Raw genomic sequence first — 56,314 nt, 5'->3', positions numbered from 1 at the left:
TTGCCGCCGGGCGCGACCCTGCATGTCGCGGGCGAGCTCGGCCATGGCAAGGCGGCGCTGATCCAGGCGGTCGCCGGGCTCTGGCCCTGGGGCAGGGGCAGCGTCGCGCTGCCGGCCGAGGCGCGGCTCGCGGTGCTGCCGCAAAAACTGCATCTCTCGGAAGGCAGCCTGCGCGCCGCGCTCGATCCTGCCGGCGACCACAGCGTCGAGGCGGCCAAGGAAGCGCTGCGCAGCTACGGGCTCGCCGGCCTCGTGCCGCAGATGGACCAGCCGCGCGACTGGGACAAGGCGCTGACCACCGGCGACCGGCAGCGCCTGGCGCTGGCGCGGGCCGAGCTCGCCAATCCCGACATCCTCGTGCTCGACGAGGCCACCAGCGGGCTCGAGACCGAGGCGGCACTGGAACTGCTGGCGCATATCAGGGCGACACGGCCGCAGGCGATCATGCTGCTGATCGGCCAGAGCCCGGGCTTCGCCGAGGTCTCCTGCCGCCACCTCACCATGCGCCGTGCCGGCGGCGTCGCCCGCATCGCCGGCGGCGAACCGGCGCGTCCCGTCGTCCTGGCCGAGGCCGGTGGGGGCTGAGAATCTACAGCCAACCTTGCATTCAGCCGGCGTTCAGCCGCGTCCGGCGCTTCTTTCCCGCAATTTTCACGGAGTTTCGCCATGCAGATGCACATCTGGGACGTCTATTGGGGCCTGCGGGTCGAGCAGTGCCCCTGCGACGTGCACTTCGTCGAATGGCTCGAGGAAGAAGGCATCACCGGCAAGCGCATCTATCATTTCGGCACCGGCGGCCATCATTACATCGGCATCCGCTGCGCCGAGCCGGAGCTGGACTGCACCGTGCTCGGGATCACCGCTTCGCCGAAGGAATATGACGCCTTCGTCAAGCTGGCGATCGACAACCCGACGATCACCAAGAGCTACAGCGCCTATTTCGGCGACATCTACACCAGCAATGCCAAGCTGCTGCCGCGCTTCGACATCGTCACCCTGTTCCATTCCTGCGAGTTCCGCAGCGAGAAGAACGACGCCTATGGCGCGCTGACCGATCTCGAGGTGATGCAGCTCTTCACCGACCAGACCGATGCCGGCGGGCATATCCTGTTTTACACTGGCTCCTTCGCCTATGAGACGGCCAAGCCGATCATCGAGGAATGGGCGAAGTCGCGCCCGGTCGAGGAAATCGGCGAGTTCAAGACGCTCCGGATCTTCCGCAAGACCGCCTGAGGCGATTGCGCCGTCCGAAAAACGGCGCTAATTCCCTTGCGTCGACCCACACGAGAAAGGAGGGCTGCGTGATCACGTTCTTTCGTCACCATCGTCAGCGCGGCCCCGTTCAGGCCCTGCAAGACTAGCTTGCAGGGCTGACCTCAGAGCCTCCCTTTCGGTTCTCTCTCCGGTCTGCCCTTCGTGGTGGCGCAGCATCTGGCCTCATCGCCCGGATGTCCTGCGCGCTGTTCCACTCAATCGAGCCGACGCCGTTCCGGCGTTTCGCATTCGAGGCATGGGGCGCCGGGCGCGCCCCGCCGAATGACGGCTCGGGCAGTCCAGAGACCTGAACCATGACCATGATCAATCTGAGGAAGCTCGGCGTCACGCTGGGCGCACCGCTGTTTTCCGACCTCACCCTCGCGATCGCCCCGGGCGACCGGCTCGGCCTCGTCGCCGCCAATGGCCGGGGCAAGTCGACCCTGCTCCGCTGCCTCGCCGGCACGGCTGAGCCCGGCAGCGGCGAAATCACCCGCTCGCGCGGCCTGCACATCGGGCATGTCGAGCAGGACATCGCGCCACGGCTCGGAGAATTGCCGTTCCGGGAGCTGGTGCTCGGTGCGCTACCGGCCGAGCAGGTGCAGAGCGAGCGCTGGCGTGTCGAGGTCGCGCTCGACGCGCTCGACGTGCCCGAAGCGTTGCGCGAGCGGCCGCTCGCAGAGCTGAGCGGTGGCTGGCAGCGGCTCGCCATGCTCGCCCGCGTCGCCGTGACCGAGCCTGATCTCCTGCTGCTCGACGAGCCGACCAACCATCTCGACCTCGGACGCATCGGCCAGCTCGAGAACTGGCTCGCTGCCCTGCCGCGCGACATGGCCGTGGTCGTCGCCAGCCACGACCGCGCCTTCCTCGACGCTGTCACCAACCGCACGCTGTTCCTGCGCCAGGAGCAGTCGCAGCTCTTCTCGCTGCCCTATTCGCGGGCTCGCATCGCCCTCGATGAGATCGACGCTGCCGATGCGCGCCGCCACCAGCGCGACATCAAGGCGGTCCAGCAATTGCGGCGGCAGGCGGCCAAGCTCAACAATATCGGCATCAATTCCGGCAGCGACCTCCTGCTCAGCAAGACGAGGCAGCTCCGGGCGCGGGCCGAGACGCTGGAGGAGGCGGCGCGGCCGGCGCATCGCGAACGCTCGGCCGGCGCGATCAGGCTCAGCCATGCCGGCACGCATGCGCGCGCCCTCCTGGCGCTGGAGGATCTGCCGGTCACGGCACCGGACGGGACCCTGCTGTTCAGGACGGGCAAGCGCTGGATCAGCCCCGGCGACCGCATCGTGCTGCTCGGCGACAACGGCGCCGGCAAGTCGCGGCTGGTCGGTCTGCTCCAGGCGGCGATCGCCGGCAGGGAGGTTCCCGGCGTCAGGGTGACACCCTCGCTGGTCCCCGGCTTCGCCAGCCAGGACCTCGCCGAATTCCCCGGCAGCGAGACGCCGCACCGGCTGATCAGCCGGCGCTTCGATGTCGGCGACCAGCCGGCGCGCAGCCTGCTCGCCGGGGCCGGCATCGCGATCGACCGGCAGGAGAGCCCCATCGGGACGCTGTCGGGCGGGCAGAAGGCACGCCTCGCCATGCTGGCGCTGCGCCTCGTCAGGCCGAACTTCTATCTGCTCGACGAGCCGACGAACCATCTCGACATCGAGGGCCAGGAGGCGCTCGAAGCCGAGCTGACGGCGCAGGAGGCGAGCTGCCTCCTGGTCTCGCATGATCGCAGCTTCGTCCGGGCGGTCGGCAACCGCTTCTGGCAGATCGAGCACCGGCGGCTGGTCGAGGTCGAGGGGCCGGAGGCCTTCTTCGCCCGGGCGGCGGCCGGCTAGGCCAGCTTGGCAGGCCGTACCGCTGTCGCCGGACTGTCGCAAATGGCGGTCCGGCACGCCTGCGCCGGCTTCATGGCGCGCATTCGCCGCGTGCCGCGCGCTTGTGGTTCGCAACCGAGGCGCTATCTCTCGGGTCCGGGCGGTCCCGCCGCCTGCCTGCAATCCGCCTTGCCCGCCGAGATCCGGGCATCAACACGACAAGAGCCCGCATGTCTTTCGGCCCGCACGAGCCAGGAATGCCGCTGCGCAAGCGCAGCCGCTGGTGGTGGCTCGGCCCGCTCGCCAGCGCGATCATCTTCCTGGCCTCGCTGGTCGTGCTCTATTTCATCGTCCGCGAGATCGAGCCCGGCGAGCTCGCCAAGGCCTTCGCCAATGCCAGCCTCCGGCAGCTCTCGCTCGCGCTCGCCTTCACCGCGCTGAGCTATCTCCTGCTCACCGGCTATGACGCGCTGGCCCTGCGGCGCCTCGGCCTCTCGATCCCGTACCGCACCACGGCGCTCGGCTCCTTCACCAGCTATTCGGTCTCCTTCACGCTCGGCTTCCCGATCGTCACCGGCGGCACGGTGCGCTACTGGGTCTATGCCGCCAAGGGCGTGCGCGCCTCGGAGGTCGCGAGCCTGACGGTGATCGCCGGCCTGACCTTCTGGCTCGGGCTCGGCATGATCTTCTGCGTCAGTCTGTTCTACGCGACGGAATCGGTCGCGCAGCTGGCCCGCACCTCGCCGCTGCTGATCCAGGCGGTCGGTGCCATCACGGCTCTCGGCATCCTCGGCTATCTCTTCTGGGTCGCCACCGGCGAACGGACCTTGCGGGTGCGCGGCTGGAACCTGCCTCTGCCGGGGCTCGGGGTGACGCTCGGCCAGATGCTGCTCGGCGCCTGCGAGGTCTCCGCCGCGGCGGCCGTGCTCTTCGTGCTGCTGCCGGGCGGGCACAACCTCTCCTATGAGAGCTTCCTCGCCGCCTATATCTTCGCCTGCCTGATCGGTATCGCCAGCCATGCGCCGGGCGGGCTCGGCGTCTTCGAGGCAACGATGCTGATCGCGCTCAGCCGCCTGCCCTTCGAGCAGGTGCTCGGCGCGCTGCTGTTGTTCCGGATCATCTACTACATCCTGCCCTTCATCCTGGCGCTGGTGCTGCTGGCGCTGAACGAGATGGGCCGGCGTATCCGGCGCCACGAAATCTAGCCGGCGCTGGCAGTACTGTCATACAGCCGTGCTTGGCCCGACGGTTCCGGCCGCGCCCCGTCGCCGGGAAGAGAATTGCGCGCCGTTGCGAGACCTGCCTATGAGGGCGGCGTCCGCAACGCCGCCGCGGAAGGCCGAGCAGCATGCACGATCTCGTCGATCCCAGAGCCCCTGTCACTGCCGCGCTGATCGAGGCGATCGGCGTCGCCGTGATCCTGCTCGACCAGCAGGGCACCATCCAGGCGCTGAGCCCGGCCGCCCGCTCGTTGATCGCCGGGCTGGAGAAGGGCAAGCAGCTCGCGCTGGTGATGCGCGACCCCGACATGATCGACGCGATCGATCAGGTTTCGCGTCAGGGCGGCCGCCGCGCCATCGAGCTGATCGAGCGCGTTCCGATCGAGCGCACCTTCCGCATCCACATCGCCGCGCTGGCCGGCCAGGGCGAGCGCCGCGCCGTCCTGCTGACCTTCGAGGATCTCAGCGAGCAGCGCTTGACCGAGCGCATGCGCGTCGACTTCGTCGCCAATGCCAGCCATGAACTGCGCACTCCGCTCGCCTCGGTGCTCGGCTTCATCGAGACGCTGCAGGGCCCGGCCCGCAACGACGAGAAGGCGCGCGAGCGCTTCCTGCAGATCATGCGCCAGCAGGCCCTGCGCATGGCGCGGCTGGTCGACGACCTGCTCTCGCTCTCGCGCATCGAACTCAAGGCGCATCTGGCGCCGCAGACCCCGGTCGATCTCGGCGAGATCGCCCGCACGATCCTCGACGCGCTGGTGCTGATGGCGCGCGAGCGCGACGTCACCCTGGTTCTCGACCTGCCGCCGCAGCCGGTGGTGGTCGCCGGGGACCGCGACGAATTGCTGCGGCTGATGGAGAACCTCGTCGAGAACGCGATCAAGTACGGCCGGCCCGGCGGCGAGGTCGCGATCCGGATCGAGGGCGGCGCCGAGGCCAGCTTCAGCGTCCGCGACGACGGGCCGGGCATCGCCTCCGAGCACCTGCCGCGCCTGACCGAGCGCTTCTACCGCGTCGACAACGCTGCCAGCCGCGAGGCCGGAGGCACCGGGCTCGGGCTCGCCATCGTCAAGCACATCGTGCTGCGCCATCGCGGCCGGCTGACGATCGAGAGCGTCGTCGGCGAGGGCGCGACCTTCAAGGCGGTCCTGCCATTGTTGGCCGAATCCGGCCGTTAACGAAACGTGACAGCTGCCGTTGCGGCTTGATGACGATCTGTCATCTGGCTGTCATATCCGGGGTGTTTTTGCGCGCCGCTAGACCTTGCGACCCAGAGAGGACATCTCATGCGCAAACTTCTCATTCTCGCGGCCGCGGCTGTCGGGATCTCCGGCGCCGCCCAGGCTGCCGACATCACCGGCGCCGGCGCGACCTTCCCCTTCCCGATCTACTCCAAATGGGCCGAGGCCTATAAGAAGGAGACCAATATCGGTCTCAACTACCAGTCGATCGGCTCGGGTGGCGGCATCCGCCAGATCAAGGCCAAGACCGTCGCCTTCGGCGCCACCGACGCCCCGCTCAAGGGCGAGGACCTGACCAAGGACGGCCTGATCCAGTTCCCGACCGTGATGGGCGGCGTCGTCCCGGCGATCAACGTCCCCGGCATCGAGGCCGGCAAGCTGAAGCTCACCGGCCCGGTCATCGCCGAGATCTATCTCGGCACGATCAAGAAGTGGAACGATCCCAAGATCGCCGCGCTGAACCCCGGCCTGACCCTGCCCGAGGCCAATATCAGCCCCGTCTACCGCTCCGACGGCTCGGGCACGACCTTCGTCTGGACCGATTATCTCTCGCGCGTCTCGCCGGAGTGGAAGTCGAAGATCGGCACCAACACCGCCGTGCAGTGGCCGGTCGGCATCGGCGGCAAGGGCAATGAGGGCGTCTCCGCCTCGGTCAAGCAGGTCGCCAACTCGATCGGCTATGTCGAATACGCCTACGCCAAGCAGAACAAGCTCGCCCATGCGCTCGTCCAGAACGCCGAAGGCAACTTCCCGGCGCCGGACGACAAGTCCTTCCAGGCTGCCGCCGCCAATGCCAACTGGAACGAGGCTCCCGGCTTCGGCATCTCGCTGAACAACCAGAAGGGCGCGCAGGCCTGGCCGATCACTTCCGCCACCTTCCTGCTGATCCATGCCAAGCCGGAGAAGCCGGAAGAGACCCAGGCGGCGCTGAAGTTCGTCGACTGGGCCTACAAGAGCGGCGACCAGCTGGCGCTCGACCTCGACTACGTGCCGCTGCCGGCGAACGTCAAGGACCAGGTCCGCAACGCCTGGAAGGGCGTCACCGATCCGGCCGGCAAGCCGATCTTCTGATCGCCCTGCGACCACGCTAAAGGAAGGGGCCGGTTCCGGCCCCTTCGACCCGCCTGAAACCGACTGGAGTTTCTTCGATGGCTGCCGTGACTGACCAGATGGCATCGGGATTGCCCGCCATCCGCAGGACCCCGAAAGGCACCTTCGACCTCGTCTTCCGCAATGCCAGCTTCCTGGCGGCGCTGTTCGTGCTGGTTCTGCTCGCCGGGATCATCGGCGCCATGGTGGCCGGCGGCTGGCCGGCCTTCCGCGAATTCGGCTTCAGCTTCCTCACCTCGAGCGTCTGGGACACCCAGAACGATCAGTACGGCGCCTTCCCGGCGATCGTCGGCACCTTGTCGACCGCGCTGATCGCCCTCGTCGTCGGCGTCCCGCTCTCGCTCGGCATCGCCGTCTTCCTGACGCAGCTCGCCCCGCCCTGGTTCAAGCGGCCGGTCTCGACCGCGATCGAGCTGCTCGCCGCCGTGCCCTCGATCATCTACGGCATGTGGGGGCTCTTCGTCTTCGTGCCGCTCTTTGCGGCCTATGTGCAGATCCCGCTCTCGAACATCGTCGAGGGCATGCCGATCGTCGGCACCATCCTGTACTCGCGCTCGCCCTCGGGCCTGGGCATCCTGACCGCCGGCATCATCCTGGCGTTCATGATCATCCCGTTCATCGCCTCGATCACCCGCGACATGCTCGAGCAGATCCCCTCGGTGCTGCGCGAGAGCGCCTACGGCATCGGCGCGACGACCTGGGAGGTCGTCCGCCACGTGCTGGTGCCGCAGGCCGGCGTCTCGATCATCGGCGCGATCATGCTCGGCCTCGGCCGCGCGCTCGGCGAGACCATGGCCGTGACCTTCGTCGTCGGCAACGCCAACCGGCTCTCGGCCTCGGTGATGGACCCCGGCTCGACCATCGCCTCGCGCATCGCCAACGAGTTCAACGAGGCGCTCGGCCTGCAGCTCCACGCGCTGATCGCGCTCGGCTGCATCCTGTTCTTCGTCACCTTCGTCGTCCTCGTCATCGCGCGCATCCTGGTCGCGCGCGTCAAGTCGTTCTGAGGAAGCGCAAGCCATGAACTCGACGCCTCCTTCCGCCTCCGCCGCGCCTGCGATGGTGATGACCCCTGAAGTCCCGTGGGGCCGCGTGCGCCCGGCGCGCCGCAATGCCGACCGGCTGATGAAGATCATCGCCACGGCGTTCACCCTCGTCGCCATCACCGTGCTGTTCTGGATCCTCGGCATGCTGGTGGTGAAGGGCATTGGCGGCCTCTCGGCCGGCACCTTCACGCAGATCACGCCCGGCCCCGGCTCCGAGGGCGGCGGCCTCGCCAACGCCATCGTGGGCTCTGCCGTGCTGACCTTCCTCGGCATCGCGCTGGCGACGCCGATCGGCGTGCTCGCCGGCACCTATCTCGCCGAATACGGCCGCGGCTCGAAGCTCGCCAACCTGATCCGCTTCATCAACGACATCCTGCTCTCGGCGCCCTCGATCCTGATCGGCCTGTTCGTCTACGTCATCCTGGTCGAGCCCTTCCGCGGCTATTCCGGCTGGGCTGGTGGCGTCGCGCTCGGCATCATCGCGATCCCGGTCATCGTGCGCACCACCGAGGATATGCTGCGCCTCGTCCCGGCGCCGCTGCGCGAGGCTGGCTCGGCCCTCGGCGCCCCGCCTTCGGTGGTGATCACCGCGATCACCTGGCGGGCGGCGAAGTCCGGCATGGTCACCGGCATCCTGCTGGCGCTGGCGCGCATTGCCGGCGAGACCGCGCCGCTGCTCTTCACCGCGCTGAACAACAATTTCTGGTTCTCGCCGACGCTGGTCGGCGGCGTCTCCAACCTGCCCGTGACGATCTATCAGTTCGCCTCGGCCCCTTACGAGAACTGGCAGCAGCTCGCCTGGGCCGGTTCGCTGATCATCACCGTCTCGATCCTTTTGCTCTCGCTTATCGCCCGGCGCATCGTGCGCGGCGGCAAGTGAGCACCACGCCCGATCGGAAGGAACATGTCGATGCTCTCGACCCTGGAACTCAGCCCGCAGGTCCTCGACGCCCAGGCGCCGATCCGGATCGCGGTGAAGAACCTCGATTTCTACTATGGCGAGCACAAGGCGCTGAAGAACGTCAATCTCAGCTTCCGTGACCGCCATGTCACCGCGCTGATCGGCCCCTCCGGCTGCGGCAAGTCGACCCTGCTGCGCATCTTCAACCGGATCTACTCGCTCTATCCGGAGCAGCGCGCCACCGGCGAGGTGCTGCTCGACGGCCGCAACGTCATCTCCAACGATGTCGACGTCAACGAGCTGCGCTCGCGCATCGGCATGGTCTTCCAGAAGCCGACGCCGTTCCCGATGTCGATCTACGACAATGTCGCCTTCGGCATCCGTCTCTACGAGAAGCCGCCGAAGTCGGAGCTCGACGACCGCGTCGAGGGTGCGCTGCGCCGCTCCGCTCTCTGGGACGAGGTCAAGGACAAGCTGAAGAGCTCCGGCATGGGCCTCTCCGGCGGCCAACAGCAGCGCCTCTGCATCGCCCGCACCATCGCCCAGAAGCCCGAGGTCATCCTGTTCGACGAACCGACCTCGGCGCTCGATCCGATCTCGACCGGCAAGATCGAGGACCTGCTGGAGCAGCTGAAGAGCGACTTCACCATCGTCATCGTCACCCACAACATGCAGCAGGCGGCGCGCGTCTCGCAGTACACCGCCTTCATGTATCTCGGCGAGGTCGTCGAGTTCGACGCGACCAACACCATCTTCATGAACCCCAACAAGAAGCAGACGCAGGACTACGTCACCGGCCGCTTCGGCTGACGCCCGCAAGTCCGCTCGCTCCCGCCACAGGATCCGCCCCGATGTCCGATCATATCGTCCGTTCCTATGATGCCGACCTCGAAGGGCTGCGCCGCAGCCTGGCCGAGATGGGCGGCATGTCCGAGCGCATGCTCGGCGATTCCACCGTGGCGCTGGTGCGCCGCGACACCGCGCTGGCGCAGAAGGTCATCACCGCCGACCAGCGGCTCGACAACCTCCAGCGCGATGTCGAGGAAAAAGCGGTGCTGACCATCGCCCGCCGCCAGCCGCTCGCCAACGATCTGCGCGAGCTGATCTCGGCGATCCGCATCGCTGCCGACATCGAGCGCGTCGGCGATCTCGCGAAGAACATCGCCAAGCGTGCGGTCGCGATCTCCGGCCAGTTCTCGCCGCCGCACCGCGCCGTGGTCGGGCTCGAGCATATGAGCCGCCTGGTGCAGGCTCAGCTCAAGGATGTGCTCGACGCCTATGCCGCCAGCAACGAGCAGAAGGCGATGGAGGTCTGGCGCCGCGACGACGAGATCGACGCGCTCTACACCTCGCTCTTCCGCGAGCTCCTGACCTATATGATGGAAGATCCGCGCAACATCACCTTCTGCACGCATCTCCTGTTCTGCGCCAAGAACGTCGAGCGCATCGGCGACCACACCACCAATATCGCCGAGACGATCCACTACCTGATCACCGGCCAGTCGGTGGAAGAGAGCCGTCCCAAGCTCGACACCACCAACATCCTGGTCGACCTGCCCGCAGCCAATGGCTGAGCGGACGGGCGCCTGAGCGGAGGCCGGACATGCCTGCACGCATCCTGATCGTCGAGGACGAGGAGCCGCTGACCCTGCTGCTCCGCTACAATCTCGAGGCCGAGGGCTTCGAGGTCGACAGCGTCGCGCGCGGCGACGATGCCGAGCTGCATCTGCGCGATCATACGCCCGATCTCGTCCTGCTCGACTGGATGCTGCCCGGCCTTTCCGGCATCGAGCTCTGCAGGCGGCTGCGCGCCCGGCGCGACACCGAGCGCGTGCCGATCATCATGCTGACGGCGCGCGGCGAGGAGACCGAGCGGGTGCGCGGCCTCGCCACCGGCGCCGACGATTATGTCGTCAAGCCGTTCTCGCTGCCGGAGCTGATCGCCCGCATCCAGGCGCTGCTGCGCCGGGTCAAGCCCGGCCATGTCGTCGGCATGCTGACGGCCGGCGATCTCGAGCTCGACCGGACGACACGGCGGGTGCGCCGCGGCGGCGCCGAGCTGCATCTCGGCCCGACCGAGTTCCGCCTGCTCGAATTCCTGATGCAGGCCCCAGGCCGGGTCTATTCGCGGGCCCAGCTGCTCGACGCCGTCTGGGGGCGCGACGTCTATATCGATGAGCGCACCGTCGACGTTCATGTCGGGCGCCTGCGCAAGGCGATCACCCCCGACGACGCCAAGGATCCGCTGCGCACCGTGCGCGGCGCCGGCTACGCCTTCGACGAGACCTTCGCCCGCGGCTGAGGCTTCAGCGCGGCGCGGCGACGATCACCGCCGCGCCCGCGAGACACAGCACCGCCCCAGCCAGATCGAAGCGATCCGGCGGGACCTTCTCGACCAGCCACATCCAGCCCAGCGACGCGACGATGTAGACCCCGCCATAGGCGGCAAAGGCGCGCCCGGCGGCGGCGCTGTCGATCAGCGTCAGGAGCCAGGCGAAGAGCGCCAGGGCGAGGAGCCCCGGCAGCAGCCACCAGGCCGATTTGCCGAGCTTGAGCCAGGCCCAGAAGGTGAAGCAGCCGGCGATTTCGGCCAGCGCGGCCCCCAGATAGATCGCGAAACCGGTCATGGCGCTTCGGCCAGCCGGGCAAAGACCGGGCGGTAGGCTTCCGAGGCCAGCGGCGACAGAGCGCTGGCATCGGCGAAGGCGAACCAGCGGATCTCGCTATGCTCGTCATTGGCGATAGTTGGATCGCCGCCATCCCAGCCTGTGACGCTGAACAGATGCCACAGGGCCGGCGAGACGCCGTCGCTCTCCGTCGTCTCGATCGTGGTGAAGTGCGCGAATGTGGTCGGCGTGATGCCGATCTCCTCCTGCAATTCGCGGATCAGGGCCTGATCGGCCGTTTCGCCGGGCTCGACATGCCCGCCGATCGTGTCCCAGCAGGATGGCCGGTTCCGGCGATGCGATGCCCTCAGCCCGAGCAGGACGCGTCCGCCCCGGATCGGCAGGGCGCAGGCATATTCGACAGGGCCCGCGGTTTCGTCGGCGCGCATCGGCGTCTCTCCCACCAATAGAAAAGCCGGCCCGAAGGCCGGCTTTGATGGCTCGATCGGCTCCTGCCGGATCAGGCGCGCACCTTGCGGTCGCGGCGCCGATCCGTTGCCGGCTGGTAGGCGATGCGGGCGTGATAGCCGCAATAGGGCATGCCGGTCAGCGAGCGGCCGCCGCAGAAGCGGAACTCAGGCGAGGTCGGGTCGCCCATCGGCCAGCGGCACATGTATTCGCGCAGGTCCATGATGGTGACGCGCTCGGAGAACGGGATCACCACCTCCTCGGCGGGAGCCGGGACGTGCTCGGCTTCCGGCTCCGCCTCGATCTCCGGGACGAATTGCGGGGCGAGCGCGGTGTTGCCGCGGGTCATGCCGCCACCGCCCGCAGCCGGGCTGGCCATCGGATGCGCCGGCGGACGGGTCGCGGGTTTGCGCGGGCGCGGCGCGGCCGAGCCGGGATTCTTGGCGCGGCCCGAAAGGCCGAGACGGTGGACCTTGCCGATGACAGCATTGCGGGTGACGTTGCCGAGTTCGCCGGCGATCTGGCTGGCGCTCAGGCCGTCATTCCAGAGCTTCTTGAGCAGTTCGACGCGTTCGTCGGTCCAGGCTCCAGCTTCGCTCATCGATTTCACCTGTCTTCGTCATGCCTTGCCGATAGCGGGCGAGGCATAGGGAAAGATCATGGCGGAATCCGATATCGGCAGCGTCCGTCGGAGAACGGAAACCGCTACGCTCGGAACTGACGATACTGGAGACGCCGCACGAGATGTCGTATCTGACAAAGGGGACCATACAAGATGGCTTGACTCGCCCACAAGAGTCGCCGAATCGGAAATCGGCTTTTCCCCAGACAAACCTTCGATCCCGCAGCCGGGTGAGTCTATTTGGCAACGCTGCGGGGCCGGGCCGGAATTGACAGTGCCGGACCGCTTTTGCATAGTCTTCTCAATGCGGCCGCCCTTGGGGCGGCGCTTATGTTTTGAGCGATCCGGACTTTCGAGCGATGCGGCTGACGGCGCGACGAGAAAACGGGAAAGGCCTGCGACGATAACGTCGCCGCGGGGTCGCATCGTGCTGGCAGATTGCCGCCGCGCCCCGAACTACCGCTTCACACCCCGGCGCCCAGCGCTTTCCGTTACGTTCCGTCGCGAGGACCTCGCTCCATGAGCTCCGCTTCCGTTTCCGCCAATTCCTCCGTTCTGCTGCCGACCTATGCGCGCGCACCCGTCGCCTTCGAGCGCGGCGAAGGCGCCTGGGCGATCACCGCCGACGGCCAGCGCTATCTCGATTTCGGCGCCGGCATCGCCGTCAATGCGCTCGGCCACGCCCATCCGCATCTGGTTAAGGCGCTGACCGAGCAGGCCCAGCGCATCTGGCACACCTCCAACCTGTACAGCATGCCGGATGGCGAGAAGCTCGCCCGCCGGCTCTGCGAGGCGACCTTCGCCGAGCGCGTCTTCTTCACCAATTCGGGCGCCGAGGCGAACGAGTGCGCGATCAAGATGGCGCGGAAATATCACGCCGCGCAGGGCCATCCCGAGCGCTACCGCATCGTCACCTTCGAAGGCGCCTTCCATGGCCGCACGCTGGCGACCATCGCCGCCGGCGGCCAGCAGAAGTACATTGACGGCTTCGGCCCCAAGGTCGACGGCTTCGACCAGGTGCCCTTCGATGACGAGAAGGCGCTGCGGGCTGCGATCACGCCCGAGACGGCGGCGCTGATGATCGAGCCGATCCAGGGCGAGGGCGGCCTGCGCTCGGTGCCGATGCGCTTCCTCAAGCTGCTGCGCGAGCTCTGCGACGAGCACGGCCTGCTCCTGATCTTCGACGAGATCCAGACCGGCGTCGGCCGCACCGGAAAATTCTTCGCCTATGAGCATAACGGCGTCGCGCCCGACATCATGGCGATCGCCAAGGGCATTGGCGGGGGCTTCCCGATGGGCGCCTGCCTCGCCACCGAGGCGGCCGCGGCCGGCATGGTTCTCGGCACGCATGGCACGACCTTCGGCGGCAATCCGCTGGCCATGGCGGTCGGCAATGCCGTGCTCGACGTCATCCTCGAGCCCGGCTTCATCGAGCGTGTCGCCCAGGTCAGCCTGCGGCTGAAGCAGTCGCTGGCCGAGCTCAAGGACAAGCATCCCGACGTGATCGAGGAGATTCGCGGCCAGGGCCTGATGCTCGGCCTGAAGCTGCGCACCCCGAACACTGATTTCGTCGCCGAGGCGCGCGCCGCCGGTCTGCTCGTCGTCGCCGCCGGCGACAATGTCGTGCGCCTGCTGCCGCCGCTGATTATCGGCGACGCGGAGGTCTCCGAGGCGCTCGCCCGGCTCGACAAGGCGGCCAGCGCCGTCGAGGCGACGCTGGCCCGGCCGGCGGCGGAATGAGCATGGGGACTCCAGTGCGTCACTTTCTCGATCTCTCGGATTTTTCCGCCGGGGAACTCCGGGCCATTCTCAAGGCGGGCGAGGAGATCAAGACCCGCCGGCGTACCCCCGCCGCTGCCGGCGACCGCCTGCTCGAGGGCAAGGTCATCGCGATGATCTTCGAGCAGCCCTCGCTGCGCACCCGCGTCTCCTTCGATGTCGGCATCCGTGAGCTCGGCGGTTCTCCGATGATGGTGACCGGTCAGGAGATCGAGCTCGGCGAACGCGAGACCATTGCCGACACCGCCCGCGTGCTGTCGCGCTATGTCGACGCCATCATGATCCGCATGCTCGACCATGATTCCGTGGTCGAGATGGCGAAATACGCCACCGTTCCGGTGATCAACGGCCTGACCAAGCGCCAGCATCCCTGCCAGGTCATGGCCGACGTCATGACCTTCGAGGAGCGCAAGGGGCCGATCAAGGGCAAGCGCATCGCCTGGACCGGCGACACCAACAACGTCCTGACCTCCTGGGTGCATGCCGCCGGCCGGCTCGATTTCGAGCTCGCCATCGCGACGCCGGAAGAGCTGGCGCCGCCGCCGGCGCTGATAGACTGGGCCCGCAAGCAGGGCGCCAAGCTCTCCCTGACGACGCGGCCGGAGGCCGCCGTCGAGGGCGCCGACTGCGTCATCACCGATTGCTGGGTCTCGATGGGCGACGAGGAAGGCACGCGCCACAACCTGCTGCGTCCCTTCCAGGTCGACGAGCGCCTGCTCGGCCGCGCCGAGAAGGACGCGATCTTCATGCACTGCCTGCCGGCATCGCGCGGCGAGGAAGTCACCGACGCGGTGATGGACGGGCCGCAATCGGCTGTCTTCGACGAGGCCGAGAACCGGCTGCATGCCCAGAAGGGCATTCTGGCCTGGTGCTTCGGCGCGGTGGCGGCCTGATGGCGGAGAACGATCCGATCGGCGCCCCGGCGCCCGACGACAGGGTCCTGCCCTTCGCGGTGCCGGCGCTCGACATTCGCGGCCGCGTCGTCAGGCTCGGCGCCTCGCTCGACCAGATCCTCGAGCGCCATCGCTATCCGGAGCCCGTCGCGCGCGTGCTCGGCGAGGCGGCGGCGCTCACCGTGATGCTCGGCACCACGCTGAAGTCCGAAGGCCGTTTCCAGCTCCAGACCAAGAGCGACGGGCCGATCTCGATGCTGGTCGTCGACTTCAACGCACCCGACAGCTACCGCGCCATGGCGCATTACGATGCCGACCGCCTGGCGCAGGCGATCGACGCCGATGCGCTCTCGACCGGCGAACTGCTCGGCCGCGGCCATCTCGCCATGACCGTTGACCAGGGCTCGGAGGCGACGCGCTATCAGGGCGTCGTCGCGCTCGACGGCCAGAGCCTTGAAGAGGCCGGCCACCAGTATTTCCGCCAGTCCGAGCAGATCCCGAGCCGCATCCGCCTCGGCGTCGGCACGGTGCTGACCGGCGGCGGCCTCGCCTGGCGCGCCGGCGGGCTGATCGTGCAGTTCATGCCGAACTCGCCGGACCGGATGCGTGCCGCCGACCTGCACCCCGGCGATGCGCCGGAAGGGCATGAGATCCTGGCGAGCGAGGACAATGACGGCATTGCCGACGATGCCTGGGCCGAGACCCGCTCGCTGGTCGGCACCATCGAGGACCATGAACTGCTCGACCCGACGCTGGAGAGCGAGCGTCTGCTCTACCGGCTGTTCCACGAGCGCGGCGCCCATGTCTTCGAGCCGGTTCTCGTGCATGACGCCTGCCGCTGCTCGCGCGAGCGCGTGCTCGGCATGCTCAGAGGCTTCCCGCCCGAGGATCGCAAGGCGATGATCGCCGATGACGGCTCGCTCGCCGTTACCTGCGAGTTCTGCTCGCGGCGCTACGGTTTCGACCCGGCCGAGGTCGAGGCGGAGATTTCGGCGGGAGAGTGAATCTGCGGAGAACCCCTCTCCTGGAAGGAGAGGGGCAGGGGTGAGGTGTTCGGACTGGAAACGTTCGCCTGAATCCAGCCGCGCGGTCAGGCCTCGCGGAACTGGTCATAGGGCCTACACCTCACCCTGCCCTCTCCTTACAGGAGAGGGTTCCCCGCGCTCTTTTCGTTGAAGGCCAGACCTACGCCCGGCACTGCTCCATCAGCCGCCGCATGAAGGCCTCGCCGGCGGAAAACTGCTCCAGCGTGATGTACTCGTCCGGCTGATGCGCCTGGTCGATCGAGCCCGGCCCGCAGACCACGGTCGGCAGGCCGGCGCGCTGGAAATGGCCGGCTTCGGTGGCATAGGCCACGGCGATGGTGCTGTTGCGGCCGGCGAGCCGCATCGCCAGCGTCTCGGCCTCCGAGCCGGGATCGGGGGCGAGGCCGGGAACGTCCGAGCTCATCACCGTCTCGATCGCGGCGCTCGGAGCGGTCTTCCGCATCCGGGCGAGTACCTCCTGCGACAGAGCGGCGAAGCGCGCGGGCACCGCCTCCGGATCGGAGCCCGGCAGGGTGCGGACCTCCCAGGACAGATCGCAGCGATCGGCCAGGATGTTGCGGGCGATGCCGCCCTGGAACTTGCCGACATGGATGGTGTCATAGGGCGGGTCGAACCGGCCGCTCTCGTCGATCTGCGTCTCGCGCTCATCGGCGAGGCGGACCAGATCGGCCGCCAGCCTTGTGCCGGCATGCACGGCGCTGGCGCCGAGATGCGGCTTCGAGGAATGCGCGGCGAAGCCGGTGACCTTGGTGAAGAAGGTGCGGATGCCCTTATGCGCATCGGCGATGTCGAGCGAGGTCGGCTCGCCGACGAGGACGGCGCGCGGCCGCGGCAGGCTCTTGCCCATCTCGGCGATGCCGTCGACGACGCCGAGGCAGGTGACCTCCTCGTCATAGGAGAAGAACAGGTGGATCGGCGTCTTCAGCCCGGCCGCCAGGAAGTCCGGCACGAGCGCAAGCGCCAGCGCGACGAACCCCTTCATGTCGACGGCGCCGCGGCCATAGGCCCGGCCGTCCTCGACATACAGCGTGAACGGATCGCGCGACCAGGCCTGCCCCTCGACCGGCACGACGTCGGTATGGCCGGAGAGCAGCACGCCGCCGCGATCCTGCGGGCCGATCGTCGCGAACAGCGCCGCCTTGTCGCCGGTGGCATTGGGGAAACGGGTCGAGGCAACGCCCCAGCCGGCAAGGTAATCGTCGACGAAGTCGATCAGCGGCAGGTTGGATTTGTGGCTGACCGTGTCGAAGGCGACGAGCCGGGCGAGCATGTCGAGCGGCTGGTAGCGCTGCCCGGTCGGACGTGCGGAGGCGTTCAATGCAGGACCTTCTTCACATAAGGTGAATCGAGTGGAAACAGCGGCACTTCGACCTCGAAGGCCGCGCCGTCTTCGCCGAGCATGGCGTAGGAGCCGCTCATGCTGCCATCGGGCGTCATCAACGGGCAGCCGGAGGTATAGCTGAAGCTCTCGCCGGGCTGCAGCACCGGCTGCTTGCCGACGACGCCTTCGCCGCGGACTTCGTGGACCTCGCCGCGGCCATCGGTGATCACCCAGTGCCGCGTCATCAGCTGCATGGTGCGATCGGAGAGGTTCACGATCTCGATCGTATAGGCCCAGAAGTACCGGCCCTGCTCCGGCGTCGACTCGGCCTCCATGAATTTCGGCGAGACGGTGACCCGCACGCCATGCGTTTCGGCCTGGTACATGATCTGAGGCTCCGTGCCCGCAGGCGCGGTCTTCTCCCGGCGGATGTCGTTCAGCCGTTATGCCCCGGAGCCGGCTTCGGGCTCAAGCGCGAAGCTTGGGTACGGGCGTGCGCCGGCGCGTTTCCGGCGTGGACAACTGGCGCGAAAACGGTCGCGCAGGCGCGAAGGTGGCGGGCTTGCTGTATGATCGCCGCCTGTTTAGAGGTTCTGACCCAATGGTGACATCCTCCGACCTGCCGACCGAGCTCGCGGAGCCGGCCTCCGCCTCGCTCAGCGGCAAGTCCGGCGTGCTGCCGCGCCAGGATATCCGCACCCTCGTCAGCCGCGGCATGGTGCGCTCGAGCTCGGGCGCGATCGACGAGAGCCAGTACCAGCCGGCGAGCCTCGATCTGCGCCTCGGCGACAAGGCCTACCGCGTTCGCGCCAGTTTCCTGCCCGGGCTGAACAAGAGCGTCGAGCAGGTGCTCGAGGATCTCGCCCAGGATGAGGTCTCGCTCGCGCACGGCGCCATTCTCGAGAAGAACTGCGTCTATGTCGTCGAGCTGATGGAGTCGCTGGCCGACCTGCCGGCGACGATCTCGGCCTTCGCCAATCCGAAGAGCTCGACCGGCCGACTAGACGTCTTCACGCGCCTGATCGCCGATCGCAGCGAGGTCTTCGACAGCGTCGCCGGCGGCTATTCCGGCAAGCTCTACGCCGAGATCTCGCCATCGAGCTTCTCGATCAAGGTGCGCAAGGGCAGCCGTCTCAACCAGCTCCGCTTCCGCCGCCGCGGCGGGAGCCAGGAGGAGGCTTCGGGCTTCCGGGTCTCGGACCGGGATCTGCGCCTCGTCCATGAGCGCACGCCGCTGGTCGACGGGCCGGCGACGATCCGCAACGGCCTCGTCTTCCGCATCCATCTCGCCGGCGCCAGCGACGACGAAATCATCGGCTATCAGGCGCAGCGCTTCACCGATGTCATCGATGTCGACCGCGTCGGCCAGTATGCCGTCGAGGATTTCTGGACGCCGCTCTACACTAGGGGCCGCAAGCGCCTGATCCTCGACCCCCACCAGTTCTACATCCTCGCCTCGAAGGAGCGCCTGCACATTCCGGCGGGCTTCGCTGCCGAGATGGCGCCGATCGATCCGAGCATGGGCGAGTTCCGGGTGCATTATGCCGGCTTCTTCGATCCCGGCTTCGGCGTCGGTGCCGATGGTGCGCCCGGCAGCCGCGGCGTGCTCGAGGTGCGCAGCCATGAGGTGCCCTTCGTCCTGGAGGACGGGCAAGTCGTTGGCCGCCTCGCCTTCGAGAAGATGGCGGCCGAGCCGGACGCGCTCTACGGCGAGATCGGCACCTCGAACTATCAGGGCCAGGCCCTGAAGCTCTCCAAGCACTTCCGCAGCTAGAGCATTTTCGAGCGAAGTGGGTACCGGTTCGCGTGAAGAAAATGCGATAAGGCAATAGCCCAGAGCCTCGGACCGAAAAGTGGAAACCACTTTTCGGAGGAATTCGATGCTTCGACAAAGAGATGGATCGCCAGTTTGTGTCCGGCGGGACGCGGCGATCTGGGCCGAAATCGGCTGCTTCGCTGCGTGACCCGCCAATCGTTTGTTAGCTGCGAATCCCGATCGCTTGCCTGATCGGCAAGCATCCTTGCGACAAAATGGCGATTTCGTGTCAAATGGCGCCAAGTACCGCCTGCGACGTCGGTCAGCGATCGGCGGCGCGTTCATGTTCGTGTCACCGGCGGGGGGCGTACTCGACGCCTGTCCGCTCCATGGCTTTCGTGGCCATCTATTTGCAGAGGAAGGATTTTTCATGCGCGCGCTCATCATCGCCGGCGTCCTCGCGGCCGGACTCGCCGGCTGCCAGACCGTCGAGCAATCGGCGGCGGAAGCCGACACCGTCTGCCTCGATGCCGGCCATCGTCCCGGCACGCGCGCCTTCGAGCGCTGCCGCAGCGACGTCTTCCAGAGCTTCCGCCGCTCCAACGCCCAGGCCAGCAACGCGGTCGCGGCCGGCGTCGTCGCAGGCGCGGTCGGCGGCGCGGTCATCGCCGCCTCGTCGCGCTCGCGTTACGGCTATTATGGCTGCGGCTATTACGGCTGCTGGTAAGCCCTCTACGGCGCCGCGCGGGGCAACCGCCGCGGCGCCGTTCGATTTCCTCGACAATCTTTCGCAGGCCGGCTTGCAGGGCCGGCCACCACCCGGCTATATCGACGGGCGCGCGGGCGTAGTTCAGTGGTAGAACGTCAGCTTCCCAAGCTGAATGTCGTCGGTTCGATCCCGATCGCCCGCTCCAAATTCCCTGTGAAGCTCAGTTTGTTATGGCGGTCTGCCGCTAAATTCGTGTTTCCCATCGCGTTCCCCAAGCGTGTTCAGGGCTATTGTCGCGGCCGCAGCGGGCGATGCGCGCTTTTTTGGCCACCGCCCGAATCTTTCCGATGGGCCCGCGCGAGTATCGGACGTCGCCGAAATCTGTGTATGCCCGACGGCGCCGCGGATCGTGTGGGGCTCGCCCTCGGCGTCTTTGGCCTCAGTGATAGCACCGGTCCGGGCATCGCTGTTCCAGACGTCGTCGGGAATGTCCGCCTGGCGATCTCGCGCCAATCTCGGGCATAGGCAAACTCGGCATAGGGCCGACCGGCCGTCTCGTCGGTGATCAACGCGCCGAGGCGCTGCTCTGCCGGGATTTGCATGGTGAGGGGAAAAGCTAGAGGTCGTGCGAGGTACCTCTGATGGCTAAAGCCGTTGCCAACGGCGTGCTCGCGGAACTCAGCGCGGCTGATAGTGACGCCTTGCGCGCTTCGGTCCCGCCTCCGCGGCCTCCGACGATCGGCGACTACAGTCGCGCCATTCAGGAGCATCTCGACCAGACAGCGAAGCTGCGCAGCTACGACAGCATCCATACGGCAGTCGGCTACCGTGACGACCCCAACCCGGTTTTCGTAGCCGAGGGGCAGGCTCTGTTCGTCTGGCGCTCCGCAGTCTGGACCTTGTCTATGTCAAGATGGGGAAGGTCGAGGTCGGCACGCGCCCGTAGCCGACCGTGGACGAGCTTATCGCAGAACTGCGACCGATAGTCTGGGCACCGAGTCGTGAGTGGCCGTTCCGGCTCAGCCGCGGCCGCCTCGTACCGTGACAACTTCCTTCAGATAGGGGTTCGGCCAGACGACGGTTGCTTCGCTGACACCGTCGTATCGGAAATCATGCTCGGCCACTTCGGGATGGAGCGGTCTGTTCCAGATGAGTTCAGGGCGCCCTGCGAGCGAAGGGTTTAAATTGAACGCCACGATCCCGCTGTAAAACTGGATCGAATAAACCTGAGAGAACTCGTCGACCACTTCTTGGTTATCGATGGGCGGGAACTCGCCTTCGAAGAAATGGTTCGCGTTGGAAACGAGCACGTCGGTCGCATCTTTCGCATATTCGAGGAACGACCTATCCCGGTGCCGTGAGAACTCCTTCATGAAGCTCGTGCAGGTATCCTCAATCGCTATCACGCAAGGCTTTTGCGCCACTGCCAGAGCGGATTTCAGCGTTACGATCTGTTGGAAAGACTGATGTCCGCCGTCGTCTAGCAACGCGTCGAAGCTGCCGATTTGCCGGAAGGCTTGCGCCCAGAATGCGGGGTCGCCTTGATCCCCATTGTAGATTTCAAAGCCGTGCTCGCGCCACTTCTGGGCGCCAGGGTTCAAATCTACGCCGATGATGCGAGCGTGAGGGCCTAGCCAGTCGCGCCACATGAACAGCGACCCACCGTTGAGAATTCCGGTCTCGACGAAGGTGCAATCCTTGCCTCGCAGGTGCGCGAACATTTCTACGTAGGCTGTGAAGTAGTTCGAGACCTTATAGGACGGCTCTGGCGAGCGCTCATAGCTGCTCTTCAGGTCGGCAAGGTCTTGAGAAAAGTTGGCGTTCATTTGCAGCTCGTGCTCCTTTCAGGACGACATAGACCAACCTCCTTCCTATCAGAGCGCACCCACCTACCTATAGCCCGCCAATCGCCTCGCACGGGTCTTTTAAATGTCCGAAGCCGTTCACATTGTTCGAATTGAAGTTCAGCCGTCGGGTGCGCGACCTTTGCCGCTCGATAGCCCGCAAGCCATTGCGGAACTGCTAGGCGTCGGCCGCGACTATTTCTGCGCGCCTTTCATAGCCCTCACGATTTCGCGGATCGGGGCAGTGATCTTCCAGGAAGTTGAGTTGAGAAGCGCCCGATTATGCTCCTCAAGTTCCGTCACTCGCTGGCGCAGATGCGCGTGGATATCCATCGGGCGCCAGTTATCCGGCTTCCTGAACGCCCCGACCGTATCACCCCAATCTGAGGCTGGGTCAGCGAGGTCCGACTTCGCTTCCAGAGTTTCCAGGCCGGCCCATCTCCCGATCGCGGCGTAGCCGTCGGGATAGTAGCGCCAACAATCCATCGGATAGCGATGTTCGTGACCTTTGGAAGGGGCGATCAGAAAGAACAGGCCGCCAGGCTTCATCACACGTGCAACCTCGGTCGCGACGAGCCAGAAGAATTCCATGTGCTCGAAGGCTTGGCCCGAGATAATTACGTCATAGGAGGAGCTTGAAAACGGGAGCGTATGGGGGTCGCTCAGGACGAAATCGACGTTTGGCCCCGCGGCTTGGTCGACTCCGTGATAGGTCCAGTTGAGATTGCCAAACAGGGGCTTGTAGCTGCCGTTGACATCGTAGCTGCCAATATCGGCAATCATCAGGTTCTGATCGGGCCGCAGGTATTTTTCAGTCAACGCACGCATATGCTCGTATGATGATGGGTGCATGTTCGCCTCGGCTGTCGTAAACTCGCTTTCCCTTAGCAGACAGCGCAAGCGCCCTCTAGGCCGTCGCTGTTCTACGCGCCCGCAGCCGAGCGTTGCCGAGATTGGTGGCCTGCTGCCGGTTCTGTGGACAGTCGGTTGGGCTAATCCCACCTTCTTTTCGAACTCGACCGGGCTGATGTAGCCGATGGTCGAGTGCCTGCGAACGGCGTTGTAGAACCGCTCGATGTAATCGAACACGTCGGCACGAGCATCGTCGCGTGTCCGGTAAACCCTGCCTCTGATCCGCTCGGTCTTCAGCGATGAGAAGAAGCTCTCCATCGCGGCATTGTCCCAGACATTGCCCGAGCGGCTCATCGAGCAGGTAACGCCGTTGTCGGCCATGAGCTTCTGGAACTGCTCGCTGGCGTACTGGCTGCCCTGATCCGAATGGTGCAGCAGGGCATCCGGCCTTCCCCGACGCCAGATCGCCATCATCAGTGCATCGGTCACGAGCCCGGCGGTCATGTCGGCCTTCATCGACCAGCCCACCACCCGGCGGGAGAAGAGATCGATGACGGCTGCAACGTAAAGCCAACCCTCTGCGATCCAGATATAAGTGAAATCGGCGATCCAGCGCTAGTTCGGACGCTCGGCATGAAACTTCCGGCCGAGCGTATTCGGCGCGATGGCCGATCGCTGGCCCTCATCCCTGGGCAGGCTGCGCCGACCCGGCCTGGCACGCAAAGCCTGGGCACGCATCAGCCGCTCGATGCGATGCAGGCCGCAATCGATGCCTTCCGCCAGCACGTCCCGCCAGACACGCCTGGCACCATAGATCCGATCCGAACCAAGGAAGCTTGCCCGGACCCTGTTGCCGATCTCCTCGTCGTCGCGTGCACGCCTGCTCGGCGATCGGTTGAGCCAGGCATGGAAGCCCGAGCGCGACACATCCAGCGCTTCGCAAAGCCATGCCACCGGCCAGATCCCCCGGTGCTTCGCAATGGACGTGAACCTCATGTCACGTCCTTCGCGAAGTAGGCCGCGGCCTTTTTTAGGATGTCGCGCTCCGCCTTGAGCTTGGCCACCTCTCGCCGCAGCTTCTCGATTTCAAGCTGCTCCGGCTTCATCTGACCGTGGCCGGGAAAAGCCTGAGCAGGATCGGCCGAGAGGAGCTTCACCCATTTGCGCAACTGGTTCTCATGGACATCCAAATCCCGAGACGCCTGCGCCACACTCACTCCGCGATCCTTGATCAGGCGGACCGCCTCGATCTTGAACTCACGCCCAAACTGTCTTCGCCGCGTACGCTACCTCCGGTTTCATGAAACACCCAATCTCGGTGTCCACGAAACCGGCAGCAGGCCAGCGAGCGAGGTTGCCGGCGATGGTCGACCGGCGTCCTAGAGTAAGAGCAGCGAAAGTGCGATCGCGCCGATCAGATTGATCGAGGTCGCAATCCAGATCAGCGTCGCTTCTGCGATGATACGGCTACCTGCTCGCTATGATCTACCATTGACGCACAAAACGCGGACCCCTGCCGCAGCGTCATGCAACAACGACTAGTTCATAACTCGCATCGCCTGGGGCATGACCCGCCGCGCGCGGGCTTCTCTATTGGGCTATGGGTGTCAAGCCGCCCGAAGCGTTGAATGTCGCAGCTGGGTCGGAAGCGGAGCTATCGTAAAGGCTCCGGCTAGAGGCCGGAGACCAGCATTTGAAGGAACTTAGACCTCGCAGCGATTGCGCCCCCGACGATCGCTGCAATGACCGCAAATAACAAGGCCCTGAGCAAAGACCGGCGTGCCCTAAATAAGCCCGATTGCTGCGGGGTTGCGCCTTCCATTAGTCGGCCGATTATGAATATTGCCTCGGATTAAGAGCGCTGCAGATAATACGAATCGTAGAAATATTAGATATGAAACTTGATGTATCACAAGCGTAGAATATATTATTAATATAAAATTTATTAAAATAACGCAGAATAAAAACTGGGTGATAATATAATTAAAATGAAATTTTGTGTTTTCTTGATTATCCGTATTGTAACTACTATTGTTGAGCGCTCCTCCATATCCGATTGTTTTCAAAATGAGATATGCGAACGCGAGTACATCAAAAAATGGATAGCTTTGGATCAGCACGATAAATCTCGACAAGGCCCGCAGCAAGGATTCTAGCAGCACCAGCTACCGGTCGCGAGCTTCCTGTCCCGCCAGGTCTCTGGCTTCTCTCCGAAGTCGGCGCTGTGGCCGCTTCATGGTTGGGGCCGACGAGTGGTGGATCAAGCTTTTCGCGAAGTGACCCTTGGCCCTTCAAACCCGCGCTCGATCTTACCGCCCTTCGGTCCCTGGGGGACATCGCTCCGCTCTGCGACGGATCGCGAAAAGGCAGCTGCGGGTCAGGTTTGGGCCGGCTCGGCCGTCCAGCGGAACAGCACCCGGTCGACCCACATGCGATGAAGAATGACCGTTAGTCGGCGAGCCACGGTGATCATCGCTCTGACCATTCCCCTGCGCTTCGCTACGCGAAGCCCCCAAGCTTTGAGTGCAGAGGGCTTGGTCCGCGGTCGCAAGAGGACCAATGCCGCCTCGAACAAGGCTGATCGTAGTGTCTCGTCGCCATTCTTGGTGATCCGACCGCGCCGGTCGACCTCGCCGGACTGGTGCGTTCGCGGGGCCAGCCCGAAATGGGTGCCGACAGAGCGTGAACGCTGGAAGCGGGTGGGTTCGTCAATGGCGGCATGATAGATTAGCGCAATGAGTGGTCTGACACCGGGCGCGCTCATCAGCAGGAGGCAGCCGTCATCGGCGCGCGCCAGCGCCAATATCTTCTTTTGCAAGCGGGTATATTGTTCGCGGATAACGCGGCGCACCGCCAGTATCGGCTCGATAATGGCTTGCAATGTGGGAGAGTCCTCAGTCAGCATCCATGATGCGCGCTTCGTAGCCGACCCTCGTCACCATGCCGACCTTGAGGCCGAAGTTGCGGAGCAGGCCGCGAATGCTGTTCTCGACGTCAAGCTGCTTGGCTTGGAGGAGGCGCCGGCCACTCAGCAATGCCCGGATCTTCTGACTGGCCAGCGTCTTGACGTGGACCGGGCGACAGAGCCCGACCCGCATCATCTGGGCAATGCCGCGCGCATCGTTGCGGTCGGTCTTGTTGGGGCGGGCGCTGAGCACCGCCTGGGCATGGCGGGTCTCGATGCAGATCACCGGGAAACCTGCCTTGGCCAGACCGGCATAGAGCCATTGGCAAAGCGTTCCGGCTTCCAGGCCGACGCGGGAATAGCGGTCGCTGCACGCTGAAAAGAATGCGGAAATCGCCCCCGGTGAGCTGTCCGCCTTGCCTTCCCGGATGATTGTTCCGTCCGCTTCCATCACGCAGACGCTTGTCGTCTTCACCGAAACGTCCAAGCCAACAAAGCATTCCATCGCTCTTCTCCCTGACCCGCTGGGCTGGATCGGTGGAGTCTAGAGCGCATCCGCCACCGCCGCATCGCATCCGCGACGCGAGCGCAATGGCCCAACCTTTTCATGCACGGATCCGTTCAAATAGGCCGACTCGCAGTTCAGTCGTCGGGTGCGCGACGCTCACCGGTCGACGGCCTGCAACAGCTTGTGGAAGCGCTAGCCGTCGGCCATCCGAAAGACGTCCAGAACGACCTGGCCAGTGCGGGCGAGAGTTTCATCAGGGAAGCTGCCGCCGGAATGGCCCGTCTCGGCCACCCCTTCATAGCTTGAGCCTCTGCCCTGACAAAGGCGTCGGACCCGCTCGCGAGCAATAGTTCGCGAGCCAGTGCCGCGATGCACATACGCGTCGCCATCATCTCTGTAACGAGCAAATTGACTGGGCTTTCGCCGCTCATGGCCGCTTCCCCCTGAAGCCCCCGAGACTGTCGCAAAGCCTTCGATTTTCCAAGAACCCCGCGGCACCACCGTGACGAAAGCTGAGATTCAGCTGGGGCTGATCGCGCTCAGCATCAACGCCGGGGCGGCCGGCGCCTACGGGAAGACGGCGAAGGATACGCGCACGCCAGCGCAACGCTCATCGCTGCTCTGGCTGAGTGCCCAGCTCGATAAGCACATAATCAAGCACGTGCGCGGCCACAACGAGGTCAGCAACAAGGCTTGTCCCAGCTTCGACGCCCGCAAGGACGAACTCGGAAGGCTGGTCTGAGCGGTCGTTCAGGTCAGGGGCAGGGCGATCAAGGTTCCCAAGCCCACCACGATAACCGCCCTGATCCAGGCGCCCCTGACGTCAGATGAAATTATTCGCCGCAACATGCCGCATACCTCCCTCCCCTCTCAAGGCTGGGCGGCCTGTGGCGCTGCGTCAACCCTCGCGTCCATTTAACATCTAGAGATCACCATGAAGCTGTTCGCCAATCTGGGCGCGCTGGCCCTTGCCTTCGTCGTCGTCATGCTCGCCGCCGTGTCTGCCGAGGCGCAGACCCTCGGCGATCTGCTCGGCGTGTTCCGCCCCCACCTGATCGAGCTCGCCAGCATCTTCGTCGCGGCGCTCGCCGCCTGGCTGTTCAAGCAATCCGCGAGAAGCTCGGGCTCGATCCGGATGCGATCGCCGAGAAGCTCACCACGAAGATCGGTATGGTCGCCGCGGCCGCCGCGGCGCTAATCATCCTGCTGGCTGGAGCCGGTGCCTATGACAGATCCGCGCGATTATGATCGGCGTCTCGCCAAGGTCGAGACCGATCTCAAGCTGCTCGGCGCTGGTGTCGCAAACCTAGGCGACGACCTGCGGGGCTTCCGGCGCGAGTGGTCGGAGAAGGCGGAGGAGGACCGCGCACAAGGCGGCCCGGCTTTCGCTGCCGCAGATCGTTGGCATGCTGGAGGCCACCGCCGGCGTCACCGCCATCCTGCTCGGCGGCATGATGTTCCTGCTCAATTCGCAGGTCGCTACCGTACAGCTCGATCTTGCGTCTCAGGTCGCACAGGTCAGCCTCTCGGTGCGCGGCCAGGGCGACGCGATCACCGCGCTCAACACGGCGCAGCAGCAGCTGCTGCAGCGCGACATCGCCGTCGACCGGCTGAAATCCGTGGAGCTGTTCATGCGCGATCTCGCTGCACGGCGCTCGCCCTAACCGAATTGCCGAGCTTAACCCCACTCTTCAGCGAACGCCTCCCCGCTCCCACGGCTGTGTTATTTGTCGACGCGGCAGATCACATACCTTGCCAGCATGCCGTTCTTCATGTCCCACTGCTCTAGGCTAGGTTCTTGGACGATCGTCAGCTGAGGGATCGAACCTATTCGACCCAGCCACCATTCGCGGCTCGCATTGCAGAGATGAGCGTCGAGTTGGTACGGCTCCACGGTTTCGTAAAAGGGAATGAAGTGAACCAGATGAGCGCCATTGGCGCATACGCGGATCTGCTCCGAGAACACGCGCTCATGGTCGTCGGGGTGGATATGCTCCATATAATCCTGACTGATCAGAACCGAAAAACGATCATCCTCGAATGCTAGATCACGTCCATCCATTTGATGGATGCCACTTACCACGGCGTTCTGAACGGCCCAGCTGGAGACGTCAGCGCCGGAGGCTTCTCGTCCGCGTGCTTTTAGTTCCCGCACGAGCAGGCCGGTCGCGCAGCCACAATCGAGAACCTCTCCCGCCGCAAATCTGACGTTGAGCTCTCTGGCCAACATCGTGAATTCGGATTTGAGTGCATCATTTCCCGAGTAGCCGAGATAAGGACCTCCACCACCACGCTTTCGATAGTAGTCCTCGTCGTACAGTGAGCCGTCACGCGCGCGGCCAATGACCCCCTCCGGCGTGTTGAAGTGCCTAACTTTCAGGTATGCGACGGTCTCCCATGTTGCCTGGTCTGGGGTTGCCGTTACCAAGAAATTCTTGAGCCAAGCGGAATCCGGCGCTGTCAGAACGAACAATTTTCCGTCACGAGCCTCAAATTCTGCATCGCCTACCTCGATTCGATCTCCGCAAAATCTAATCAAATCAAGCTGCGCGCGAGTAAAATATTTCATTGCGATCGCCCGAATGTCACCGGGGTCCAGTGTTGATGTCAGATTTCGCTTGTCAGGCAATGGCGATCTCCGCTGAGGCGGGAATTCCACGTCGCGAAAAGGCACCTAAACTTACAGAAGGTGGGAAGGCAGCAGAAGCCGCCTGCCTTGGTACATGTGATGCCGATCCGTTACTCGGGGCGCGTGTCAGCTAGCCCCATTGATGCCTCCCATTGCGGAGATTTTTGGGCGCTCGCGAAATCATAAAAACTGGCCGCAGATGGAGCACTAGCTTGATCGCGCGGGACGAAATCGTGGCAGGGGCGAGAAAAGCGGTCACTACAACGCCATCACTAGCGCTCTAACGATCGTCCTTCCGTTGACGCTGCTGCTCTCGGCTTTGACTTACAAGGCGATCAAAAAGCCGTTTCTCGATATGCGGCTGCGCTATCGTGCTGACCGAGCCACGCCGACGACTGGGTCGTGCGCAATCCCACGCGGCTGTCGGCTGCCTTGTCACGTCATCCAGTGCTTGTCGCCCGTCTGGCCCGCCAACTGGCAACGCTAGGCCGGGGGTCCAGCGGTCTGAGCTAACTGACGATTTCCCGCGATAACATTGGCCCGGTCTCGCTCGCGCGGGGCCGGGCCCGTGATCGCATCAATTACCGGATACCGCGCAGGCTCTGGACTGTTGGGCAGGAGCGGCCGAGCGTGCGCGCGCCACGGTTGCCTTCCGGTTCGTTTCGACGTCAGCGACTAGGGCGGCGGCAGACCCATGCCTTCGACCCGCCTCACAGTCTGGAGACGGGTCTCGCTTTTTTGTTCTGGGTACCGGCAGACGGCACGCCCGGAACTGGCATATTGCTCGGCGCAAGGATCACGCCATCTATTGGTTGACGTAGGCGCCTTCCACAATTGGGAGTTACGCCGCCACGGCGCGGATCGCTCAGCCGGTGCCCTCAGCAATAGCGGTTCCGGCCGCCCAGCCCGACGACCACGCCCATTGGAAATTGTAGCCGCCGAGCCAGCCGGTCACGTCGACGACTTCGCCAATGAAATAGAGGCCGTCGACGGCCCTTGCCTCCATCGTCCGTGAGTTCAGCCCGGTCGTATCGACGCCGCCGAGCGTCACCTCCGCGGTCCGGTATCCTTCCGACCCGATCGGCAGGATCTCCCAGCCTTGCAAGGTGGATGCGATCGCCGTGAGCTTCTTGTCGCTCGCGTCGCCGATCGGTCCCGTCCAGCCATGAACATCAGCGAGATGAGCCGCCAGGCGCTTCGGGAGGATCTCGCCCAGCGTATTCGGGATGCTCCTGCGGCCGTTTTCCTGCCGCGCGGCGCGCAAGGAAGCGAACAGGTCCAGTGTCGGCAGGAACGCGATCCGGATCGGCTGGCTCTCCCGCCAATAGGAAGATATCTGCAGGATCGCGGGGCCGGAAAGCCCGCGATGCGTGAACAGCAACGCCTCGTCGAACGAGGTCTTGCTGCAGGAGACCCGCGCATAGGCGGCGACTCCGGCGATCTCGCGAAACCCGGCAAGAACATCCTCGCCGAAGGTCAACGGCACCAGGGCCGGGCGCGTTTCCGTCACCGACAGGCCGAACTGGCCGGCGATCTGATAGCCCAGGCCGGAAGCGCCCATTTTCGGGATGGATTTGCCGCCGCATGCCACGACGAAGTGCCGGCATCGGATCTCTGCAGCGCCGTTCCCCCCGAGCCTGACCGCAAATCCGTCGTCAATCCGCTCCACGCCTTCCAGCGTGGTCCCCAGGCGCAGTTCGCAGCCCGCCTGCGCCATCTCTTCCAGCAGCATCGTGATGATCTGCCTAGCGGAATCGTCGCAGAACAGCTGGCCGAGCGTCTTCTCGTGATAGGCGATGCGATGCTTCTCGACCAAGGCGACGAAATCGTGCTGCGTGTAGCGGCCGAGCGCGGATTTGGCGAAATGCGGGTTGTTCGACAGGAAATTGCGGGCGCCGGTGCCGATATTGGTGAAGTTGCAGCGGCCGCCGCCGGAAATCCGGATCTTCTCGCCGGGGGCCTTGGCATGATCGACGACGAGTACACGTCCGCCGCGCGCGGCGGCATGGATCGCGCACATCATCCCGGCCGCACCGGCGCCGAGGACGACAGTGTCGAAATGCGTGGTCGACATCGGATGCTGCTAACCTCAGAACGGCCCGGACGGGCATTGCGTGGCGCTTCGAAGGCGGCGCGTTGAACTCGGCTTCGGGTAGATCATCCGCGATCGTCCAGCAACCGATGAGGTGCAGTCGACGCGCAATGCGTCCGGCTAGGACGAGGTTGAATTCGCCCGGCTTAAGAGGATATGGCGTAGCGCGTTCGACAGGGATGGCAGCACGATGACAGCGCAGCAGGCGCAGATGCAAGGCGCGCGCGCCTGTGCCGGCGTGGTGCTCTACCGTCCGGATGCCGCATTGCTCGCGCGCCAGGCCGAGGGTTTGCGTGGGCAGGCCCTCTTCGTCTTCGCCAACGGACCGGTCGAGGACGATGCCCTGGCAGCACTGGCCCCGACGCAGTTGCGCCTGATCTCCAGTGCTGAGAATGTCGGCCTGGGGCAAGGCCTCAATGCCGTGATGCGGGCGGCTGCGGCGGAGGGATTCAGCCACATCATGCTGCTCGACCAGGACAGCGAGCCGCCTGTAGGCTTGCTCGACAGCCTGACCGCGCGCTGTCTCGCCCTGGAGGAGCAAGGCGAGAAAATTGCCGTTCTGGCCCCGCGCCTCGTGCCGCCGCAGGAGGGCTTCTACAAGCCGATCCGCTATGAGTGGCGCGGGCCGCAGCGTGCGGATGGCCTGACCCCCCTCGAATTCGCGCCGACCTCGGGTTCGCTCATAAGCGTAGCGGCGTTTGCGTCCGCCGGCCCGTTCCGCGAGGATTTCTTCATCGCCGGGCTCGATGTCGAATGGGGTTTTCGGGCCTGGGCGCGTGGCTGGGGATCTTATCTCGCGAGCGATCTCGCCATGCCGCACCGCTGGGGCGAAGCGGTGAGCGAGGAGGAGCTGGGCAAGGCGCAGATCCTGCGCCATGCGCCGCTCCGCAACTATTACTATGTGCGCAATGTCATCGCGACGGCGCGCCTCGCCCACGTACCGCTGCGCTGGCGGCTCCGGTCATGCGCCGGGCTCGCCGCCCAGATCGGCCTTTTGGCGCTGAAGGGGCCGCCGGGCTCGCTGAGGCCGGTGCGCGCGGGGCTGGTCGATGGCGTCAGGAGCCGGCTTGGACCAGCTCCCGCCGACATGGTTTGAGCGCCCTGGTCGCGCTTGCCCGTCGCGTTGCGCAAGTTTGGCCACATCTTCCATGCAAACGTTTGGTTGAATGAGCGATGATGCGTCACGCTCGAGCAGAAAAGCAGGGCTGCGGATACAAATTGCAGCGGTCTCATATGCTTGACAGATTATAGGAGTGCTGCTTCTTCCCTGCGTCGCATAGCGGCCTTCATCAACAGTCGACTCTCCGGAGCGAAGCGGCGTGTCATTGAAATTCCTCGTCACCGGCGGTGCCGGCTTCATCGGCTCTGCCGTCGTCCGTAAGCTGATCACTGAGACGCAACATGATGTCTGCGTCGTCGACAAGCTGACCTATGCCGGCAATCTTGCTTCGCTCGCCCCCGTCTCCGGCAGCAACCGCTACCGTTTCGAGCAGGCCGACATCGGCGACGTCGAGCGCATGCGCGCGATCTTTGCCGAGTTCAATCCCGATATCGTCATGCATCTGGCTGCCGAAAGCCATGTCGACCGCTCCATCGACGGTCCCGGAGACTTCATCCAGACCAATATCGTCGGCACCTTCGCGCTGCTGCAGGAGGCTCTGCGTCACTGGCGTGGGCTCGACGGTGCGCGCAAGGCGGCTTTCCGCTTCCATCACATCTCGACGGACGAGGTCTTCGGCTCGCTGGGCGATGAGGGCTTCTTCCGCGAAGATACCGCCTATCAGCCGAATTCGCCCTATTCCGCCTCCAAGGCGGCGTCCGACCATCTCGTCCGCGCCTGGCACCACACCTACGGCCTGCCGACGCTGATGACCAATTGCTCGAACAATTACGGACCCTATCACTTCCCCGAGAAGCTGATCCCGCTGATGATCATCAATGCGCTCGAGGGCAAGAAGCTCCCGGTCTACGGGAACGGCACGAACGTGCGCGACTGGCTTTATGTCGACGACCATGCCGATGCGCTTTTGACCGTGGCGCAGACTGGGGTCATCGGTGAGACCTACAACATCGGCGGCCACAACGAGAAGGCCAATATCGAGGTCGTGAAGGGCATCTGCGCCATTCTCGACGAGTTGCGGCCCGATCCGGCTGGCCCCCACGAGCGGCTGATCTCCTATGTCACCGATCGTCCGGGCCATGATGCGCGCTATGCCATCGATGCCGGCAAGATCGGCCGCGATCTCGGCTGGACTCCGAAGGAAACCTTCGAGACGGGCCTGCGCCGCACCGTCGAATGGTACCTCGCCAATGCCGGCTGGTGGGGTGACATTCGTTCGGGCGTCTATCGCGGCGAGCGGCTTGGTGCCGCCTGAACGGAACTGGACGAGACCATGCTGAACGTCGAAGCGACAGCCATCCCGGCGGTCAAGCTCATCACACCGAAGAAGCACGGCGATCATCGCGGCTTCTTCTCCGAGGTCTACAGCCAGTCCGGCATGGCGGAGGCAGGCCTCGATCTCGTCTTCGTGCAGGACAACCACTCTCTGTCGGCCCAGGTCGGCACGTTGCGCGGCCTGCATTTTCAGTCGGCTCCCTTTGCGCAGGACAAGCTCGTGCGGGTCACGAAGGGACGAATCCTCGATGTCGCCGTCGATCTGCGTGTTTCGTCCTCGACCTTCGGGCAGCATGTCGCCGTGGAGCTGTCGGCGGCGAACTGGCGCCAGCTCCTGGTTCCGATCGGCTTCGCGCACGGCTTCGTCACGCTCGAGCCCGACACCGAGGTGCTCTACAAGGTGACGGCGCCCTACGGTCCCGCAAACGACCATGGCCTCGCCTTCGACGATCCGGCGCTAGGCATCGACTGGCGGCTGCCGCATGACGAACTCGTGCTGTCGGACAAGGATCGCAAGCACCCGCGCCTTGCCGATCTGCCACGTTATTTCGACTGAGCCGCCATGCGCATCTCCGTCACGGGCCAGTCGGGGCAGGTCGTGCTCTCCATGCTCGAGCGCGCGCCGGAAGGCGTGAGTGTCACTGCGCTCGGCCGCCCCGAACTCGATCTCGAGCAGCTCGGCACGATCGCACCAGCTATCGTGGCCAGCCGACCTGACGTCGTCGTCAACGCCGCGGCGTTCACGGCCGTCGACCTCGCCGAGAGTGAGGAGGAGACGGCGCGGCTGGTCAATGCCGCGGCGGCCGGCGAAGTCGCCAAGGCCGCGGCGGCCCTTGGCGTCCCGGTCATCCAGATCTCGACCGATTACGTCTTCGACGGCAGTCTCGACCGACCCTATCGCGAGGATGATCAGGTCAGCCCGATCTCGGCCTATGGTCGCAGCAAGCTCGAAGGCGAACGCGCCGTCGCCGCCGCGACGGCCAATCACGCGATCCTGCGTACGGCCTGGGTCTACAGCCCGTTCGGGAAGAATTTCGTCAAGACCATGCTGCGGCTCGCCGAAACCCGCGATGAGGTTGGTGTCGTCGCGGACCAGGCAGGCTCGCCGACCAGTGCGCTCGACATTGCCGATGCGGTCTTCGCGATCGCGCGCAACCTCGTTGCCCGCCCGCGGGACGAGAGCCTGCGCGGTGTCTTCAACATGGGTGCGCAAGGGAACGCGGTCTGGGCCGAAGTCGCCGAAGCGATCTTCGCCGAGCGCGCGACGTTGGGTGGCGCACCGGTGACGGTCAAGCGCATCGCCACCTCCGATTATCCGACGCCGGCACGCAGACCTGCGAATTCGCGCCTAGACTCCTCCAGGCTGGCACAGATCCATCAAGTCAGACTGCCGGAATGGCAGAGGTCGCTTGCAGCCTGCGTCCGCCGGCTTCTGAACAGCAAACAGACGGGGTAGACGACGATGAAGGGCATCATCCTTGCCGGCGGTTCCGGCACGCGGCTCCATCCGATGACACTGGCGATGTCGAAGCAGCTTCTGCCGGTCTACGACAAGCCGATGATCTACTACCCGCTCTCGACGCTGATGCTCGCCGGCATCCGCGAGGTGTTGATCATCTCGACGCCGCATGATCTGCCGCATTTCAAGCGCCTTCTAGGCGATGGTTCCGATTGGGGCATGAGCCTGTCCTATGCCGAGCAGCCGCATCCGGGCGGCCTCGCGCAGGCCTATATAATCGGTGCCGACTTCGTCGCCGGAGAGCCTTCCGTGCTCATTCTGGGCGACAATCTCTATTACGGTCACACCCTGCCGGAGATGATGATGCGGGCAAAAGCGCGGACGAAGGGCGCAACCGTCTTCGCCTATCACGTGCGCGATCCCGAGCGTTACGGCGTTGTCGACTTCGACAGTGCCGGCAAGGCGATCTCGATCGAGGAAAAGCCCAAGGCGCCGAAATCGAACTGGGCCGTGACGGGCCTCTATTTCTACGATGCCCAGGTCGTGGACATCGCTCGGAGCCTCAAACCCTCGCCGCGCGGCGAGTTCGAGATCACCGATGTCAATCGCGTCTATCTCGAGCGCGGCGAGCTCTCGGTCGAATCCATGGGCCGCGGCTTCGCCTGGCTCGACACCGGCACGCCCGACAGCCTGCTCGAGGCGGGAGAATTCGTTCGCACGCTGGAAAGCCGACAGGGCCTGCGAGTCGCGTGTCCGGAGGAGATAGCGGCCAGGAGAAAATGGATATCGCCAACGGAGCTATCCGCCTTGGGCAACAAGCTCTCTAAGAGCGATTACGGGCAGTATCTTTTGCGCGTCGCTGCCGATTTGGATGCCGTGCCGATATCTTGAGTGGATTGGATTTAAAACTTGTGGGTCGTGGATTTTATCTTTCGCTCTGTGTGTATAATCAAGGGCGCGGTCGTCTAAGCTGTCTAGATAGAAGGTTTATCTGGAGTGCTTGACACCGAATGTGCATTCAAATATCCGACGGCCTAACGTAAGAAAATTGCACGTAGACTGACCGAAAGACGACGACATGAAAGCGGTATTGCTGGCTGGCGGTTTGGGGACTCGGTTTGCGGAAGAGACGCATATAAAGCCAAAGCCAATGATCGAGATCGGCGGAAAGCCGATTCTTTGGCATATTATGAAAATTTATTACACGCATGGCATATCGGAATTCATCATTTGTCTTGGCTACAAAGGGTATGTGATTAAAGAGTACTTTCAGAATTATCTGCTTCATAGTGCGGATGTTACTTTCGATTTCAGCAGGAACGAAAGACAAATTCATCACGCTCATGCTGAGCCGTGGAAGGTTACCCTCGTCGAAACAGGCGAGGAAACGATGATCGGTGGTCGGATCAAGCGCATCTTGCCGTATGTCGGCGATGATGAAGCTTTTTGCCTTACATATGGCGACGGCGTCGGCGATATCGACGTCAGGGCTGTTATTGATCTGCATAAGAAATCCGGGCGCCTTGCGACTGTTACAGCCACCCAGCCGCCGGGCCGGTTTGGCGCGTTAAGATACGAAGGCGATCGAGTCACAGGCTTCCAAGAAAAGCCGGTCGGAGATGGTGGCTGGATCAACGGAGGCTTCTTTGTCCTCAGCCCGAAGGTCGGCTCGTACATCGCGGGTGACGAAACCGTATGGGAGCGGGAGCCCATGGAACGCTTGGCCGCCGAAGGGCAGATGAGTGTCCATTTTCACAAGGGTTTCTGGCAGCCGATGGATACCTTGAGGGATAAGCGTCATCTTGAGGATCTGTGGGCCTCCGGAGCCGCCCCGTGGAAAACTTGGCGGTGAGCTTTCGCCTGTGCAACCGTTGGAAGAGAAAAAGTGATGCGCGTTCTAGTTACCGGTAACATGGGCTATGTCGGCCCGGTTCTCGTTCGCTTTTTGCGATCGCATCGTCCGGATGCAGAGATTCGTGGCTACGACGCAGGCTTCTTCGGCCATTCGTTGACGGGGCCGGGTTTCCTACCGGAAGCCCTGATCGATCGGCAATTCTACGGTGATATCCGCGATCTGCCCGCTGAGCTGTTGGAGGGCGTTGACGCGGTCGTGCACCTTGCCGCCGTATCCAACGACCCTATGGGAAATAAGTTCGAGCAGGTAACAGAGGATGTTAACCAATCCGCCAGTGTTCGCCTTGCGGAATTGGCGGCGGCAGCCGGTGTCAAGAACTTCGTTTTCGCCTCTTCCTGTAGCATGTACGGCTATGCGGAAGGCGGAGCCAGGAAGGAGGACGATCCGACTAATCCCCTGACCGCGTATGCGCGCTCGAAGATCGGCACCGAGAAAGCCCTTCAGACGAGCGATCTGGGGCAGATGGTCGTCACGAGCCTGCGTTTTGCGACAGCTTGCGGGATGTCCGATCGGCTTCGTCTCGATCTGGTGCTGAATGACTTCGTCGCCTGCGCGGTTACGTCGGGCGAGATCACAGTTCTCAGCGACGGCTCGCCTTGGCGTCCCTTGATCGATGTCGAGGATATGGCCCGAGCGATCAATTGGGCGATCGTTCGCTCAAGCGATAACGGCGGCGCTTTCCTCGCTGTCAATGCCGGACGGGACGAGGGCAACTATCAGGTCAAGCAACTGGCTGAGACGGTTGCCGCGCTCGTGCCAGGTACCAAGGTTGCGATCAACACCAGCGCCCCCCCGGACAAGCGCTCCTATAAGGTCGACTTTGCGCTATTCAAGCAGCTGGCACCGAAGGCAATTCCCCAAGTCTCGCTATCGACCTCGATCGAGCGCTTGCGAGATGGCCTCGTCGGGATGGGCTTTGCCGATCCGGACTTCAGGAACTCACCCTATATGCGGCTGCGTACCCTCGAAGCGCACATCGCATCGGGCAGGCTCGGAATGAACCTGCGCTGGCTGCGCAAGTTTAGCTCGTAAGGCGGTTCTCTTTATGAAGTTTCATCGACTCCCTCTAGATGGTGCGCGCCTGATCGAGCTTGAGAAGCGAGGGGATGAGCGGGGCTTTTTTGCTCGTTTCTTCTGCGAGAAAGAGTTTGCAGCGGACGGGCTAGAAACCCGCTTCGTTCAAGTCAACACTTCGCTCAGTGCTAAGAAGGGTACGTTGAGGGGCATGCATTACCAGCTCCCCCCCTCGGCCGAAGTGAAGGTTATCCGGTGCATCCGAGGCTCGCTCTTCGACGTCATCGTCGATCTGCGTGCGGGATCGCCTACGTTCGGAAAGTGGTACGGGGCGGAACTGAACGCTGAAAACCGGCTCATGATGTATGTGCCGCGCGGATTTGCCCATGGCTTCATTACACTGCAGGACGATACAGAGGCTCTATATCTCGTCAGCGCCTTTTATGGCCCTAATGAGGAACGTGGGTTGCGGTTTAACGACCCGGCTATCGGCGTTGAGTGGCCGCTTGCAGCTGTGGAAGTGTCGGAGAAGGACCGCAACTGGCCGGATCTCGCGACAGAGTTTCACGGTACGGAACTGATGCGGGGTCTGTGATGCGCATCCTGTTCACAGGGGTCAGCTCCTTTACAGGGAGCTGGTTTGCCCGGGCTTTGGCGGATGCGGGGCACGAAGTCGTCGCTCCACTCCGCGGACCGCTCGCGAGCTACAGCGACGGGTTGAAAGCCGCACGCCTCGAAAAATTGGGCGCCTCCGTCGAGCTCGTTCCGGGCTGTGTGTTCGGAGAGGACGGCTTCATGGCGTTGGTCCGCGAACGCCGCTTCGATGTCTTCTGCCATCACGCCGCGCAGGTGACCAACTACCGTAGCCCGGATTTCGACATCGTTGGCGCACTCGCTAACAACACTCTCAACCTGCGAGCAATACTCGATGCGCTCAAGAGCAATGGAACGAGCGGCGTAGTCCTGACGGGAAGCGTGTTCGAGCAGACAGAAGGGGCCGGAGAAAAGCCTCTGAGGGCGTTCTCGCCGTATGGCCTGTCGAAAGGTCTGACTGCTGAGGTTTTCAGCTATCGTTGCCAGGAACTCGGTCTGCCCCTGTCGAAATTTGTGATACCCAATCCTTTCGGGCCTTTGGAAGAGCCTCGATTCTGCGCCTACCTCATCCGGGCGTGGAAGGCCGGCCAGGTTGCCAAGGTCAATACCCCTGCCTATGTGCGCGACAACATTCACATCGACCTCCTCGCCAAAAGCTACGTCAAGTACGTTGGCGAACTAGGCGCAGGGCAAGCTTTGACGAAACTGAGCCCAAGCGGCTACGTCGAGACACAGGGTGCGTTTACAGAACGATTTGCTCGCGAGATGAGATCACGTCTTGGAATGGCTTGCGACGTCGATTTGGCCGAGCAATCCGATTTCAGTGAACCGCTCATGCGCGTCAATACCGACTCGGCCACGCTCTACGTTTCCGACTGGAAAGAGGCAGAAGCCTGGGACGGCGTGGCGTCTTACTATCGATAGTGTTCCGAAGAGCGTCAACTTGCTTCAGTACGCTTCTCCAGTAGCGATGCTTTAGCCCTGGCTTCGATAGGTTGTACGCCTTCATCTGCACGCTCAGACGTAGCATCCGGAGTAGGCCGCGCCGGGCCCTTTTTTGTCGTGCCGCGGCGAATCTTGACCTGAGACCCTTTTCTCCTCCGGTCTGAGGGAGAGTCCTGGGTTTCGTTTCTGGTCTCAGGCGGCCTGTTTTTCCAGCGCGGATTTGAGTGCGAACTCGGCGGGCGTCATGTTGCCAAGGGCCGAGTGGGGGCTGTGGCGGTTGTAGTCCTCCTTCCATGAGATGATGGCGCTGCGGGCTCGACGAGCGTCGAGAACAGGGTGTCTGTCGTTGAGGCACTCGTCCCGGAAGCGTCCGTTGAAGCTCTCGACGAAGGCATTCTGCGTCGGCTTGCCGGGGGCGATGTAGTGCCACTCGACGCCGGTCTCCTGGCACCAGCGCAGGATCGCCATCGAGGTGAACTCGGTGCCGTTGTCGGACACGATCGTCCCCGGCCGACCGCGCAGGCGAATGACATTATCCAGTTCGCGAGCCACGCGCAGGCCCGAGAGCGAGGTGTCGGCGACGAGTGCCAGGCACTCGCGCGTGTAGTCGTCGACGATGGCGAGCACCCTGAAGCGGCGACCGTCCGAGATCGTGTCGGAGAGAAAATCGAGGCTCCAGCGCGCATTGGCCCGATCAGGCACGAGCATGGGTCTGCGCGTGCCCAGTGCCCGTTTGCGGCCGCCGCGCCGGCGCACCTGCAACTTCTCCTCGCGATAGAGCCGCCGCAGCTTCTTCTGGTTCATCACGATGCCCTGGCGGTCCAGCGTGGATCCTGCGGTAGCCGAACCGCCGGCACTCTCCCGCCATGGCCTTCATCGCCTCGCGCAACAGGGCATCGTCCGGCCGGGTGCTCGTGTAGCGCACCGTCGAGCGGTCGATCGTCAAGGCCAGGCACGCCCGACGCTGGCTCACTGCATGCACCGTGCAGGCATGAGCCACCGCCTTCCGCTTCGCATCGGGCGTCACCATTTTTTTGCGGCGACATCCTTCAGGATCGCGTTGTCGAGCATCTGTTCGGCCAGCAGCTTCTTGAGACGGGCGTTCTCGTCCTCGAGGGTCTTCAGCCGGCGAGCGTCCGACACGTCCATACCGCCAGACTTCGCCTTGAATTTGTAGAAGGTCGCCGAGGAGATGCCGTGCTTGCGGCAGACATCCGCCGTCGCAGCTCCAGCCTCCTGCTCCCTTAGCACCCCGATAATGTGCTCTTCCGTGAATCGCGAGGGGCGCATCGTCCGTCTCCGTGAGTGACGGACTCTACTCAGATCTGGAGGAAGATCAGGGTTCCAGGTCAGTCTCGGGTCAGTCTCAGGTCAATCGCGCCTGCGCCGACGCGGCTGAGGACCATGCTCGCGCATCACGCGTCGATCTTATGATTGACGCGAATGCCGCGGTGCCGCAGCGCACGTGCATCCGGCGGTAGCCATAGGCCTCGAAACTGTCGAAGACCGCCGCCATTGTGTCGACAAGCGCCGTGTCGTCGATGCTGGTGGCCGGCTTGCGGTAATAGGTTGAGCGCGCGCTCCCCATCAGCCGACATCCTTCTGCGATGGAGGTGTTGCGGGCCGGTGACGACCGATGTACTCGCGCTTTCTCGGCCGCGGTCCGTGCTTCAGAGCCCCCTTTAGGAACTCGATCTTCAGGACCGGCCGGCCGCCTAGGCGCTCCAACGCCCCAATGCGCGGTTCGTAGGCCTCGACCCTATCGGCGGCGGCTGCCTCGTCATCGAAGGCACCCGCCTCGAGCTTTTGGACTCAGAGGCGGATCAGGTTACGCGACAGATTGTGTCGGCGTGGCCTGCTGCCGGTTCTGTGGACAGTCGGTTAGGCTAATCCCACCTTCTTTTCGAACTCGACCGGGCTGATGTAGCCGATGGTCGAGTGCCTGCGAACGGCGTTGTAGAACCGCTCGATGTAATCGAACACGTCGGCACGAGCATCGTCGCGTGTCCGGTAAACCCTGCCTCTGATCCGCTCGGTCTTCAGCGATGAGAAGAAGCTCTCCATCGCGGCATTGTCCCAGACATTGCCCGAGCGGCTCATCGATCGGGTAACGCCGTTGTCGGCCATGAGCTTCTGGAACTGCTCGCTGGCGTACTGGCTGCCCTGATCCGAATGGTGCAGCAGGGCATCCGGCCTTCCCCGACGCCAGATCGCCATCATCAGTGCATCGGTCACGAGCCCGGCGGTCATGTCGGCCTTCATCGACCAGCCCACCACCCGGCGGGAGAAGAGATCGATGACGGCTGCAACGTAAAGCCAACCCTCTGCGATCCAGATATAAGTGAAATCGGCGATCCAGCGCTGGTTCGGACGCTCGGCATGAAACTCCCGGCCGAGCGTATTCGGCGCGATGGCCGATCGCTGGCCCTCATCCCTGGGCAGGCTGCGCCGACCCGGCCTGGCACGCAAAGCCTGGGCACGCATCAGCCGCTCGATGCGATGCAGGCCGCAATCGATGCCTTCCGCCAGCACGTCCCGCCAGACACGCCTGGCACCATAGATCCGATCCGAACCAAGGAAGCTTGCCCGGACCCTGTTGCCGATCTCCTCGTCGTCGCGTGCACGCCTGCTCGGCGATCGGTTAAGCCAGGCATGGAAGCCCGAGCGCGACACATCCAGCGCTTCGCAAAGCCATGCCACCGGCCAGATCCCCCGGTGCTTCGCAATGGACGTGAACCTCATGTCACGTCCTTCGCGAAGTAGGCCGCGGCCTTTTTTAGGATGTCGCGCTCCGCCTTGAGCTTGGCCACCTCTCGCCGCAGCTTCTCGATTTCAAGCTGCTCCGGCTTCATCTGACCGTGGCCGGGAAAAGCCTGAGCAGGATCGGCCGAGAGGAGCTTCACCCATTTGCGCAACTGGTTCTCATGGACATCCAAATCCCGAGACGCCTGCGCCACACTCACTCCGCGATCCTTGATCAGGCGGACCGCCTCGATCTTGAACTCACGCCCAAACTGTCTTCGCCGCATACGCTACCTCCGGTTTCATGAAACACCCAATCTCGGTGTCCACGAAACCGGCAGCAGGCCAGCGAGCGAGGCTGCCGGCGATGGTCGACCGGCGGCTAATCCTGCGCCACCTGGCGCTTGAACTCGATGCTGTGGGATCGATGTCGAACTATGGGCTTTCATCCTTTCGAAAGCCCGGCCTTCCGGCCAATTGCTCACCGTAACGCTGTCCGCCTCAAGGGGCGGTGACTTGGCTCGGTTCACTCTTGGCTATGAGCTTCGGTGGAGCCGAGATAGCTGCTCGATCTGCGACACGCGTGCATCTCAATTTACTTGATAAACCATGCTCGGCGGCGCAGGACATTGGAGACGCTCCGTGCGATATGACCATATGGCGGAATCGCTCCGTTTCTAAGACTGCCGCATGGCGCACGGTTTTCTAAGGGATCTTCATGGCTGTTCTTGTTACAGGCGGCGCCGGCTACATCGGCTCCCACATGGTTCTGGCCCTTCTCGACAGTGGCCAGGAGCCAATCGTGCTCGACAACCTTTCGACAGGTTTCCGCGGCGCGGTGCCGGATCGCGTCGACTTTTATGAGGGAGACATATGCGACGAAGGGCTGATCGATGATATCTGCGCAAAGCACTCGATCGATGCAATCATTCATTTTGCTGCAAAGACAGTAGTACCTGAGTCTATTCTGGATCCACTCGAATATTATCTCAATAACACCGTTAAGGCGCGCGCGCTGATCGATGCGGCCGCGCGAAACAGGATCTGCTATTTCATTTTTTCGTCGACAGCAGCGGTCTATGGCGATGTTCAGACGAACCCGGTCACCGAGACAGATACACCTGCCCCAGTGTCACCATATGGCCGCTCGAAGTTGATGACGGAATGGATTCTTGAAGATGTCTCGAAGGCTCATAATCTGAATTACGTCATCTTGCGCTATTTCAATGTCGCGGGGGCCGATCCGCATGGGCGCACAGGCCAGTCGACCGCTAATGCGACGCATCTGATCAAAGTCGCCTGCCAGGCTGCACTCGGTATGCGCGCGGGCATAGATGTATATGGCACGGACTATCCGACGCAAGACGGAACATGTGTCCGCGATTACATCCATGTCACCGACCTCGTTCACGCTCATCTAGACGCGCTTGCCCATCTTCGAGCAGGTGGTGCGAACTTAAAGGCGAACTGCGGCTATGGTCGTGGCTTTTCCGTGAGGCAGGTTGTTGACATCGTAAAATTGGTCTCGGGAGTCGATTTCGACGTCCGAATCGTCGAGCGCCGCCCGGGGGACCCGCCAGCTATCATTGCGTCAAACGAGCGTGTAACTAGCGAGCTTGGCTGGAAGCCCCGGCATGATGATCTTCAGTTTGTCGTGCAAAGCGCACTCAGCTGGGAGAAACGTTTGCAAGAGCACGAGGTATGAGCATCGAGCTCGAGATATCGACGCAGCCGCCCACCATTTTCGCCGTCGCGAGCACAGGACGCGATTCTGGTTTCATGATATTTGTCGGGGTAGCTTCTTCGCCCAGACTGCCTCGAATGTCTTCGAATAGACGAACCGCCGGAGCAAGGGGTTAACATGTCCGACCAAGCTACCTATCGTCTCACAAAGCATGCGTCGTTATCTGACCTTGTTTCCGAGTATCGCCGTGAAGATGGCCTAATAGATATCGATTTAGGGTGCGGATACTATAAACCAGACGGTTTTATTGGGCTTGACAACCTATCTGCAACCGAAACTCAGATAGATACAGGAAGATTGCCCGATATAATGATGGATCTAAATGTTTATGATCTCCCATTTGACGATGGGGTCTGTAACGAAGTTAGATCTTCCCATTTCCTCGAGCATTCGAACTTGTCTCATATTTTTGCCCAGTCTCATCGCGTATTAAAGTCAGGGGGTACATTCAGATTCACTGTTCCTTATGCAAATTCAGCAGAGGGAATGTATCCTGGTCACGCTATATTTCTAACAGAGAAGTGGTTTCAGGAAAATATTCAGTTCAATGATCTTTTTAAGATAGTTAATATTGTATACACTCCATCGAGGGAGTACGAATGCCTGCCAATTTATATGAAGAAACTGTTTCCATTCGAGATGGCGAGAGTGCATTTGTTTAATGCTTGTCGAGAAATGACTATCATAACAGTTCGCAAAGAGTAAGGAGGCGCCGTTTGCCTCTCTTTCGTTTGGTCACCGCATGATTTTATGCGTGAGGTGTCGCAGAAGCGGTCTCGATTAGTAGAGCCGTCGACTCAAGAAGAAGCGCTCGCCTCGGTTGGTCTACGCGCTGCCGGAACGCTGCGTTCCGCCGGGGGGGCTGAAATCTGGCTTCAGCGTGCCATTCGCTCCTTCGCTTGACATCGTAGCGACGGTCTGATTCGGGTCGTATCCAGCGGCATTGAAGTAGCTGGCCCGTTCGGGCGGCAAGAAGGGCTGGACGAGGGTGCCGACTACGTCCCAAAGAGCGTTGATCGGGCCCTCGATTTTGGCGCGGAGGCAATCCGCCAATGGCGGTGCGATACGCCCGAGCGGAGTCCCTCGCCGCGAGGGCTGCGGCCGTAGCGCCTTGCCATCTTGGTCGGGGCCCAGGCCTTGCTGATGAAGATGAGGCGTTGCGGATCGAGATTGAGCAGGCTCTCGTACCAGTCCGGCCGCTCATTCAGGATGTCGGGGCGTTCCCGCTCCACCGCGTGCGGGGTCCTTTTTCCCAGGTGATTCCATGGCGGGCGCAGAGGCGCCACGGGGCTCCGATGCCGAAGCAATGGTCCCGCTCGACCAAATGCGCCTGCAATTCGGCCAGCGTGATGTCATTGCGCTCATCGATCAGCGCGAGGATCTGAACCTTCTGCACTTCGATCCGCGGCCCAGAGCGTTTCCGCCGAACGTTGAATCTATTGTGATGTGACGAGCTCGGCTCGGGCTGCTTTAACCTTCCTGTTAAAGGGAGTGAAGGATGGCGCGGGCTTTGAGTGACGATCTTCGCATGCGTGCTCTGAAGGCTTCGACGGACAGCCTGTTGGCGCGGCAGGCAGCGGCCAGGTTCGGCGTCGGGGTTCGACCGCGATCCGATGGGTTGCGCGGGCCAGGACAGGCGAGCGGACCGCCCGTCCGCAAGGTTGGCGGCGCGGCTCGAGTCTCGATACGCATGAAGCCTTCATCGTCGGAGTGATCGAGCAGCGGCGGGACATCACGCTGCACGAGATGGCGGCACGGCTCCTTGCGGAGCACAGCGTCGCCATCCGTCGCAGTGCGCTGAGCGCTTGGCTTCGCGGGCGAGGCTGGACGTTCAAAAAAAGTCCACCCATGCACTGGAGCAAGAGCGCTCCGACGTCCTAAAGCGAGGCCGGGACTGGTTCGAGGTCCAGCCTGATCTCGATCCCCAGCCGGCGCGCCTTCATCGACGAGACAGGCCTGTCCACCAAGATGGCTCGCCTGCGCGGCCGCGCCCCGCGCGGAGAACGCTGTCGGGCTGGCATTCCTCACGGACATTGGAAGACGACGACCTTCGCAGGAGCCCTGCGCCTCGGCGGCATGACCGCCGCGTTCGTCTATGACGGAGCCATGAACGGCACAGTCTTCCTCGCCTATGTCGAGCAGGTGCTGGTCCCGACGCTGTGGCCGGGTGATATGGTCGTGATGGATAACCTGCCTGCCCACAAGCCTGCTGGCGTCCGCGAAGCCATCGAGAAAGCCGGCGCCACGCTTGCGTTCCTGCCGCCCTACAGCCCTGACTTCAATCCGATCGAGAATGCCTTCGCCAAGCTGAAGGCCATCCTCTGAGCGCGGGCCGAACGCAGCATCTCCGCTCTTTGGGATGCCGTCGGCGCCATCGTCGGACTCTGCTCACCCGACGAGTGCGCCAACTACTTCAAAGCCGCCGGATATGACCCAGATTGAACCGGAAACGCTCCAGCGGCGGCTTGGGGCTGCCAGTTCAAGACTCTTGGAATGAGCAGTGAATTGGCAAAGCAAGCTCAATAGCTAATCGATGATCTGTATAGCTGCTCGCTCATCTGAAAACGGACTCAGGACTGCTTATGCCGCCGGGGTGATGGCTGCGGCAGTTTGAAGTCGATCTACCTTGGCTTCTGCTGTCGCTTGCCCTGAACAGATCGACCGCTGTTGTAGAGATCAAGATACCGGCTGATCGCCGCCGTGGCCCTGGATCGCGGCCTCGATGCGATAGCTGTCCTCTCCGTGGCTCGACAGTGATCAGCCTGTGCGCCCGGTTACCTTGTAGATGTTACGCATAATGGCGCGAAGTGGCGATGTCATGCGCCAACTGTTGCTCCTGTAGACAGCATCAAGGATCTCCGCCTCAATATTGCGGGCCGAATGAGCTGCGACCTCAAGACTGTGAGAAGTGCAAGCGGCGGCTTGGAATTTTTCACGGTCTTCAGCACGCAGTCGCCGCCCGGTTTGAAATAGGGCCCACAACCTCCAGCAAATATTCCTAAGTTCAATCTGTGTAATAGTCGCGCGTCCTCGTGCATCCTGTATCGAGTCCATAAAGCAAGCGGAGCTTTGTTGCCAATTTGGCCATTCGGAAGCGGTTTCAAGGGCATTCGTTTGAAGTCGCTGTAAGATGTCAGGCCTACTCCTTAACATCCTTAAGGCATCGGAGACGCGCGAATAATTTCCAGTTTCCACAACGATACCGTTAACGCCATCCGTTATGTATTCATCATGTCCCGTAACATCGAATACAACCGCTGTCCCGCCACAATGAAACATTTCCAGAGGAGGGCCAAACATTCCTTCGACTAAACTGAGTTTCACCAAGACGTCGCAAGATCCATAAATCTCGTTCATCTGGGCCATCGGAACGTGTTGGAAGACACGACCCACCCCCCCGACTGTTGGGTCAATGCGGTCGTTCGTAACGAGCCAGACGTCTTGGAAGCCCGCATCCCGGCACGCGGCCAGAGTATTGGGAACATTCTTAAAGGCGACATCGAACGGGCCCTCGACCAATAAGCGCGGCCCGTGCTGTGGGCGAACCTGAGTGGGGCGGACCCCGGCGTGAAATATGTCCTTACGGATCCCATTTAGCGCTAGCGATGCTGTCTGCCCATGTACTTGCTGCAGGTATCGAGTCATCCAACTCGCAACAGTAATGAGGCCGAGGCCCATCTCGTAAGTCGAATCTATAAGAAGCTTCAGGTCGACTTCATCTTCGCTCGGGAAACGAGATTCTATCGACTGAACGTAATAGAGGTAGGATTTGGAGTTTAGCTTCCACATGTGAAACACGGTCGCCCAGAACGTTGCTATAGCGACGTCAAAGCTTTGCTTTCCTACCTCGTCGACATGGATGACGCGCACCCCAAGCGTCGCGAGATGCTGCGCATTAGGATGCCATGCCAAGGCAGATGGCGAGCACTTGTTCAAGGTCACAAGGGTGACGCGATTTCCTAACTGGGCGATATTCGCCGCATGTTCGAGAATGGTGTTGGTCCCACCCGAAATGCCGACGCCTGCGACAAGGAAAGCGATATCAAGCATTGCGTGAGGCCATATATGTACTGAGGTGGGAGAAGCCATTGAACTCCAGCATGACATCGAGCCCCGAGATGGACAGCATGCTTGAATTCAAAGCAAAACGGTCAGCACCAATCTGCTGCAGGTTCTGAAAGAACCGAGGAAACCATGACGAGGAGGACAGGGTCTGCAGGACACGCTGCCGCCCAGCGCGCGCCACGCCCGCGAATTCTGATGGGTTCTCCATCACACGTCGTACCAGGTCATAGAAGGCAGGCCCGCCAGAGGCCTGCAGGTAATGCACATCGGGGGTTAAGTACGTATTGTCTGATATGGGCTCAGAAATAACTAGCGCGCCGCAGGATAGGCATTGTTGCAGCCTCGGCTCCCACGAAATTTCGTCTTCGGCGTGAATGTTGAGGACTACGCGCGATCGCGCAACGAAAGTGTTGAACTCGCTAATTTCGTGCGCGGTCCCTCCCGGCCAGCCATGGGCAAGATGGAGAACATCGAAGTCACGCTTCAATGGTCCAAGAATGCCTTCGCGGTGTTCCGTCGAGCGGCCAAAGAACAAAATCCCTCTGCTGCGCTCGATCGGTAGCGGCACATAGGTTTCGGTAGCGATCGGCAGAGGAGCGTAACCGCTGAAAAATAGCCCCTGACTCTCAAAGAACGAGCGCGAAGCCTCGTCATAATGAAAGATATAGTCGTATGATTTATCAAAAATTCCAAGAACCGTCTTGAATCGGCCAAGGCTATCCCGCGTATACTCAAGTTTGCCCTTCATTATCTTGGGGCATGGCTCCGTTGAATATCCTATTTTTGTCCCCTTCAAATCAGAAAGTGTTTCTGAATCCATTAATTCACCTCTAAATACTATCGTTATGTCCGGATTAAAGTCAATCAATTCTTTATAATATTGTTTTGTTGCCCCAAATCGAAGTTGAAAAAACTTTGTATTATACAAATTATCGAGATCTCTCTCGACGTGACATCCGAAATACTCTTCCTGCCCTACAAATGCTAGCCGCATTATGCAAACTCCGAATTCACTTCGTCGACGATTTCATGATGGATTTGATCGCGCTTCCGATGGACCTGTATGACGATGTCATACGCCAGCTCGTGGACGACCGCATGGCTTCGAGCTCGGCTGTGGCCTCATGGAGCTTGGCGCGCAGGTCAGCCGTATTATTGACAAGCGCACTTTGGTAAGTGCCTTCCATCGCGGCCAGCTTGGCAGTATTTTTGGAAAGCGCGTTTTGATGGGCGTTTTCCAGGGCGGTCAGCTTATCAGAGCCTTCGGCAAGCGCACTTTGATAGTCACCTTCTATGGCAGTCAGCTTATCAGCAAATATCGCCCGCGCCTCATCGGTCAGCGCGCCGCGCTGGGCCTCCAAATCGCGAGCAAACTCTTGGCGCGCCTGCTGGATTTCAATCTCGGCGCTTCGCTGAACATCTCGAATTTGCAGCTGCAGCGACAGGCCTCGCCCCAGCCGAGCGTAAAGCTGCAATAGGCCGTTCCAATCGCCGGCGCCTAGGTGCGCAAATTCTTCTTTCCAGCGCTGTGACGCGGTCTCGCCGTAGAGCAAAACGCCTAGGCCATAGCCGTGCGGGAAGGTCAACGAGGGGTAATCTGAAGACAAGCTATTCCACAATTTATAAACGCCGAAATCTCGATCATAAACATTGGTGTCGTGAAACAATACAACAGAGTTTTTTGACAGCTTGGATCTCCATTCGTTCCAATCTTCCGAGACGCTCTCGAATGAATGGTGGCCGTCAAAATGAATCAGATCAATCGTTCCGTCCTGAAAATTCTGAACTGCATCAGAGAATTTTGATTTAATCAACGACCCGAACGAAGGGTAATTCTCGTTTACGTAACTCCTCAGCGTATCATAGATAGCCGAATCATAAAATCCGGCATGCTCGTCACCTTCCCATGTGTCTACGCCAAATACACTACATTTGCCTTCGAGAGAAGAGGCTGCCTGACAGAATGTCAAATAGGAGTATCCTGTGTGAACGCCTAGTTCAACAATACTTCTCGGGCGCAGCCACGACACGAGCCAGAAGCTAAATGGGCTGTGTTCTACCCACGCTGAGTGTTCGAGCCAGCGCGGAGTTCGTAGGGCTGCCGAGCTGAAAGGAAAGTATGTTCTGGACATTAATGTCATAAACCCTTATTTCGGCTGCGTATAGCAGTTGATCCGGCTTAATATCAATCCGTACGCGCACTTGCGAGCGGCGGATGCCGCCTTAGTGATAAGGCGAGTGAAACGTGGTCCGCAACCTTTGTCGAGCAATCGCTGTCAGAGATCACCAAGGGCAGTGGCCCGAGCTTGATCCTGCCTTTCCCTGGATCGCCGGAAGCTCAAGTGTCCCGCCAATGTCATGGCTTTGAGCTGGATGTTCCGAAGGTATTTCGAGTAAGGCCCCTCGCTCCGCGCAACCTTAGCCATGCCTCTATTTTTTGGTGGCATGCGCAAGCAAAAGTAGCAGGTGTGCCCTGCTGAATGGTCTATCAAATACTTCATAAGGCGTCCTCGATAGGCCTTCTAGGGTGAGAAAAAGTCGAATGTGAGTTACTCCGTGACCTTATGTTTCCGCGCCGTCATGACGCCGATGGGAGCGTACTAGGCCATCGAAAATGGCGCGCACAATGCCTGCAATCACCTTGGCCCAATGCGGGAACCTGGATCGCGTCATTCGTTTCCGTTTCCCTAGGCTGGACGCAAGAATCGCCTACACCGGCAATTCGATTGAGGCCTTGAGCGCCGAACCGAGCTAAGCCAGAAGCTAGGGCGATCTCCGTCGCCGACCAGACCGTCACCCAGCTCGCCTGGCAGGCCGCGGCATTAGCGGAAGCGCTCGTCTGTCGTGATTCGGCCTTGGCCGCCACAGTGGATTTGACCCCATTCTTGTCGACACTGGAAGGATTTTCTGGAGTGCCCATGCTGCGCTTTCGATCTGCCTATCGGCCGGAGTTCCGACGGCGGATGCTACAGTTAGTTTGAGTCGGGCGAACGCCTAAAAAGCGGTCGAGGGAGTTCGAGTCGACCGCACAATCCATCGCGAACTGGCCTCGTCATGCTGATCGCGATGCTGGGGCGCGCAGGGACGGCGCGACCATAGCCGAGCGCGGAGAACTGATCTGCCTTCGCCGTGAGAACCAGCGCCTGGGACAGGAGCGCGATATCCTGTCAAAGGAGCCGCCCGATTCGCGCTGGAGGGCAAGGCGAGCCCGAATGGGGTTTCCGGTTCATGATCGCGCACCAGTCGCGTTCCGGATCAAGATCGTGGGCCGCGTCTTCAAGGTCTCCGCGTCAGGCTATTGCGCTTGGCGTGGCTGCATCGTCTCGGGTGACAGCCGACCTCAAGCTCACCCGGAAGATGCGCACGATCCATGCGGCCTTGCGCGCGACCTATGGCGCGCTCCGAATCCATGCCCAGCACAAGGCCGAGGGCGTGGGCATCGGCAAGAGGCGTATGGCCAGCCTGATAGGCGGCCTGGCTGGTCGGCCCCAGCCGACGTCGAGGGATCACGACAACGAGCCTCGCCCGCGCGCATCGGCCGCCGAACGATATGGTCCAGAGTAGCTTCTTTGTTGATCACCTTCGTACCGTCGCTCGCCGGCTCCCTGTCCCTGGCCGTCGTCATGGACGCATGCTCGCGCCGGGTGAGCCTTCTCTGCCGATTTGAAGACGCGGGTGCCCTTCGATGCGCTCGACGTAGCGGTTGCCGCACGCAAGTCGGAGAACGTCATCCATCATAGATCATGGCTCGCAGTACAGCTCGCTGGCCTTCGGCAACTGCCGCAAGGATGTGGGCGTCACAAGACGCGTCCGCCGGGTAAGCCGCCCTTCGCCGAGAAGCTGCAGGACGTCGGCTCTACGTCAGTCTGTCGGCCCATCCATGGTTCTGAATATCGACGAGAACTCGCACATCCAAGCCCTCAACCGCACGCAGTCGGCGCTGCCGTCGATGAAGGGGCGCGGCGCAACCATGACCCGACTACAAGCGCAACGGCACGGTTACCCTGTTCGCCGCGTCCGGCGCCCTGATCGGCGAGGTGTTCGGACGGAGTATGCAGCGCCATCGGCATGAGCAGTTCATTCGCTTCCTCAACGCCATTGAGCGCGACATCCCGGCTGACAGGCGGTCCACGTGGGCCTCCACAATTATGCCGCCCACAAGCACGAGAAAGTGCGCACCTGGCTCGAGCGTCGTGCACGTTGGACTTTTCTGCTTCAACTCGCTCCCAGCTCGTGGCTGTTCGCGCTCGAGAACTTCTTCGCCGTTCTGACGCGCCGACGGCTGCGGAGCGGCGATTTTCGCTCCATCGTCGATCTGCAGGCCGCTATCAACCGTCTTGCTGTCTGGGGGGCCGCCCGGGAGGCCACTATCGCCGCCCGAAACCGGGCGTTCTGTATCCTCCGCCGAGGGCCGTCTTGTTCGAAGGTGAGTGTCTGTCCAGCCTGCCGTCACGCTGATTTGGCATCGATGCCAGCAGTGGTGCTGGAGAACGGCTTTGGGCGACGAGACCTATGTGCGGCGTAGGCATTGTAACTGGGACGAGAAGCGCACCGTCGTCGAGGAGGCGGCAACCAGCAGTAACGTCATTACCACAGCGAGGCGCCATGGCATCCAGGCTCAACAAATCTATCCCTGGCGAGACCGGCTGCTTGGACGGCGGGCGCCGACGGGGTTTGCGGCCGTATCGATCATTCCTGATCCGCCGGCGGCGCTTCCGGCACCAGTGCCGGATATCGATCGTCGGGATGGCTGTCCAGCTTTGGCCGCCGTGCCGGAGGATCGGATCGAGATCGCGATCGACGGGGGCGTGACAGTCCGACTGCCCGGCGACACACCGGCAGGCCGCGTCATCGCGATTGCCGGCGGGCTGTCGAGGCGTCGACGATGATCCCGGTCCCGAGCGGGGTTCGGGTGTGGTTGGCGACGGGCCATACGGATATGCGCAAGGGCTTCGTCGGCCTGGCTCTTCAGGTCCAGGAGGTGCTGCGTCGCGATCCGCATGGCGGCCACCTCTTCGTCTTCCGCGGCCGGCGCGGCGACCTGCTCAAGGTGATCTGGCACGACGGTCAGGGTGCGTGTCTGTTCTCGAAGAGGCTGGAGCGTGGTCGGTTCCTGTGGCCGTCGCCGGCGGATGGCATCGTGACGATCACGCCGGCCCACCTCGGCTATCTGCTCGAAGGCATCGATTGGCGGATGCCGCAGCGGAGTTGGCGCCCCACCGCGACGGGATGAACATTTGCGCTTGGCTCGCGGCCGATGGAGTGATTCCATCGCCCTGTGACGAACGCCTCCGATGCCCTTCCGAGCGACCTCGCCGCCGCCCATGCGATGATCCTGGCGGAGCGCGCGGCGCGTCTGGAGGCCGAAGCGGCTGCCGCCCGGGAGCGTGCTGCAAACAGCAGCACCGACGCGCTGATCGGGCGGTTGAAGTTGGAGGTCGAGAAGCTCAGGCGCCAGCTCTACGGCACGCACTCGGAGCGCAAGGCCCGGCTCCTCGACCAGTTGGAGATGCAGCTCGAGGATCTCGAAGCCGACGCGGCCGAAGACGAACTGGCGGCGGAGATTGCAGCACGGGCGACAAGCGTTGTGGCGTTCCAGCGCAAGCCCCCCGCGCGCCAGCCGTTCCCGGACCACTTGCCGCGCGAACGCGTTGTCGTCGTCGCACCGGAGAGCTGCCCGTGCTGCGGCTCGCGGAAGTTGGTAAAGCTCGGCGAGGACATTACCGAGACGCTGGAGGTGATCCCGCGCCGGTGGAAGGTGATCCAGACGGTGCGCGAGCGCTTCTCCTGCCGCGGTGTGAGACGATCGCCCAGCCGCCGGCGCCATTCCATGTCACCCCACGTGGTCATGCCGGACCGAACCTGCTGGCGATGGTGCTGTTCGAGAAGTATGGCCAGCACCAGCCGCTGAACCGGCAGAGCGAGCGCTATGCCCGCGAAGGCATCGATCTGCCGCTCTCGACGCTGGCCGACCATGTCGGCGCCTGCGCTGCGGCCTTGCGGCCGCCCCATAGCCTGATCGAGCAGCATGTCATGGCGGCCGAACGGCTTCATGGCGACGACACGCGGGTGCCGATCCTGGCGAAGGGCAAGACCGACACCGGCAGGGCCTGGGTCTATGTCCGTGACGACCCGCCGTTCGGCGGCGTCGATCCGCCGGCCGTGCTGTTCCAGGCCTCGCGAGATCGCTCGGGCGATCACCCCGATGAGCACCTGCGCGGTTTCACCGGCGTCCTGCAGGCCGACGCCTATGCCGACTATAACCGGCTGCTCGCGCCCGATCGCCAGCCCGGGCCGGTCGTCGAAGCCCTGTGCTGGGCCCATGCTCGCCGGAAGTTCTTCGAGCTTGCCGATATCGCCACGAGTCGCTGGCGCGGGCGTAACGCCGCCCCGATCTCGCCGATCGCCTTCGAAGCCGTCACTCGCATCGACAAGCTCTTCGACATCGAGCGCGAGATCAACGGCATCGCGGCCGAGCAGCGCCTCGCCGTCCGCCGGGATCGCAGCGCTCCGCTTGTCGCCGATCTCGAAGCCTGGATGCGCGAGCATCGCGCCAAGCTCTCGCGGCATGCGCCCGTCGCCCAGGCCATGGACTATATGCTTCGGCGCTGGGATGGCTTCACCCGCTTCCTCAGCGAGGGCCGCATCTGCCTCACGAACAATGCTGCGGAACGAAGCCTGAGAGGGCTGGCTCTCGGCCGCAAAGCTTGGCTCTTCGCCGGATCAGACCGTGGTGCCGAGCGAGCCGCCGTTATCTACAGCCTCATCGGCACCGCCAAGCTCAACGATATCGACCCGCAGGCTTGGCTCGCCGACGTCCTCGCCCACATCGCCGACACGCCGCAGAGCCGGCTCGGCGAGTTGCTCCCCTGGAACTGGCGGCTCCAGCACGACGCCCATCTCAAAGCTGCCTGATCGTGGCCCTCGGCGGAGGGTTACGGCGTTCTAAGCGTTCGAGCCAATTCACTAGGCTCCAGCGCCGACGGCGAACTCAGGCCGAGGCGGCGCAGGATCGCTCCGACGGTCGAGCGCGGCACTCAAAGCCTTGATCTCGGCGAACCGCGATGTGGTCGTCGCACGGGACAGCGTCGTGGCGCCGAACTGCGGTGGCGATGCCAGTGCGCGTCGCCCTGCCGGGCCAAGCCAAGCATGCGCCACCCATGCCGAAATAATCGCGGCTTGTGCCGCCTTCGACCCATCCGGCCAGAGGCGCTCAACTTGTCAGCGCCAGCCGGGCATTCTTATCCACGTTCGTCCGAGGCCCCCGCTCCTCATGTCGGAGCTTAGCAGCCCCAGCCTCTCGCCCCAGCCTCGGATGAATAACCCTCATAGCTTCAACAGCTAGCGCACGATGCTCTTCAGCGCCCTGCGAGCGGTGGCGACCACGCCCTCACGGCCTAAGTGAGCCGCTGCTCGCGCCAGTAGTGTGACGGAGGATCTTCGTGCCGCGCAAGACGCAGAACTGACCCGACTTGAGATCAGCCCTGCAGCTTCCGCTGCGGTCATCTGACCTGTTCCGTGCAGGCCGGCGGCGGCACGCACCGCGGTTGCAACCTCGGGGGTCAGCACGATTCTCTCCTTGCGGCGGGCAATCTCCTCCCGGACGCGCTGCTGGTCCTTCTGTCGCGAAAAGGCCGCGGCCGCTGTGGTCGGGATGCTATTCGATCCATCGGTCTTGAAGTTGTACCAGCCGATGAAAGTGCCGATCCCCGAAAAGTCGGAATCGACTCGTGCGCAAAATCGCAGCAAGAACTCGTAATCCTCCTCCCATGTCAGCGCCTCGTCAAAACGAAATTCTTCAGGGGGCGCGCGTCGGCGGTCAATCAGATAGGAGTGGATAGGCGCAAGATTTTGGTGGAACAGGTCAAGGATTGAAGAGCCCGCGAACGGCGTGGCGGCCCGCTTCCGAGTTAGTGCAAAAGAGCTGAAAATATCGATCCACATCGTTTGAACGCTCGCGAAAGCGATCGTGGCGCCGCTCTTTGCCAACTGCTTGCGTAGAATCTGATGCGCTTCCGGGAACAGGATATCGTCGTAGTCGAGAAACGAGAGGTAACGTCCTCGTACGTGACGGAGGCCCTCGTTGATAAGGCAACTGCGCCCATCGGCCGGCGAGGCCTCGCGCCAGTTGTGGATTTCAAGTTCTGCTCCGCGAGCGGCGGAAAACAGGTGAGATAGGCGTGCGCGCGTCGCGGCAAGCGCAGCATCGTCAAATCGTTGAGTGACCACGTGAGCGGTCACGGGCTGCGCCGTTTGCGCAACCACGGAGAATACGGCGCGCTCCAGTTCATTTAACCGGTCGGGCGCGTGGCATCGAATAATGACATCTGCCCGATTATCGTCTTGGATATCGCTCACGACCAGCGGGTCTCCGAAAAGCTAAACCCATGATCAAAATCCGCTACGTCGGACCAGGCTTCCGGTATGCGCGTGACCTCGCCTTGCGGAGGCTTCGCGCCTGGCCCTTCGCCGAGCGCCCAGCGCTCGAAAGGAGGCGATCGCCATTTGCGCGCCAGCCGCGCGCCTGACTCTGCGATCATGCGCAATGTATGGGCGCTAGGCTTCCGATTGGTTACCTCGTGGACAAAGTATGCGCTGGGACAGAGGACAACCTCGAAGCCTTGAGCGCGCGCGCGCCAAGATAAGTCGACGTCCTCGCAGTACATGAAGAAGCCATCGTCGAAACCACCGATCTCGTCGTGGACCCGCTTGGGGATCGCCAGCGAGGCACCCGATGCCCAAGGCGTGCGCAGAGATGTAGGATCGACCGATTTGGGATGATCGACGGGAAACTGTACGCACTCGACCAATGCAGCTCCGTCTCGCGC

At 62.8% G+C, this 56,314-nt stretch carries 50 protein-coding genes, 1 tRNA gene and 5 pseudogenes (2 of these 56 only partly in view); 37 read left to right on the top strand and 19 right to left on the bottom strand.

What is annotated here, in order from left to right:
• The 11 genes from AC1REK_RS22300 to phoB form a co-directional block, all read left to right on the top strand.
• On the top strand, positions 1-585 hold the 3' portion of the coding sequence (locus tag AC1REK_RS22300; protein ID WP_492270152.1) for an ABC transporter ATP-binding protein/permease. 1,209 nt of this gene lie to the left of the window's left edge; only the last 585 of its 1,794 coding nucleotides appear in the window; its start codon lies off the left edge, out of view; it ends in the stop codon at positions 583-585.
• Positions 586-666: 81 nt separating this feature from the next.
• Positions 667-1,233: a hypothetical protein gene (locus AC1REK_RS22295; protein WP_198162333.1), complete on the top strand. Its 567-nt coding sequence runs from the start codon at positions 667-669 to the stop codon at positions 1,231-1,233.
• Between the two features lie 335 nt (positions 1,234-1,568).
• Positions 1,569-3,086 carry an ABC-F family ATP-binding cassette domain-containing protein gene (locus AC1REK_RS22290; RefSeq protein ID WP_492270153.1) on the top strand — a complete coding sequence of 506 codons (1,518 nt, stop codon included), beginning with the start codon at positions 1,569-1,571 and terminating at the stop codon, positions 3,084-3,086.
• A gap of 236 nt (positions 3,087-3,322) precedes the next feature.
• Positions 3,323-4,270: a lysylphosphatidylglycerol synthase domain-containing protein gene (locus AC1REK_RS22285; protein ID WP_492270154.1), complete on the top strand. Its 948-nt coding sequence runs from the start codon at positions 3,323-3,325 to the stop codon at positions 4,268-4,270.
• Positions 4,271-4,413: 143 nt separating this feature from the next.
• Positions 4,414-5,463, top strand: a complete 1,050-nt coding sequence (locus AC1REK_RS22280) for an ATP-binding protein (RefSeq protein WP_327521594.1) — start codon at positions 4,414-4,416, stop codon at positions 5,461-5,463.
• Between the two features lie 108 nt (positions 5,464-5,571).
• The gene (gene pstS / locus AC1REK_RS22275; RefSeq protein WP_327521593.1) at positions 5,572-6,597 is read left to right on the top strand and encodes a phosphate ABC transporter substrate-binding protein PstS; all 1,026 of its coding nucleotides are present in this window, start codon (positions 5,572-5,574) and stop codon (positions 6,595-6,597) included.
• Between the two features lie 77 nt (positions 6,598-6,674).
• The gene (gene pstC / locus AC1REK_RS22270) at positions 6,675-7,643 is read left to right on the top strand and encodes a phosphate ABC transporter permease subunit PstC (protein ID WP_316021127.1); all 969 of its coding nucleotides are present in this window, start codon (positions 6,675-6,677) and stop codon (positions 7,641-7,643) included.
• Positions 7,644-7,656: 13 nt separating this feature from the next.
• Positions 7,657-8,562 (top strand): phosphate ABC transporter permease PstA, encoded by a 906-nt coding sequence (gene pstA / locus AC1REK_RS22265; RefSeq protein ID WP_316021128.1) that lies wholly within the window; start codon positions 7,657-7,659, stop codon positions 8,560-8,562.
• Between the two features lie 24 nt (positions 8,563-8,586).
• Positions 8,587-9,393 carry a phosphate ABC transporter ATP-binding protein PstB gene (gene pstB / locus AC1REK_RS22260; RefSeq protein WP_291639442.1) on the top strand — a complete coding sequence of 269 codons (807 nt, stop codon included), beginning with the start codon at positions 8,587-8,589 and terminating at the stop codon, positions 9,391-9,393.
• A gap of 41 nt (positions 9,394-9,434) precedes the next feature.
• Entirely contained in the window at positions 9,435-10,157 is a 723-nt protein-coding gene (phoU, locus tag AC1REK_RS22255; RefSeq protein ID WP_066473331.1) for a phosphate signaling complex protein PhoU, read from the top strand.
• A 29-nt stretch (positions 10,158-10,186) separates the two neighbouring features.
• On the top strand, positions 10,187-10,885 hold the full coding sequence (gene phoB, locus AC1REK_RS22250; RefSeq protein WP_316021129.1) for a phosphate regulon transcriptional regulator PhoB: 699 nt from the start codon (positions 10,187-10,189) through the stop codon (positions 10,883-10,885).
• Positions 10,886-10,889: 4 nt separating this feature from the next.
• Here the strand turns inward: phoB and AC1REK_RS22245 are convergent, their stop codons facing one another.
• From AC1REK_RS22245 to AC1REK_RS22235, 3 genes are all read right to left on the bottom strand, one after another.
• Entirely contained in the window at positions 10,890-11,210 is a 321-nt protein-coding gene (locus tag AC1REK_RS22245; RefSeq protein ID WP_492270155.1) for a YnfA family protein, read from the bottom strand.
• Positions 11,207-11,638, bottom strand: coding sequence for an NUDIX hydrolase (locus tag AC1REK_RS22240; protein WP_492270156.1), 432 nt, complete (start codon positions 11,636-11,638; stop codon positions 11,207-11,209). The genes AC1REK_RS22245 and AC1REK_RS22240 overlap by 4 nt, the downstream gene beginning before the upstream one ends.
• A 71-nt stretch (positions 11,639-11,709) precedes the next feature.
• Positions 11,710-12,258 (bottom strand): GcrA family cell cycle regulator, encoded by a 549-nt coding sequence (locus tag AC1REK_RS22235; RefSeq protein WP_316021132.1) that lies wholly within the window; start codon positions 12,256-12,258, stop codon positions 11,710-11,712.
• A gap of 540 nt (positions 12,259-12,798) precedes the next feature.
• Between AC1REK_RS22235 and AC1REK_RS22230 the strand changes: the two genes are divergently transcribed.
• Genes AC1REK_RS22230 through AC1REK_RS22220 form a run of 3 tightly spaced genes read left to right on the top strand, consistent with a single transcriptional unit; the run spans position 12,799 to position 15,955 of the window.
• On the top strand, positions 12,799-14,019 hold the full coding sequence (locus AC1REK_RS22230; RefSeq protein WP_316021133.1) for an aspartate aminotransferase family protein: 1,221 nt from the start codon (positions 12,799-12,801) through the stop codon (positions 14,017-14,019).
• Positions 14,020-14,021: 2 nt separating this feature from the next.
• Positions 14,022-14,951 carry an ornithine carbamoyltransferase gene (gene argF / locus AC1REK_RS22225; RefSeq protein ID WP_083533224.1) on the top strand — a complete coding sequence of 310 codons (930 nt, stop codon included), beginning with the start codon at positions 14,022-14,024 and terminating at the stop codon, positions 14,949-14,951.
• Complete coding sequence (locus tag AC1REK_RS22220; RefSeq protein ID WP_414644913.1) at positions 14,948-15,955, top strand: Hsp33 family molecular chaperone; 1,008 nt, start codon at positions 14,948-14,950, stop codon at positions 15,953-15,955. The genes argF and AC1REK_RS22220 overlap by 4 nt, the downstream gene beginning before the upstream one ends.
• Positions 15,956-16,136: 181 nt before the next feature.
• Here the strand turns inward: AC1REK_RS22220 and argE are convergent, their stop codons facing one another.
• Complete coding sequence (gene argE, locus AC1REK_RS22215) at positions 16,137-17,315, bottom strand: acetylornithine deacetylase (protein ID WP_492270157.1); 1,179 nt, start codon at positions 17,313-17,315, stop codon at positions 16,137-16,139.
• Positions 17,312-17,704: a Co2+/Mg2+ efflux protein ApaG gene (apaG, locus tag AC1REK_RS22210; protein WP_316021136.1), complete on the bottom strand. Its 393-nt coding sequence runs from the start codon at positions 17,702-17,704 to the stop codon at positions 17,312-17,314. The genes argE and apaG overlap by 4 nt, the downstream gene beginning before the upstream one ends.
• A 215-nt stretch (positions 17,705-17,919) precedes the next feature.
• Between apaG and AC1REK_RS22205 the strand changes: the two genes are divergently transcribed.
• The 3 genes from AC1REK_RS22205 to AC1REK_RS22195 all read left to right on the top strand — a co-directional run bounded on the left by AC1REK_RS22205 (position 17,920) and on the right by AC1REK_RS22195 (position 19,988).
• Positions 17,920-19,092 (top strand): 2'-deoxycytidine 5'-triphosphate deaminase, encoded by a 1,173-nt coding sequence (locus AC1REK_RS22205; protein ID WP_492270158.1) that lies wholly within the window; start codon positions 17,920-17,922, stop codon positions 19,090-19,092.
• Between the two features lie 412 nt (positions 19,093-19,504).
• Positions 19,505-19,801: a hypothetical protein gene (locus tag AC1REK_RS22200; protein WP_327521585.1), complete on the top strand. Its 297-nt coding sequence runs from the start codon at positions 19,505-19,507 to the stop codon at positions 19,799-19,801.
• A gap of 112 nt (positions 19,802-19,913) precedes the next feature.
• A tRNA-Gly gene (locus AC1REK_RS22195) sits at positions 19,914-19,988 on the top strand.
• An 814-nt stretch (positions 19,989-20,802) separates the two neighbouring features.
• On the opposite strand, the gene AC1REK_RS22190 is transcribed toward AC1REK_RS22195, so the two are convergent.
• The 4 genes and pseudogenes from AC1REK_RS22190 to AC1REK_RS22175 form a co-directional block, all read right to left on the bottom strand.
• Positions 20,803-21,609, bottom strand: a complete 807-nt coding sequence (locus tag AC1REK_RS22190) for a hypothetical protein (protein WP_492270159.1) — start codon at positions 21,607-21,609, stop codon at positions 20,803-20,805.
• 213 nt (positions 21,610-21,822) lie between these two features.
• On the bottom strand, positions 21,823-22,410 hold the full coding sequence (locus AC1REK_RS22185) for a class I SAM-dependent methyltransferase (protein WP_492273824.1): 588 nt from the start codon (positions 22,408-22,410) through the stop codon (positions 21,823-21,825).
• A gap of 207 nt (positions 22,411-22,617) precedes the next feature.
• Positions 22,618-23,729, bottom strand: a pseudogene (locus AC1REK_RS22180) (IS3 family transposase); the annotation flags it as partial.
• 1,127 nt (positions 23,730-24,856) lie between these two features.
• A pseudogene (locus AC1REK_RS22175) lies at positions 24,857-25,889 on the bottom strand (IS110 family RNA-guided transposase).
• A gap of 505 nt (positions 25,890-26,394) precedes the next feature.
• Here AC1REK_RS22175 and AC1REK_RS22170 point away from each other — a divergent pair.
• The 3 genes from AC1REK_RS22170 (at position 26,395) to AC1REK_RS22160 (ending at position 27,556) form a co-directional block, all read left to right on the top strand.
• On the top strand, positions 26,395-26,634 hold the full coding sequence (locus AC1REK_RS22170) for a hypothetical protein (RefSeq protein WP_492270160.1): 240 nt from the start codon (positions 26,395-26,397) through the stop codon (positions 26,632-26,634).
• 192 nt (positions 26,635-26,826) lie between these two features.
• Positions 26,827-27,090 (top strand): hypothetical protein, encoded by a 264-nt coding sequence (locus AC1REK_RS22165; RefSeq protein ID WP_492270161.1) that lies wholly within the window; start codon positions 26,827-26,829, stop codon positions 27,088-27,090.
• A 208-nt stretch (positions 27,091-27,298) separates the two neighbouring features.
• A complete protein-coding gene (locus tag AC1REK_RS22160; RefSeq protein WP_492270162.1) occupies positions 27,299-27,556 on the top strand; it encodes a hypothetical protein in 258 nt (85 codons plus the stop codon).
• A gap of 59 nt (positions 27,557-27,615) precedes the next feature.
• Here AC1REK_RS22160 and AC1REK_RS22155 read toward each other — a convergent pair whose 3' ends face one another.
• Both AC1REK_RS22155 and AC1REK_RS22150 read right to left on the bottom strand, forming a co-directional pair.
• Positions 27,616-28,521: a class I SAM-dependent methyltransferase gene (locus AC1REK_RS22155; RefSeq protein WP_492270163.1), complete on the bottom strand. Its 906-nt coding sequence runs from the start codon at positions 28,519-28,521 to the stop codon at positions 27,616-27,618.
• A gap of 865 nt (positions 28,522-29,386) precedes the next feature.
• Positions 29,387-30,595: a BaiN/RdsA family NAD(P)/FAD-dependent oxidoreductase gene (locus tag AC1REK_RS22150; protein WP_492270164.1), complete on the bottom strand. Its 1,209-nt coding sequence runs from the start codon at positions 30,593-30,595 to the stop codon at positions 29,387-29,389.
• A gap of 208 nt (positions 30,596-30,803) precedes the next feature.
• On the opposite strand from AC1REK_RS22150, the gene AC1REK_RS22145 reads away from it, so the two are divergent.
• The 9 genes from AC1REK_RS22145 (at position 30,804) to AC1REK_RS22105 (ending at position 38,914) form a co-directional block, all read left to right on the top strand.
• A complete protein-coding gene (locus AC1REK_RS22145) occupies positions 30,804-31,709 on the top strand; it encodes a glycosyltransferase family protein (RefSeq protein ID WP_492270165.1) in 906 nt (301 codons plus the stop codon).
• A gap of 223 nt (positions 31,710-31,932) precedes the next feature.
• Positions 31,933-32,988, top strand: coding sequence for a dTDP-glucose 4,6-dehydratase (gene rfbB / locus AC1REK_RS22140; protein ID WP_492270166.1), 1,056 nt, complete (start codon positions 31,933-31,935; stop codon positions 32,986-32,988).
• 18 nt (positions 32,989-33,006) lie between these two features.
• On the top strand, positions 33,007-33,564 hold the full coding sequence (rfbC, locus tag AC1REK_RS22135) for a dTDP-4-dehydrorhamnose 3,5-epimerase (RefSeq protein ID WP_492270167.1): 558 nt from the start codon (positions 33,007-33,009) through the stop codon (positions 33,562-33,564).
• A gap of 6 nt (positions 33,565-33,570) precedes the next feature.
• Entirely contained in the window at positions 33,571-34,464 is an 894-nt protein-coding gene (rfbD, locus tag AC1REK_RS22130) for a dTDP-4-dehydrorhamnose reductase (protein WP_492270168.1), read from the top strand.
• A 6-nt stretch (positions 34,465-34,470) separates the two neighbouring features.
• Positions 34,471-35,358 (top strand): glucose-1-phosphate thymidylyltransferase RfbA, encoded by an 888-nt coding sequence (rfbA, locus tag AC1REK_RS22125; RefSeq protein WP_492270169.1) that lies wholly within the window; start codon positions 34,471-34,473, stop codon positions 35,356-35,358.
• Positions 35,359-35,545: 187 nt separating this feature from the next.
• Positions 35,546-36,319: a glucose-1-phosphate cytidylyltransferase gene (gene rfbF, locus AC1REK_RS22120; RefSeq protein WP_492270170.1), complete on the top strand. Its 774-nt coding sequence runs from the start codon at positions 35,546-35,548 to the stop codon at positions 36,317-36,319.
• A gap of 36 nt (positions 36,320-36,355) precedes the next feature.
• Positions 36,356-37,414: an NAD-dependent epimerase/dehydratase family protein gene (locus AC1REK_RS22115; protein ID WP_492270171.1), complete on the top strand. Its 1,059-nt coding sequence runs from the start codon at positions 36,356-36,358 to the stop codon at positions 37,412-37,414.
• A gap of 13 nt (positions 37,415-37,427) precedes the next feature.
• Positions 37,428-37,991 (top strand): dTDP-4-dehydrorhamnose 3,5-epimerase, encoded by a 564-nt coding sequence (gene rfbC, locus AC1REK_RS22110; RefSeq protein WP_492270172.1) that lies wholly within the window; start codon positions 37,428-37,430, stop codon positions 37,989-37,991.
• A complete protein-coding gene (locus AC1REK_RS22105) occupies positions 37,991-38,914 on the top strand; it encodes an NAD-dependent epimerase/dehydratase family protein (protein WP_492270173.1) in 924 nt (307 codons plus the stop codon). The genes rfbC (AC1REK_RS22110) and AC1REK_RS22105 overlap by 1 nt, the downstream gene beginning before the upstream one ends.
• A 213-nt stretch (positions 38,915-39,127) precedes the next feature.
• Here AC1REK_RS22105 and AC1REK_RS22100 read toward each other — a convergent pair.
• From AC1REK_RS22100 to AC1REK_RS22090, 3 genes and pseudogenes are all read right to left on the bottom strand, one after another.
• Positions 39,128-40,225 (bottom strand): annotated as a pseudogene (locus AC1REK_RS22100) (IS3 family transposase).
• A gap of 76 nt (positions 40,226-40,301) precedes the next feature.
• Positions 40,302-40,523, bottom strand: coding sequence for a hypothetical protein (locus AC1REK_RS22095; protein WP_492270174.1), 222 nt, complete (start codon positions 40,521-40,523; stop codon positions 40,302-40,304).
• Between the two features lie 293 nt (positions 40,524-40,816).
• Positions 40,817-41,964, bottom strand: a protein-coding gene (locus AC1REK_RS22090) for an IS3 family transposase (RefSeq protein ID WP_492270175.1) whose coding sequence is annotated in 2 segments (ribosomal slippage) — positions 40,817-41,715 and positions 41,715-41,964 — 1,149 coding nt in all. Because the reading frame shifts where the segments join, the coding sequence is not laid out codon by codon here.
• Positions 41,965-42,395: 431 nt separating this feature from the next.
• Here AC1REK_RS22090 and galE point away from each other — a divergent pair.
• The 4 genes and pseudogenes from galE (at position 42,396) to AC1REK_RS22070 (ending at position 45,863) form a co-directional block, all read left to right on the top strand.
• Entirely contained in the window at positions 42,396-43,382 is a 987-nt protein-coding gene (galE, locus tag AC1REK_RS22085; protein WP_492270176.1) for a UDP-glucose 4-epimerase GalE, read from the top strand.
• Positions 43,383-43,538: 156 nt separating this feature from the next.
• Complete coding sequence (locus AC1REK_RS22080; RefSeq protein WP_492270177.1) at positions 43,539-44,126, top strand: class I SAM-dependent methyltransferase; 588 nt, start codon at positions 43,539-43,541, stop codon at positions 44,124-44,126.
• Between the two features lie 559 nt (positions 44,127-44,685).
• Positions 44,686-44,871, top strand: a complete 186-nt coding sequence (locus tag AC1REK_RS22075; protein WP_492270178.1) for a hypothetical protein — start codon at positions 44,686-44,688, stop codon at positions 44,869-44,871.
• Positions 44,872-44,919: 48 nt separating this feature from the next.
• Positions 44,920-45,863, top strand: a pseudogene (locus tag AC1REK_RS22070) (IS630 family transposase).
• Between the two features lie 315 nt (positions 45,864-46,178).
• On the opposite strand, the gene AC1REK_RS22065 reads toward AC1REK_RS22070, so the two are convergent.
• The 3 genes from AC1REK_RS22065 to AC1REK_RS22055 are packed head-to-tail and all read right to left on the bottom strand — an operon-like array spanning position 46,179 to position 49,618.
• Positions 46,179-47,471, bottom strand: a complete 1,293-nt coding sequence (locus AC1REK_RS22065; RefSeq protein ID WP_492270179.1) for a glycosyltransferase family 4 protein — start codon at positions 47,469-47,471, stop codon at positions 46,179-46,181.
• The gene (locus AC1REK_RS22060; protein WP_492270180.1) at positions 47,464-48,480 is read right to left on the bottom strand and encodes a glycosyltransferase family protein; all 1,017 of its coding nucleotides are present in this window, start codon (positions 48,478-48,480) and stop codon (positions 47,464-47,466) included. The genes AC1REK_RS22065 and AC1REK_RS22060 overlap by 8 nt, the downstream gene beginning before the upstream one ends.
• A gap of 16 nt (positions 48,481-48,496) precedes the next feature.
• Positions 48,497-49,618, bottom strand: coding sequence for a class I SAM-dependent methyltransferase (locus AC1REK_RS22055; protein ID WP_492273822.1), 1,122 nt, complete (start codon positions 49,616-49,618; stop codon positions 48,497-48,499).
• Positions 49,619-51,314: 1,696 nt separating this feature from the next.
• Here AC1REK_RS22055 and AC1REK_RS22050 point away from each other — a divergent pair.
• The 4 genes and pseudogenes from AC1REK_RS22050 to tnpC form a co-directional block, all read left to right on the top strand.
• Positions 51,315-51,873, top strand: a pseudogene (locus AC1REK_RS22050) (transposase); the annotation flags it as partial.
• A gap of 109 nt (positions 51,874-51,982) precedes the next feature.
• Positions 51,983-52,375, top strand: coding sequence for a hypothetical protein (locus tag AC1REK_RS22045; RefSeq protein WP_492270182.1), 393 nt, complete (start codon positions 51,983-51,985; stop codon positions 52,373-52,375).
• Complete coding sequence (gene tnpB, locus AC1REK_RS22040; protein ID WP_492270183.1) at positions 52,372-52,719, top strand: IS66 family insertion sequence element accessory protein TnpB; 348 nt, start codon at positions 52,372-52,374, stop codon at positions 52,717-52,719. The genes AC1REK_RS22045 and tnpB overlap by 4 nt, the downstream gene beginning before the upstream one ends.
• A 96-nt stretch (positions 52,720-52,815) precedes the next feature.
• A protein-coding gene (tnpC, locus tag AC1REK_RS22035) for an IS66 family transposase (RefSeq protein WP_492270278.1) occupies positions 52,816-54,401 on the top strand; the annotation gives its coding sequence in 2 pieces (ribosomal slippage) (positions 52,816-53,281 and positions 53,281-54,401; 1,587 coding nt in all).
• A gap of 426 nt (positions 54,402-54,827) precedes the next feature.
• On the opposite strand, the gene AC1REK_RS22030 is transcribed toward tnpC, so the two are convergent.
• Together AC1REK_RS22030 and AC1REK_RS22025 are read right to left on the bottom strand one after the other, a co-directional pair.
• Positions 54,828-55,844: a glycosyltransferase family A protein gene (locus AC1REK_RS22030; RefSeq protein ID WP_492270184.1), complete on the bottom strand. Its 1,017-nt coding sequence runs from the start codon at positions 55,842-55,844 to the stop codon at positions 54,828-54,830.
• Positions 55,841-56,314 carry the end of a rhamnan synthesis F family protein gene (locus tag AC1REK_RS22025; protein WP_492270185.1) on the bottom strand. The gene runs 2,601 nt beyond the window's last position, so the window shows 474 of its 3,075 coding nt (coding positions 2,602-3,075); the start codon falls outside the window, past its right edge; its stop codon occupies positions 55,841-55,843. Before AC1REK_RS22025 ends, AC1REK_RS22030 begins: the two co-directional genes overlap by 4 nt.

The organism is Allobosea sp. GW823-FHT02B03 (assembly GCF_058797755.1).
This window is presented reverse-complemented; position numbering and strand designations above follow the sequence as displayed.

Excerpts from the sequence above, each read along its gene's own strand:
- AC1REK_RS22295 (WP_198162333.1), top strand. The coding sequence starts at position 667 with ATGCAGATGCACATCTGGGACGTCTATTGGGGCCTGCGGGTCGAGCAG.
- AC1REK_RS22290 (WP_492270153.1), top strand. The coding sequence starts at position 1,569 with ATGACCATGATCAATCTGAGGAAGCTCGGCGTCACGCTGGGCGCACCG.
- AC1REK_RS22285 (WP_492270154.1), top strand. The coding sequence starts at position 3,323 with ATGCCGCTGCGCAAGCGCAGCCGCTGGTGGTGGCTCGGCCCGCTCGCC.
- AC1REK_RS22280 (WP_327521594.1), top strand. The coding sequence starts at position 4,414 with ATGCACGATCTCGTCGATCCCAGAGCCCCTGTCACTGCCGCGCTGATC.
- pstS (WP_327521593.1), top strand. The coding sequence starts at position 5,572 with ATGCGCAAACTTCTCATTCTCGCGGCCGCGGCTGTCGGGATCTCCGGC.
- pstC (WP_316021127.1), top strand. The coding sequence starts at position 6,675 with ATGGCTGCCGTGACTGACCAGATGGCATCGGGATTGCCCGCCATCCGC.
- pstA (WP_316021128.1), top strand. The coding sequence starts at position 7,657 with ATGAACTCGACGCCTCCTTCCGCCTCCGCCGCGCCTGCGATGGTGATG.
- pstB (WP_291639442.1), top strand. The coding sequence starts at position 8,587 with ATGTCGATGCTCTCGACCCTGGAACTCAGCCCGCAGGTCCTCGACGCC.
- phoU (WP_066473331.1), top strand. The coding sequence starts at position 9,435 with ATGTCCGATCATATCGTCCGTTCCTATGATGCCGACCTCGAAGGGCTG.
- phoB (WP_316021129.1), top strand. The coding sequence starts at position 10,187 with ATGCCTGCACGCATCCTGATCGTCGAGGACGAGGAGCCGCTGACCCTG.
- AC1REK_RS22245 (WP_492270155.1), bottom strand. The coding sequence starts at position 11,210 with ATGACCGGTTTCGCGATCTATCTGGGGGCCGCGCTGGCCGAAATCGCC.
- AC1REK_RS22240 (WP_492270156.1), bottom strand. The coding sequence starts at position 11,638 with ATGCGCGCCGACGAAACCGCGGGCCCTGTCGAATATGCCTGCGCCCTG.
- AC1REK_RS22235 (WP_316021132.1), bottom strand. The coding sequence starts at position 12,258 with ATGAGCGAAGCTGGAGCCTGGACCGACGAACGCGTCGAACTGCTCAAG.
- AC1REK_RS22230 (WP_316021133.1), top strand. The coding sequence starts at position 12,799 with ATGAGCTCCGCTTCCGTTTCCGCCAATTCCTCCGTTCTGCTGCCGACC.
- argF (WP_083533224.1), top strand. The coding sequence starts at position 14,022 with ATGGGGACTCCAGTGCGTCACTTTCTCGATCTCTCGGATTTTTCCGCC.
- apaG (WP_316021136.1), bottom strand. The coding sequence starts at position 17,704 with ATGTACCAGGCCGAAACGCATGGCGTGCGGGTCACCGTCTCGCCGAAA.
- AC1REK_RS22205 (WP_492270158.1), top strand. The coding sequence starts at position 17,920 with ATGGTGACATCCTCCGACCTGCCGACCGAGCTCGCGGAGCCGGCCTCC.
- AC1REK_RS22200 (WP_327521585.1), top strand. The coding sequence starts at position 19,505 with ATGCGCGCGCTCATCATCGCCGGCGTCCTCGCGGCCGGACTCGCCGGC.
- AC1REK_RS22190 (WP_492270159.1), bottom strand. The coding sequence starts at position 21,609 with ATGAACGCCAACTTTTCTCAAGACCTTGCCGACCTGAAGAGCAGCTAT.
- AC1REK_RS22185 (WP_492273824.1), bottom strand. The coding sequence starts at position 22,410 with ATGATTGCCGATATTGGCAGCTACGATGTCAACGGCAGCTACAAGCCC.
- AC1REK_RS22165 (WP_492270161.1), top strand. The coding sequence starts at position 26,827 with ATGAAGCTGTTCGCCAATCTGGGCGCGCTGGCCCTTGCCTTCGTCGTC.
- AC1REK_RS22160 (WP_492270162.1), top strand. The coding sequence starts at position 27,299 with ATGCTGGAGGCCACCGCCGGCGTCACCGCCATCCTGCTCGGCGGCATG.
- AC1REK_RS22150 (WP_492270164.1), bottom strand. The coding sequence starts at position 30,595 with ATGTCGACCACGCATTTCGACACTGTCGTCCTCGGCGCCGGTGCGGCC.
- AC1REK_RS22145 (WP_492270165.1), top strand. The coding sequence starts at position 30,804 with ATGACAGCGCAGCAGGCGCAGATGCAAGGCGCGCGCGCCTGTGCCGGC.
- rfbC (WP_492270167.1), top strand. The coding sequence starts at position 33,007 with ATGCTGAACGTCGAAGCGACAGCCATCCCGGCGGTCAAGCTCATCACA.
- rfbD (WP_492270168.1), top strand. The coding sequence starts at position 33,571 with ATGCGCATCTCCGTCACGGGCCAGTCGGGGCAGGTCGTGCTCTCCATG.
- rfbA (WP_492270169.1), top strand. The coding sequence starts at position 34,471 with ATGAAGGGCATCATCCTTGCCGGCGGTTCCGGCACGCGGCTCCATCCG.
- rfbF (WP_492270170.1), top strand. The coding sequence starts at position 35,546 with ATGAAAGCGGTATTGCTGGCTGGCGGTTTGGGGACTCGGTTTGCGGAA.
- AC1REK_RS22115 (WP_492270171.1), top strand. The coding sequence starts at position 36,356 with ATGCGCGTTCTAGTTACCGGTAACATGGGCTATGTCGGCCCGGTTCTC.
- rfbC (WP_492270172.1), top strand. The coding sequence starts at position 37,428 with ATGAAGTTTCATCGACTCCCTCTAGATGGTGCGCGCCTGATCGAGCTT.
- AC1REK_RS22105 (WP_492270173.1), top strand. The coding sequence starts at position 37,991 with ATGCGCATCCTGTTCACAGGGGTCAGCTCCTTTACAGGGAGCTGGTTT.
- AC1REK_RS22095 (WP_492270174.1), bottom strand. The coding sequence starts at position 40,523 with ATGGGGAGCGCGCGCTCAACCTATTACCGCAAGCCGGCCACCAGCATC.
- galE (WP_492270176.1), top strand. The coding sequence starts at position 42,396 with ATGGCTGTTCTTGTTACAGGCGGCGCCGGCTACATCGGCTCCCACATG.
- AC1REK_RS22080 (WP_492270177.1), top strand. The coding sequence starts at position 43,539 with ATGTCCGACCAAGCTACCTATCGTCTCACAAAGCATGCGTCGTTATCT.
- AC1REK_RS22075 (WP_492270178.1), top strand. The coding sequence starts at position 44,686 with ATGGCGGGCGCAGAGGCGCCACGGGGCTCCGATGCCGAAGCAATGGTC.
- AC1REK_RS22065 (WP_492270179.1), bottom strand. The coding sequence starts at position 47,471 with ATGCTTGATATCGCTTTCCTTGTCGCAGGCGTCGGCATTTCGGGTGGG.
- AC1REK_RS22060 (WP_492270180.1), bottom strand. The coding sequence starts at position 48,480 with ATGCGGCTAGCATTTGTAGGGCAGGAAGAGTATTTCGGATGTCACGTC.
- AC1REK_RS22055 (WP_492273822.1), bottom strand. The coding sequence starts at position 49,618 with ATGTCCAGAACATACTTTCCTTTCAGCTCGGCAGCCCTACGAACTCCG.
- tnpB (WP_492270183.1), top strand. The coding sequence starts at position 52,372 with ATGATCCCGGTCCCGAGCGGGGTTCGGGTGTGGTTGGCGACGGGCCAT.